The sequence below is a fragment of the Mesorhizobium loti CJ3sym genome, assembly GCF_000472785.1.
GTDB lineage: Bacteria > Pseudomonadota > Alphaproteobacteria > Rhizobiales > Rhizobiaceae > Mesorhizobium > Mesorhizobium loti_E.
The window spans coordinates 1-57,671 of record NZ_AXAL01000022.1; the positions used below are offsets into that span (position 1 = coordinate 1).

33 protein-coding genes and 4 pseudogenes (1 of these 37 running past the window's edge) are annotated in these 57,671 nt (G+C 59.7%); 18 read left to right on the forward strand and 19 right to left on the reverse strand.

Features of this window, described 5'->3' with window-relative positions; translation table 11 throughout:
- The coding region (locus A3A9_RS0126405) for an IS3 family transposase (RefSeq protein WP_027061327.1) at nt 1-232 on the forward strand (232 nt) is incomplete at its 5' end.
- A gap of 151 nt (nt 233-383) precedes the next feature.
- Nucleotides 384-1,496 carry an SIR2 family protein gene (locus A3A9_RS0126410; RefSeq protein ID WP_161634541.1) on the forward strand — a complete coding sequence of 371 codons (1,113 nt, stop codon included), beginning with the start codon at nt 384-386 and terminating at the stop codon, nt 1,494-1,496.
- A 156-nt stretch (nt 1,497-1,652) separates the two neighbouring features.
- Here A3A9_RS0126410 and A3A9_RS0126415 read toward each other — a convergent pair whose 3' ends face one another.
- The 3 genes from A3A9_RS0126415 to A3A9_RS0126430 all read right to left on the reverse strand — a co-directional run bounded on the left by A3A9_RS0126415 (nt 1,653) and on the right by A3A9_RS0126430 (nt 4,749).
- Nucleotides 1,653-2,528 (reverse strand): hypothetical protein, encoded by an 876-nt coding sequence (locus tag A3A9_RS0126415; RefSeq protein ID WP_152536185.1) that lies wholly within the window; start codon nt 2,526-2,528, stop codon nt 1,653-1,655.
- Nucleotides 2,529-3,188: 660 nt separating this feature from the next.
- Nucleotides 3,189-3,527, reverse strand: coding sequence for a hypothetical protein (locus A3A9_RS44285; protein ID WP_152536186.1), 339 nt, complete (start codon nt 3,525-3,527; stop codon nt 3,189-3,191).
- Between the two features lie 109 nt (nt 3,528-3,636).
- A complete protein-coding gene (locus A3A9_RS0126430) occupies nt 3,637-4,749 on the reverse strand; it encodes a ferritin-like domain-containing protein (RefSeq protein WP_082222230.1) in 1,113 nt (370 codons plus the stop codon).
- A 1,849-nt stretch (nt 4,750-6,598) separates the two neighbouring features.
- Here A3A9_RS0126430 and A3A9_RS0126440 point away from each other — a divergent pair.
- Both A3A9_RS0126440 and A3A9_RS0126445 read left to right on the forward strand, forming a co-directional pair.
- Entirely contained in the window at nt 6,599-17,743 is an 11,145-nt protein-coding gene (locus A3A9_RS0126440; RefSeq protein ID WP_152536187.1) for a hypothetical protein, read from the forward strand.
- A 19-nt stretch (nt 17,744-17,762) separates the two neighbouring features.
- The gene (locus tag A3A9_RS0126445) at nt 17,763-26,033 is read left to right on the forward strand and encodes a hypothetical protein (RefSeq protein ID WP_027061333.1); all 8,271 of its coding nucleotides are present in this window, start codon (nt 17,763-17,765) and stop codon (nt 26,031-26,033) included.
- 301 nt (nt 26,034-26,334) lie between these two features.
- Here A3A9_RS0126445 and A3A9_RS0126450 read toward each other — a convergent pair.
- Nucleotides 26,335-26,535: pseudogene (locus A3A9_RS0126450) on the reverse strand (ATP-binding protein); the annotation flags it as partial.
- Between the two features lie 279 nt (nt 26,536-26,814).
- Nucleotides 26,815-27,638, reverse strand: a protein-coding gene (locus A3A9_RS39525; protein ID WP_152536188.1) for an IS5 family transposase whose coding sequence is annotated in 2 segments (ribosomal slippage) — nt 26,815-27,425 and nt 27,425-27,638 — 825 coding nt in all. Because the reading frame shifts where the segments join, the coding sequence is not laid out codon by codon here.
- A 211-nt stretch (nt 27,639-27,849) separates the two neighbouring features.
- Between A3A9_RS39525 and A3A9_RS44290 the strand changes: the two genes are divergently transcribed.
- Nucleotides 27,850-28,911: a hypothetical protein gene (locus A3A9_RS44290; RefSeq protein WP_152536189.1), complete on the forward strand. Its 1,062-nt coding sequence runs from the start codon at nt 27,850-27,852 to the stop codon at nt 28,909-28,911.
- A gap of 373 nt (nt 28,912-29,284) precedes the next feature.
- The gene (locus tag A3A9_RS43015) at nt 29,285-32,170 is read left to right on the forward strand and encodes a cytochrome P450 (RefSeq protein ID WP_082222231.1); all 2,886 of its coding nucleotides are present in this window, start codon (nt 29,285-29,287) and stop codon (nt 32,168-32,170) included.
- A gap of 438 nt (nt 32,171-32,608) precedes the next feature.
- Here A3A9_RS43015 and A3A9_RS41900 read toward each other — a convergent pair whose 3' ends face one another.
- The 3 genes and pseudogenes from A3A9_RS41900 to A3A9_RS39540 all read right to left on the reverse strand — a co-directional run.
- Nucleotides 32,609-32,863 (reverse strand): hypothetical protein, encoded by a 255-nt coding sequence (locus tag A3A9_RS41900; RefSeq protein WP_051371176.1) that lies wholly within the window; start codon nt 32,861-32,863, stop codon nt 32,609-32,611.
- Nucleotides 32,864-33,041: 178 nt separating this feature from the next.
- A complete protein-coding gene (locus tag A3A9_RS0126485) occupies nt 33,042-33,404 on the reverse strand; it encodes a nuclear transport factor 2 family protein (protein ID WP_027061336.1) in 363 nt (120 codons plus the stop codon).
- Nucleotides 33,405-33,745: 341 nt separating this feature from the next.
- Nucleotides 33,746-34,168: pseudogene (locus A3A9_RS39540) on the reverse strand (integrase core domain-containing protein); the annotation flags it as partial.
- 178 nt (nt 34,169-34,346) lie between these two features.
- Here A3A9_RS39540 and A3A9_RS0126495 point away from each other — a divergent pair.
- The 4 genes and pseudogenes from A3A9_RS0126495 to istA form a co-directional block, all read left to right on the forward strand.
- Nucleotides 34,347-34,805 carry a hypothetical protein gene (locus A3A9_RS0126495; RefSeq protein WP_152536191.1) on the forward strand — a complete coding sequence of 153 codons (459 nt, stop codon included), beginning with the start codon at nt 34,347-34,349 and terminating at the stop codon, nt 34,803-34,805.
- Between the two features lie 40 nt (nt 34,806-34,845).
- Complete coding sequence (locus A3A9_RS0126500) at nt 34,846-36,282, forward strand: hypothetical protein (protein WP_027061338.1); 1,437 nt, start codon at nt 34,846-34,848, stop codon at nt 36,280-36,282.
- Nucleotides 36,283-37,060: 778 nt separating this feature from the next.
- Nucleotides 37,061-37,318 (forward strand): annotated as a pseudogene (locus A3A9_RS46545) (Zn-dependent hydrolase); the annotation flags it as partial.
- A 113-nt stretch (nt 37,319-37,431) separates the two neighbouring features.
- Nucleotides 37,432-38,625, forward strand: a pseudogene (gene istA, locus A3A9_RS41345) (IS21 family transposase); the annotation flags it as partial.
- Between the two features lie 618 nt (nt 38,626-39,243).
- On the opposite strand, the gene A3A9_RS43020 reads toward istA, so the two are convergent.
- From A3A9_RS43020 to rocF, 3 genes are all read right to left on the reverse strand, one after another.
- Nucleotides 39,244-39,465: a helix-turn-helix domain-containing protein gene (locus A3A9_RS43020; protein WP_082222240.1), complete on the reverse strand. Its 222-nt coding sequence runs from the start codon at nt 39,463-39,465 to the stop codon at nt 39,244-39,246.
- Nucleotides 39,466-39,850: 385 nt separating this feature from the next.
- Nucleotides 39,851-40,906 (reverse strand): ornithine cyclodeaminase, encoded by a 1,056-nt coding sequence (locus A3A9_RS0126520; protein WP_027061340.1) that lies wholly within the window; start codon nt 40,904-40,906, stop codon nt 39,851-39,853.
- The gene (rocF, locus tag A3A9_RS0126525) at nt 40,906-41,838 is read right to left on the reverse strand and encodes an arginase (protein WP_027061341.1); all 933 of its coding nucleotides are present in this window, start codon (nt 41,836-41,838) and stop codon (nt 40,906-40,908) included. The genes A3A9_RS0126520 and rocF overlap by 1 nt, the downstream gene beginning before the upstream one ends.
- Nucleotides 41,839-41,973: 135 nt before the next feature.
- Here rocF and A3A9_RS0126530 point away from each other — a divergent pair, with 135 nt between their 5' ends.
- Nucleotides 41,974-42,414, forward strand: coding sequence for an Lrp/AsnC family transcriptional regulator (locus A3A9_RS0126530; RefSeq protein ID WP_027061342.1), 441 nt, complete (start codon nt 41,974-41,976; stop codon nt 42,412-42,414).
- Between the two features lie 410 nt (nt 42,415-42,824).
- Here A3A9_RS0126530 and A3A9_RS0126535 read toward each other — a convergent pair whose 3' ends face one another.
- A complete protein-coding gene (locus A3A9_RS0126535; RefSeq protein ID WP_245279125.1) occupies nt 42,825-44,147 on the reverse strand; it encodes a Zn-dependent hydrolase in 1,323 nt (440 codons plus the stop codon).
- Between the two features lie 71 nt (nt 44,148-44,218).
- On the opposite strand from A3A9_RS0126535, the gene A3A9_RS0126540 reads away from it, so the two are divergent.
- On the forward strand, nt 44,219-44,614 hold the full coding sequence (locus A3A9_RS0126540; protein ID WP_027061344.1) for a RidA family protein: 396 nt from the start codon (nt 44,219-44,221) through the stop codon (nt 44,612-44,614).
- A 3-nt stretch (nt 44,615-44,617) separates the two neighbouring features.
- On the opposite strand, the gene A3A9_RS0126545 is transcribed toward A3A9_RS0126540, so the two are convergent.
- Together A3A9_RS0126545 and A3A9_RS0126550 are read right to left on the reverse strand one after the other, a co-directional pair.
- Nucleotides 44,618-45,736 carry an aminotransferase class I/II-fold pyridoxal phosphate-dependent enzyme gene (locus A3A9_RS0126545; protein ID WP_027061345.1) on the reverse strand — a complete coding sequence of 373 codons (1,119 nt, stop codon included), beginning with the start codon at nt 45,734-45,736 and terminating at the stop codon, nt 44,618-44,620.
- Nucleotides 45,737-45,746: 10 nt separating this feature from the next.
- The gene (locus A3A9_RS0126550; RefSeq protein ID WP_027061346.1) at nt 45,747-46,691 is read right to left on the reverse strand and encodes a hypothetical protein; all 945 of its coding nucleotides are present in this window, start codon (nt 46,689-46,691) and stop codon (nt 45,747-45,749) included.
- Between the two features lie 292 nt (nt 46,692-46,983).
- Here A3A9_RS0126550 and A3A9_RS0126555 point away from each other — a divergent pair, with 292 nt between their 5' ends.
- The 6 genes from A3A9_RS0126555 (at nt 46,984) to A3A9_RS0126580 (ending at nt 51,800) form a co-directional block, all read left to right on the forward strand.
- The gene (locus A3A9_RS0126555) at nt 46,984-47,751 is read left to right on the forward strand and encodes a transporter substrate-binding domain-containing protein (protein ID WP_027061347.1); all 768 of its coding nucleotides are present in this window, start codon (nt 46,984-46,986) and stop codon (nt 47,749-47,751) included.
- Between the two features lie 37 nt (nt 47,752-47,788).
- On the forward strand, nt 47,789-48,475 hold the full coding sequence (locus A3A9_RS0126560) for an ABC transporter permease (RefSeq protein WP_027061348.1): 687 nt from the start codon (nt 47,789-47,791) through the stop codon (nt 48,473-48,475).
- Between the two features lies 1 nt (nt 48,476).
- Complete coding sequence (locus A3A9_RS0126565) at nt 48,477-49,208, forward strand: ABC transporter permease (RefSeq protein ID WP_082222234.1); 732 nt, start codon at nt 48,477-48,479, stop codon at nt 49,206-49,208.
- Between the two features lie 13 nt (nt 49,209-49,221).
- On the forward strand, nt 49,222-50,379 hold the full coding sequence (locus tag A3A9_RS0126570; protein WP_027061350.1) for an aminotransferase class V-fold PLP-dependent enzyme: 1,158 nt from the start codon (nt 49,222-49,224) through the stop codon (nt 50,377-50,379).
- A gap of 105 nt (nt 50,380-50,484) precedes the next feature.
- Nucleotides 50,485-51,402 carry a LysR family transcriptional regulator gene (locus A3A9_RS39555; protein ID WP_033838812.1) on the forward strand — a complete coding sequence of 306 codons (918 nt, stop codon included), beginning with the start codon at nt 50,485-50,487 and terminating at the stop codon, nt 51,400-51,402.
- Between the two features lie 41 nt (nt 51,403-51,443).
- The gene (locus A3A9_RS0126580) at nt 51,444-51,800 is read left to right on the forward strand and encodes a hypothetical protein (RefSeq protein WP_027061351.1); all 357 of its coding nucleotides are present in this window, start codon (nt 51,444-51,446) and stop codon (nt 51,798-51,800) included.
- Nucleotides 51,801-52,557: 757 nt separating this feature from the next.
- On the opposite strand, the gene A3A9_RS0126585 is transcribed toward A3A9_RS0126580, so the two are convergent.
- The 5 genes from A3A9_RS0126585 to A3A9_RS39565 all read right to left on the reverse strand — a co-directional run.
- The gene (locus A3A9_RS0126585; RefSeq protein WP_027061352.1) at nt 52,558-53,265 is read right to left on the reverse strand and encodes a fumarylacetoacetate hydrolase family protein; all 708 of its coding nucleotides are present in this window, start codon (nt 53,263-53,265) and stop codon (nt 52,558-52,560) included.
- 68 nt (nt 53,266-53,333) lie between these two features.
- Complete coding sequence (locus tag A3A9_RS0126590) at nt 53,334-53,732, reverse strand: RidA family protein (RefSeq protein ID WP_027061353.1); 399 nt, start codon at nt 53,730-53,732, stop codon at nt 53,334-53,336.
- Between the two features lie 26 nt (nt 53,733-53,758).
- The gene (locus tag A3A9_RS0126595) at nt 53,759-54,904 is read right to left on the reverse strand and encodes an alpha-hydroxy acid oxidase (protein ID WP_027061354.1); all 1,146 of its coding nucleotides are present in this window, start codon (nt 54,902-54,904) and stop codon (nt 53,759-53,761) included.
- A 31-nt stretch (nt 54,905-54,935) separates the two neighbouring features.
- Entirely contained in the window at nt 54,936-56,195 is a 1,260-nt protein-coding gene (locus A3A9_RS39560; protein ID WP_051371183.1) for an aspartate aminotransferase family protein, read from the reverse strand.
- 138 nt (nt 56,196-56,333) lie between these two features.
- On the reverse strand, nt 56,334-57,671 hold the 3' portion of the coding sequence (locus A3A9_RS39565; protein ID WP_161634543.1) for an amidase. Its footprint extends 75 nt past the window's final position; 1,338 of the gene's 1,413 nt are visible here — the last part of the coding sequence; its start codon lies beyond the right edge, outside the window — the gene reads right to left on this strand; it ends in the stop codon at nt 56,334-56,336.

Here is a 57,671-nt window from a genome sequence, read left to right on the forward strand (position 1 = left end):
CATCACCTGCTCAATGAGCAGGTCGGGCAATGTCTGGGATAATGCTGCGATGGAGAGCTTCTTCTCGTCGCTTAAGACCGAGCGCACGGCGCGCAAGGTCTACAGGACGAGGGATGACGCCAGGGCGGATGTGTTCGATTACATCGAGCGCTTCTATAACCCTCGGCGAAGGCACTCGACGCTCGGCTATCTGAGCCCCGTCGAGTTCGAGGAACAAGCTATGCTAGCTTAACCTCGTGTCCGAAAAACCGGCAGCAGGCCAACTGTTGCTAACTGTACCAAGGAGGCCGTGGGCACAGCGGTCGTGCCGAAGCGGCATTCCATTGGCCTAGCCCTGACGAACGGATCGAAAAGAATGTTGGCCGCTAAGTATAGGTGCTATGATGTCGAAGGCCTTTCTCATCGGAGCTGGAGCCTCAGCTGAAGCAGGCTATCCGATCACAAAGTGGTTGACTTATCCTGTTGCACACTACCTAGACCAATATAGAAAGAAGAAGCGAGGCAAACCTAGCCGCTTAGAACAATATCTTGCAACGGTTTATTCGCTCGACAGGCACGGAATGGGACCGGCGGCACTCTTGTGGCACGATTTTGTGAACCCGCCGGAGGGCCAAAACCCTTTAGCCCTGCCAGACTCTGACTTGATGCCGAGCATCATAGAGATACTTAGCGTCATCGATATAGCTATTGCTGAGCAATGGAGCCTAGGTCCCAGCCAAGACGAGTATTTGCAACATCGAAAGTCGCGGGAGTTCAAAGGCAATGAACTCCAGAGAGTACGGGAACGCGTCGTTGGGGCGCTTTTGACCGGCTTCATGGAGCTGGATAGAACTCGACCCTATTATGAGGCTTTCAAAATTCTGGCGAAAAGCCTTGCTCGCGATGACGTCGTCGTGACCACGAACTGGGATACGCTACTCGATCGAGCGATGTTTCTTGAGACAAGAGCGCCGCCAGCTTACGGAACTCTGGGGGCACGGCTCGTGGACCACAGTGGCCATGATTTGAGAGCGCAAGAAACCAGCGAATCCCGGCGTCTTTATAAACTGCATGGTTCTTTCAACTGGCAGTACTGCCCCCGCTGCGGGGATCTGTACGTGAGCCCCGACAAAATAATCATGCCAATGGATGAGACGAGTCCCTCATGGCTCGATCGAGAATGTCACTGTGGCGCGGAAATGGACGGCCTGGTCGTCACCCCATCTTTCGCAAAGCGATATTTGAACGTTCATCTAGCCAACATCTGGAGGGGAGCGCAGAAGGCACTGGAGGGCGCCGAGGAGTGGATCTTTGTTGGCTATTCGCTCCCAGATGACGATATCTGGATCAGGACCATGCTTTTGCGCGCTGTGGTGATACGTCGTCAAAAAGATCCGCCAACGATCCACGTAGTGAGCCATAAGGAGGACATTGCGCTCCAGAGGCGGTACCGGCAACTCTTCCAAGCCGACATCGCATTCCATTCAAATGGATTTCTTCATTTCCTCACAAGGTAGCCATTGCTTGTCCGCAGGGGCGATCGCGACGAACTGGCAATTCGCAGAGTATTGAGGCGTCAGCGGAGGTCATACTGCGTCTTTGATTGGCATGTGAGTCAAGACAGGTTCACAAGCCTCTAAGGCCGGTGACAAGCGTCAGGCCGCCAACATCCATCACGGGACACCGCAGTATTTTATGACGTAGATATTGCTAGCTTGTAGTTCTGAAACCTTATAGGGACCCCAGCTTCCTTTTATTTTATCGGTTTGTTCATAAGGCCAATTATCCTTGATCTTCTTTGGTGATTTTGAGGGCGTTTGACCGTTGTCATCAGAGTACCATACGACAAAGTGTTTACAGTCACCCACGTCGTCCATGAGAGCATCTTTTGCCGCCTGCTCACAACGGTCCCAGGCTCTCTTGATGAAAGGTTGCTCGAGTTCCTCCATCGACGGGTATCTTGGCTTTGCCACCCCATTGCCGTCGCGTTTGTAGGCTACGCCGGCTATGAACCGCCGCGCTTCGGCAAGACCGTCCAGATCACTGTCTCCTGCCAACTCTATTGTTGCAGTTTCGCCGAAGACTATGCCTTGACAAACCGACTGATCAACCCGCTCAATTTTGACTTGTCGGTGGAACGGTCGATCAGCCACCCTGGTCAGGATGCCAGCGAGCGAGTGGATGACGCCCTCCGCGTTAGGAAAGTCGAGCTGAATTTGCGCGATCGGACCCTTGCCGCAGGTCGCATGGAAGGATTGATCGGCGTTCACGACTGGCTTGACTGCCTGAAGCAATCCGCCTTTCGGATCTATGAAACGCACGGTTGGGGTTTGGGCGCCTGCTCCCCCGCGTATGTCAACGTTGCTAAGAGGTGTTGATGGCGCTAGCCAGACTTTTGTATCAATGCGAATGCCTAGACCGGACGGCGATAGAACGATGCTGGACGGCGCTGGCAATTTCACCGTCAGACCTTCGGGCATTGTGAATAAGTTTGGCACCGGTGTTCCCGGTATGCCGAAACCGAAATCGACCAGAAGGAGACCAGGCATCGTTTTTACCTCCAGCTCAGGAACTTAACACTCTAGTCCGACCGACCTCGTGATGGAAGTTCTCGCACGCAAATGTATGGTGAGTGAGAGCGGTTGCACCTTGACTTTCGTTATTAGACCCTTGGAGGCGAAAAGGCTATGGCCTGGGCGTCCAGTTCAACTTCTATAACAGCGCTCTCTCCAACAAGACGGGCGGCAACCATCAGTGCTGGTCACGGGCGGCGTACCATGTCCAGACGCCTTCGTGTCGGTGTGTCCCCGCGAGGGCCGCGCCGGTGATGGGGTCTGGGGTAACGTCGATATCGGCATGCGATGTGCCAAAAGTGGCATACCCACCCAAAGTCAGATCACCGGGCAGCGCTCGCGAGCGACCCACTCGGAGCCAGCATGCAGAAAACCCTGGCTCTGGCTGTAGGACGACCCGGCGGGGTCGCCGGCGCGCTGTTGCAACGTGCCGAGCGTGGCAAAGCCGCAATGGCTCAATATGTCGGCATAGCCTAACGATCGGAATAGTCAGGCCATAGGATTAGGTCACTTGAGAAATGTTTAGATTCCAGCATCAATGCCAGTCGAACCGGTTTCGTCCAGCAACTTTGTTAGACATCCATGCCTTTGGTCATCTCAATTGGCGATTGTCGACATGAAGCACGCAGACGGAGTCTATTCACTTTCGGCGACTTGCGTCATGAAGGCGTCATCTGCGTCAGGCGCTCCTTCCTCTATCCATTTGGCAATAAAAGCCAAATCTTCGTCGGAAATATATGGGCCACCACGGGGCATTCGTCTGGTACCCTCCGCCGGTCCCATGAGTATTTCAATCAAGAACGATTCTTGGACGTTTCTGGGCACTATTGGGACCTTGCCATAGATGGGGCCAGCAACGAATTGATCTCGGGGTAAATTCCAAAAGCGCTCCTTTCCATCATGAGATGGAGCTCCTCCATTTTCATCCGTTAGTTGGTTTAGGATACTTCTCACTTGAACGATTCGTGATTCCATAGGTAAAAACTCCTCCGAATGGTGCCTAGTAATTCAGCGGAAACAAGACAAGCATGCTCGGTTGGCGACGCGCCGATAAGCTTGGCGGGACCAACGACGCATTTCTGGACTATCCCACGAAGGAATTGGCTTCAGCCTCGTAAATCTGGAACGTTGGCCCATAGTATCCCTTCGACGGATCGTTCACATCTATAGGTTCATTTTTCATAAGGTCGACGGCAATCCTTCCGAGCCCGAGCATTATTTCCTTTGCCCCCGCTAGATCGTCCTGGCCACCTCCGCTGTCGCCCTTATCCCAGGCAGATTGGAGACACGCGAGCATGGTGCGGTACTCGTTATTAAACTGCTTAATCTTGTCGTCCACTGGCTTGGGAGGGGTGCGGCCGGTCGCCGGAATATCAGCCATGGGATAGACTGACGGGAAGTCAAAAAAATCCCCGGTCAAAGTCCAGGACTTGTCGGCCATCTGAGCGAAGTTGCGGCCGACCTCGATCTGCTTGAACTTGTAATAGTGGGCAAGTTCATTGCCGAACGTCGGTGCGTCCGGTGTGCTCGGCGTGCCCTCGCCTTGTTCCTTGATATGCTCAATCGCGTATAGGCCCTCTTGCAGGGTGGTGATCGGCTTCAGCACGTTCTGCTGGTTCTCATCATGCCCAGTGAATGGCTCACTTAGTTGCCTTTGGCCCGTAATCTGCACCTTCTGGGCAGTTACGAGGTGCTTAAGTGTATCGGCAATTGCGTCGTAGAACTCGCCAATTGTGTGGAACCTTCGCCGTGCTTTGGCGGTCCCAAATTCAATTGTTTGCGCCGGTCCCTTCTCGGGGTACTCGATTATCATGAAAATCTCTGACACCACGGCTGGTGTAAGTCGTGAGAGCCCAACTTTCCATTCGATTAAGTTCGGTGGCGTAATCCTAGGCGCAATATCGCACGGCAGCGGCCCCGGATAGCGGGGGATAAAGTCATGGTCGTTGAACGCAGGGCTACCGCCGATTGTCGTCAGCAAGTTGCAGGCTGTCCCCATATGGCCCATTTCCTCGTACACCACGCTTCTCAGAATCTCGTAGGCAGGGTGCGATTTTTCCCTGATCGACCACATCGCCGTGAGGTAAGGCGGGAGCGTAGCATGCTCCAGCTTGATGGCGCACCGAAGCATCTCTACCAAATGTGCCCGGGTGCGTTTCTCTATTGGAACATTCAAGAGATCAATCGTTGAAGACATGGGGCGCTCCTCCGGTGTTACGAGGCCAAAAGGAGTGAGGAAATCCTTGGACCGTCGCCTTGCTAGATGTTCATTGTCCTTTCCTCGTATTCGCGACCATTAGGAATTTCATTAGGGGTCACGCTGTTTGTTCTTGCCGGCTCGGTTGGTTTTGCCACTCTCCAGCCTAAGGACTTTCGCGAGAAGAGTGCAGGCTCGGCCTTGTCGTACAAAAAAACCTAGGCCGATGAAGATCGGGCCCTTTCTAGAGCGAAGGGGCACCGCTCAGTGCATTTCTTCGAACGCTTGACCGGTCGGCTGGAAAGGCGGAAGGTATCATTCTGTGCCTGAACGCGACGAACAAGCTCTACAAAGTTATTTCATCTTGTTCCAACGTGGGGTGGTCTGTCAAGTCTTGTCTGGCGCAAGGTGGACATACCTACAATAAGAATTATCCAATATGTAGGTGGGATTCTACCGTGGCTTAGTCAAAGGCTAACCGGATCAATGTCGGGAAAACTATTCTCTGACTCGGAGAGCGCCATGGGCAAAGAAAATTGTGAAGTGAAGGTTTCATCTAATTTCTAAGCATCCGTGACTATATTATTGAATACGACGGAACGGATGCCTTGCTACTTGCAGATCTGAGAAGGGAAAGGAAGGCTCTCTCTACGCGCCCTAGCGGAGTTCAGAATGCGGCTCGGCCGCGATCTGTGCCGCGAGCGCCGCGAACAGGCGCGACTTGCCGATGCCGGCCTCGCCGCTGGTCACTAAACATCTCGTTGCCGCGACGCATCGAGTTCTGGGTTAGTCTTCCTCAATTGCCAACCGTGCTAGACCGCAAGGGCTGTCTCAGGGTTTGGATCCGTTGCCATGGATCAAATGGGCATGGGCATTCTGGATTTTACTGAAAAGGCGCGTCGGAGGGCCGAGGAGTGACAAATCCGTGGATCGAGGAATTTCTATCTCTCATAAGCAATGAAGACGTCAACAAGATTGACTTGAGAAGGCTCTTAGGCTGAACGATCAGCATCTCCCGAAATCTATCTTCAAGTTCCGATCCGTCAATGATTATGCATTGAACAATCTCAGTGAGGGTACATTTTGGTTTACGTCACCCTCGAAATACAACGACCCATATGATTGCGTCGGCACACAGTCTTACGCGGAATTGTCCCGGAACATACCAAATGCTCCTCCTAACTACCAACAGACCCTGCAAAAGCACTACGAAGAAAGTTTGTAGAACTCATCCGTGAGGTCAGGATCGCGCACAGCCAGAATACGCGCCGACTGCTTTGGAAAGCCCTCAAAACAACCTGTCGAAGGAAACGTTCCGTAGGTAGATCTGATGCGTTGAACACGTGGCAGTGGACATCGACAAGCGGGGCACCCTCACCAGCTTCCTTCGCTCCTTGCGCGGTGCAGCCAGCGGCAACGGCAACCAGAGTCGACGAGGCCTGCTTTAAGAAATTCGGCGATGCATGCCCCCTCCCGACCTTTGCAGACATGATCCTCGCAGAACCGCCGGACCGCTGTCCTGAGGCGGAGATAGCGGATCTGGGATTCATCCGGCCCGCACGCCCACGGCGACACCGGAATTTACGATTTATTCTTTCGAAGCACCGGCTAGCCGCTCCGCGAGTCTCAAAAAAAAGGCCCGCCGTTGATGACCGCACAAGCGATGTCGCCCGTGGACATTGGATCGATGATGGCACCGCTCGCTGCCAAATTCGCCGCGTTACGCCGTTCGTGTTCGCTTTAAAACTGTTAGTAATGGCAAGTTGTGCCTTGGCAATTACTGCAGTTGATGCTTAAGTAGCCTCTGCTGATGTTGCGCGGCCCAGTGAAACTGGCCGAGGAGCCGGCTATGGGCGTTGAGCATGTCGAGATTGGCACAGTTGAGCCCTATGGCAATTTCAAGGGCGCCTGGTTCGGTCTTGCCGTAGAGGAACCAGCCGGAGACGACGACAATCTCCGCGCCGAAGCGCTGGTCCTGTCGACTGCCATCGGCGGGACGATTGTTCTAAGGGCTGAGTTTGCCCAGCCCATCCTTATCCCGAAAGTCTTCGTCAATACCGGAACCGGAAAGCTGTCTCTACCGAAGTCCGAGCCACTCGCAGATGAGTTGCTGCGCCGGCTCTCCAGTCAGGAGATCTTGTGGTCGGGGTCCGAAGCCCAGCGCGCGTTTTTGAGCCTGCCGCACGGCCTAGGCTCAACTGGTGCTGAATTCCGCGGCGATGCCCGCTTGGATTTGACCGGGCTCTCCAGCACGCCGCCCCAATTTTCAGCCGAGTTTTCGGCGCGCGGCGAGATCACCGTCGACTTCACCGTCCCGGGCCAGGCCCCGGTCACCATCAAGCAAAGCGTCGCGATCGTTGTTGTCTTAAACAAGATCGATACATCGAACCTCAGCCTGCCGAAGCTGAGGTTCGATTTCGACGACCTGAACTTTTCCCTGCCGGCCTTCGATTTTCCGGACGTCGACCTGCCTGCGTTCGATCTGTCAAAGGCAATGCATTTGGCGCTGGGCGCTGGGAAGGGCATTTCTCGCGTCTTTGCGCGTGTCGCGAAGGCTGTCGCTGACGAGGTCGACGTGACGGTGACGCCGAGGGGCGTGAATCCACGGCTTTACATCGACTTTTCTGGAGGAAATACGCACTGGAGCCTTGACGACGATCGTGGCCACGCGGCTTTCGACATATCCGTCAAGCTCCAGAAAACCGGGGACGTCCTTCTGCAGGTCGATGCCTTTAGTGCCTGGGACAGCGGCAGCGGCGCCAAGATCAGCGGAACGGTTGTTGCAAAGCCCACTCCCATTCACATCAGCCCCGGCAAGCAGGTGCTCGGGCCGCTAACGGTGGCGTGGTCGCAGGTCACCGTGACGCCAGTTGCCCGATCCGAGGCCACGGCGCTGAACAATGTCTCACTACGCGCAAACATCAGCTTCGAGCGGCTGATGATCTATGCGACCGACGACCCCTCGGCGGCGATCGCTATCGCTGGTGAGGTCGAAGTGACACCTTCGGGCGCCCGGGTCATCGAGTTGAAGATCGTCGAACCTTATCCATTCTGGTTGATCAAGCGCGTCGCCAACGCCGCGGCGGATCTTGGCCGCTGGGCCGCATCGGTCCTCGAACTCGACTTCGAGATCGATGCGCAGGCGGGAGACCTCAAGGGGCTCGAGGCGCTCCTCGATGCCCTAGGGCGGATCGCGGCCGCCATCGGCCGCGCCGCAGCGCTCGCCGCGGGCGCAGTACAGGAGGTGCTGCTGGCTGTCGCGGAAGCCGTGGGTAGACTGCTTCGGTCACTAGCCGATCTCGTCGGCCAAACCGCGCGCAATCTCGCCTTCGAAATTCGTGTGGCGACCGATCCGTTTGAGCTGAGGCAGGTGCTGGTCACGCTCAAGAACAAAACGATGGCGACTGATCCGTTCACGCTGTCGGCGCTCGGGTTGCGGCTCGATATCCATCAAGGTTTCGAACCTGGTCTCCTGCTCGACTTCGTCGCCGCGCCCGGCGCCTATTTCATCGCCAGCCCGGCCGCGGATGGCGGCACGACGGCGGAGCTGGCGACGCTTTCGACCGATTTGTGGCTCGGCGAGCAAGACGGATCCACGCGGGCGATCCGAGATGCCGACGGCAAGGACGGTGAGCGTGGCACGGAAACAGATTCCTCCGTTGCCAAACCGCTGATAGCGCTCGAAGTCTCCACCAAGAACAACAAAGAACTGGTCCTGCTCATCGCTGGATTGAGCCGCGGCCGTGGCGTGTTTTTCCAACGCGTGACCAACGTCACGCGCAAACTGGTCGGCGAAACGGGCTTGGCCAAGCTTGTAACCGCCGACGGACCCTTTGCGGTCACCGCACTCGATGACTCCGATTTCGCTTTCGGCTTCAAGTTCGACAAGGATCGGGTACTGCCACTGCTCGGTATGGGAGAGCCTGGAAAGGAGCAGGGCTCGGCCGGCACGCCGACATTCCTCGAAAGGCTCCAGGGTGGGCTCTCCCAAACAGTCTGGGTGAAGGACTGGACGACCGAGATCTCTGCCACCAAGGCAAGCGCGACACTTCAGCTAGGCGTCAAGGTTGCGGGCCTCGAGACCGAAGTCGCGCTCGCGTTGACGCTCGATATGAAAACGCTCGAAGCCCAACTCGACGCCAAGAGTGGTGACATCGGCCTGAAATCAAGACGCATAGAAGAGCGCGCACTCGGCCTGGTGTGGGTTGTCGAGCAGTTGGACGAGAAGGATCGCGCGGCCGACAACGAAGTCGAGATGTTCAAGCTGTCCTTCAAAGACGGCGAGACCAATTTGGCGCTCAACGAAAAACTGGCCCGGATGGAGATCCGTTTTTCCGATCTCTCGTCCGACGGCAAAGGTGTCGCGCTCGAGGTTAAGCAGTTCGGCATCTCGCGGGCAGGCCTGGATTTGCGTGCCGAGGCCAATGGCGCCTCGACCAGGCTGAACGGGATCAACACGCCCTTCAAGGTCACCACCGGCGCTTTCGAAATTAGGGGCGGACGACTTATCCAGGCGACGATCGGCGGCCAGGGATCGCTGCCGCGCGACCTCGTCGGCGACGTCGATTGCAGCATCCTTCTCAACTTCAATCAAGAGCCAAACAGCAACGAGATCGTGCTGCAGAAGGGCAAGGTCGAGTTTGGCAAGCGCGGCGAACCGGTCAAGTGCCATACGACCCGCTTTACGCTGACCATCAACGAACTGGATATCTCTTTCGTCCGCGACGGTGGCTACCATTTCTATTTCCTGGTCACGGGCGCGATCGAATTCACTCCAGGCGCTGGCGAGTTCGAAAATGGGCTGCTCAAATATCTGAAGGACGTGCGCATCGATCTTCAGCAGGCCCCGCTCACTGGCGACGCGCGCACCCTGGCCAAGCACATTTCCTTCCAGAAAGCCTTCAATCCGAAGAAATCGTTCAAGCTGTTTGAGCTCTTCGAGTTCGAATTGCGCGGCTTCGGCTTCCATCCGTCGTCGCCCAAGTTCGACGGCGACCCGGCGATGAATATCTCCGGTCAGATAAAGTTCGCCGAGATCGGCGATGTGATGAAACCGTCCATCGACTTCCATGGCTTGTGGATCGCCGCGCCAAAGGGCAGCAACCCTCTGCCGCGGGTCAAATGCGACGGGCTCGGCGTCGAGATCGGCCTGTCGGGCGCGGCCCGCATCAGGGGCACGCTGCTTGCCGTCGATCCGAAGACTGACTGGCTCGAGTTCGGCGGGCTGCCCCCGGCCGGCTATGATACCTACGGCTTTCTCGGCGAAGGTGAAATCTCGATCGAAGGCTGGGGCTCAATGTCGGCCTCCATGGGCTTCCTCGAGGTCGCCCGCAAGGAAACGCCAGACGAGCGCAAGAAGGCGTTCTTCCTCTACCTCCAGGCAAACCAACTGGCGATCGAGATACCGGTGGTCGTCTGGAGTTTCTGGATGCGAGAGATCGGCTTCGGTTTTGGCTACCGCTATACGCTCCAGGGCATCAAGGCCGCCGAAAACGCACCGTCAACAGCCAAGCTGATCAATGCGCTGGATGACGTTTCCAAGCGACAGGGCGACCTCGCCCGCTTCGCGGCCTGGTCCCCCGACCCCGAAGGCGACAACATCACGCTCGCCATGCGGGCGCTCTTCCAATGCTACCCTACCGATGAGGATTGGGACGAGGATTACGAAAAGACGGCAGAAGAGCCGTTCCTGTTCGATATCGTCGCTGCCCTGCGTTCGGACATGACGTTCCTGATGAGCGCTCGTGCCTGGGTCGCGACCAATTATTACGATTTTCTGTCTGACAGCGACGGCTCGAAGCTCCGCAACAACCCGGGCCTGCGTGGCTACCTCTTTATCTCGGCGCCCCGGCAGGAACTGCTGCTGCGCGCAATCGGATCATCGGCCGGCTATGTCGGCGACCGTCTTGGCGACATCCAGGAGTTGAAGCAGGCGCTGAAGTCGGTCGACTGGTCGATGACGCTTTTCATCAACCCGAAGCTGTTCCATCTTGAACTGGGCTGGCCAAATCAGCTGGTCGCAAGGCTCAAGGACAAGCCCGACTTCACCGTGACTGTGCGCGGCGGTCTCATCTTCCGCGTCGCGGAGGATGGGCTGCTTTGGGGCTTCAACATCGAGGCCGACGCCTTCATCGTTTTCAAGGGCGGCTTCGATGGCGGCTCGATCGGTGTCATGGTCGAGGCAAGCCTGACGGCGAAGTTCATTGCCCGGTTGATCTGCTTTATCTCCTGGCGTCTTGCCGGCACGCTCATCTACGGGTTGATCTCGCTTGACGCCAATCTCCAGTTCCGCATCAGAGCATGGATGGAAGTCGATATTGGCATCGACACCATCACGTTGCGCATCTCATTTTCGCGTTCCGTGCAGTTCTCGGCCGCAGTCGAGATGGCGCTGTCAACCGAGGGCGTCGGCGCTCGGGTGCAGGCGCGGATTGCCGTGGGGGCGTTTGGCTGCACACTTTCGGTCGGGCTCGGCTTTACGATCGGCGGCGACAAGCTCGAGGAAGCGCGTGCCCGCGTCCAGCGCTTCATGGCGCTCGGCATCGCCAATGAGCCGACCCCAGACCCGCCCAACGTCCTGGCGGCGCGCGAGGGCGACAGTCAGGTCAAGGACGAGGCCGACCACGCTGGCGCAATAGCGGCCGCCCCACCCCCACCGCTGCCCCGCGATGGGCCAAAGCCGCCGATCGAGCGCTGGAAGTTCGGCAACCCGATTGAGCCGACCGACTTCTGGCTAGTGCTGTGCTCCGGAGGCAACGGCAAGGTCTATGGCGTGCTGCTGCCTCGGGCGCCCGCCCGGATAATCGATGGCTATTGGGCCGGCGGTTTCTACGCGCCAGCCAATGGCCTGCAGGACAAAGGCGTACGCATATCGAGCGAGGCCCACAGCTTTGCCTATGTTGGCACTGTGACGGGGGTAGAGCGCTGGTACGTCGACAAGGCTGACTTCTATAACTTCGATCCAAACGATCCCGCCATCGCGCGCTGGGACAGGCCCATCCCGGCCGAAGGAGCAGACCCCAGCGCCTTCAAGCTCGCCCACCTGTTTGACGAATGCTATCTCTACGATTCATTTTGGACCCCAGGCGACAACGGCAAATCCTACCGCACGACCAGCAGGTGGAGCGAGCCACGGGTCAAGCGGTTCAAACTCGCCAAGGACCCGGAGGCGAGCGACGAGCAGGGGCGGCGGCGCGAGCGCGACAGGGTGCAGCGCAATCGTCTGGTATCGGTGGCGCAAACTCCCCTCGACGCGGCCTGTCACGACGCACGCTCGACCGTTCTGGCATCTTTCCTCGATCAGTTCGTGGCGTTCGCCGCGACCGGCACTCACACAGTCGGCGAGGCTCATGTCACAGATCTCGGGTTGGTTTTTCGTGGTACCGCAGACGCGCTCGGCGCGCTCGGCGCTGGTAAAGACATGGACGGCAACCCGACCGGCCTGAGCGTCAGCAAGAGCATCGGCATCGACAAGGATGGTAATCCGATATTCGAGGCGACGCCCGGTGTCGTTACGGTGTTCAACCCACGTGAGACTTGGTTCGAGGTCGCCGATCCTGTGTTTGCTTTCACTAAGGAGCCGACAGTCGAGGCAGATGGCGTGAAGCTGGACTGGAAGCTGCAGCACTTCCCCGATCATGTGATGAGCAATCGCGACATCGATGAGCGAGGCGACCCCGAGCAGTATCTCAGTCACTACGAAATCATCTGCGAGCTTACGGGCAATGCGCGCTGGGAGGAGCCGCGTCGCGTCAAGCCCTGTGCGACGGAGGGCGGGATTGGCGACGACGGTGTCTGTGCCACGCTCGCGCCCTACTGGCAGTTCGTCGACGACCTTGCCGACCTGCCTCAAGCGGTCCGCTCCGCCATCTTGCCTCAAGCAGGCGAAGAACAGGCGCTGGCTGCGGCAAGCGCCTGGTACGAGGCTTTTGGCGAGGAGGATACCGTCGATTTTACCTATTCGATCATTCCTGTCGATGTCGCGGGAACCAGAGGCAGCGAGCGTAGCTTTGTGTTCGAGGCACGGCGTCCGCAGGCCCCGATCCGCCCCGCGACGGCGGAGCTGCGATTTGCGGTTCTGTCGCCGCATCGCCAGCCGGCCAACGGCAAGCGGCCCGACAATCTGTCGATAACCCTCGCGCTCGACGACAAGGCATGGTCCGGGTCCGTACCTGCGGGTCTCGGCGGCGGCCGCTATGCGCACCGGCTCTACCGCCTTGTCGTCGATCCGGAAGAGGTGGTCGCGACGGGCAGCTACGGAGCGGATGCAATGACCGATCGGCCGATCGGCCTGCGCGCATCCGGCGAGACAGGCGACGAATTCAGTTTCACGTTCTGGCGCAGCGATATCGAGGACTGCCGTACGGACAAGCCCGACGCCATCGAGCCCGACGACGAAGCGCGCCGCGCCTTCGCCTACTGGTTGCGGCTAACAGACGCAGCATCCGAACAGGCGGTCCTCAAGCGGGCCTTCAACGACGATGACCGAACAGAGATAGGCAACTGGCAGAACGCCTTCTTCGATGCGCTGTGGAGCCGACCGGGCGAAAATGGTCCCACGCGTGCCGCCTCGCGTTTCTACCTCGAGACGCTGATTGTCGTGACGACCGCCAAAGCACGTCCCACGCGCAAGCAGCTTACGAAAGCGTTCGTATCGCGCCGCGTGCCGGTCGATATCGAGATCATGATCGAGCCCACCAAGGTCGCCCAGGACGAGCCGCTCGAGGTCACGCTGCTGCGCCCGGACGCTTTCGAGTGGCCAGTCAGGCTGGATCTCCCGGCACTTGGCGAGGGCGAGGTACGCGCAGCTTCAGGCTTTGCCCTGTTCCGCGCCCCTGCCGTCGGCGCGACGCTTGCTCAGGTATTGGGGAAAGCCGGCGGCGCGAATGGCGTCGTGACCCTGCGCGACCCCGACCGACGGCTGTTGACCATGATCGAGTGGGACGCCTGCCCGGCATGGGCGTTGAGCGGAAGCCCGGCGGCAATCAATGGTTCGACCATTGGCGGCTTCGATGTGCATGAACTCGACATCGACGACCTCGCTCCACTCGACGGCATCTCAAAGACCCCCTTTGCTAAAAATGGTGAGCTCTGGAGCCGGTCGCGTCGAGTCGCGCGAGCGCAACTCATACCGTCTTCAGCCGCCATGCTCACCCCGCATGGCACGCAGGACCTGCTCGGCTGGCAGGCACACTATCCGAGCGAGACCTGGCGAGCTTCGCAACAGAATTCCGTTACGCACACGATGCCCGCCCGGCGTGGCTACTGGTCCGCCCGCGAGGCGACACCGCGCTTCCCCAGCAGGCCGCCTCGCCTGCGTCTGATCCCGTTGCCCGATGAAAATGTTTCGGCAGCGCTGATGCGCGGCGGACGGCCGAAGTCGGTCTTTGCCCTGCTACAGCGGGCCGACGGCACCGGTGTGCGCCCGGGTCTGGTCAAGCGAGGAACGCCCGATTCGGACGACGCTGTCGCGAAGCTGATCGAGCTTTTCGACACCCCAATCAAGCATGACGCCAATGACTGGTCCGGTTGGACGGAGTTCCGTCGGGCAGACGGGGAGCTGTTCGAGCCGTCTGACCTGCGCGCGCTCCAGCTTTTCTTGATACGCCCACGCAATATGACAAGGGAAGCGTGCGAAGGTCTTTTGCTGAAACTTGCCGGTGCGCCGGAGCAAAAGGCAGGCTGGAAGGTCACGGGCGAGATTGACGTACCGCTCGATTTCACCTCGCCGCTCCATCCGATCATTGAAGAGACGATCGCTGAACTCGCCCTTGAGGTGAGCAAGGATCGACCGCCGATCCTGTACCGTCGCTACCGGCCAATCGTCCAGCCGCGTCCGCAGGTGACCGCCAATGACGCCGCCGACTTGTTCGGCAAGACGCAAGCGGCCAAGGATCCCTACGGCTGGGGCGCGCTGCAGACGCTTGGTCTGGCCGCTACAATCCGTGTGATGGATTGCGACACCGACACGTTCATCGATGCCAGGTCGCTGCTCGGGCGCATCGATCAGGTGATGAGACGGGTCGTCGCCCGCTATGCCATCATCGTGAAGAATGTAGGCAAGGACCTTGGCTTCCCGTTTGTCGACATTCTGTTGCGACCAGGAAGGGACCGAGTAGCCGGCGCATTCGATGCTATCGTCGACAGTGAGGCTGCGAGCTTCGAATCCGACGATGCGCTGGCGCTGGCGCAGATATCGTTGCGGCCGCGGCCGGAGTCGGTCTGGCGTTACCATCGCATTGCCGCCTATTGGGCGAAGGACCGGCTGAACGAAAAGGGGCAATCCGGTCAAACGAAGGCGGTCGTGTTTCAGCTCCAGCCAAGCGCGTCCTTCGACATCGACGTCTTGCGGCTTGCAGATACCCGCGTCGTTGAACTCGCCCCCTCTCAGTTAAAACCGGCCTCGCCAGTTGCAGTGACGCTGCCGCCGCTTAGCCAGCCGACCCGAAAGGCCCGCGACGTCGATCCGGCCCTCACACTCGTCATCCGCTCGCGCGGCGCGAGGGCGGAGGAGGTTCAGAAGGTCATCGCTTTGAAACGTGTCACAGTCGTGCGCAAGAAAGTAACGGTCGTTGAGAACGGAGTGCAGAACCAGATCTTGGTCGAGGAGGAGAAACTCGAAGACGCCGATCCGATGGAATGGCTTTTCCATCGCCAAAGCAACCAGACCTCCGCCGAGGGCTGGAGCCTCGACGAGATTGCGCAGCCAGGGTGGCTGGATGACGAATGGGCGCCTGTCGACCCGTTTGAGCGGTTTGCGCCACAGCCGCCGGAGGCCTGGGCGGACGCCTTTGCAAAAGATAATGTCGCACGGGACGCGTATGAAAGCTTCCGCGACAACGCGCTCGCGGCCATGCCGCATATCAGGAACATCGACACCCTCTCGGTCAGCGACGTCGCCCTCTATCTCGACTGGTCACAACGCTTCCTTGATCACGGTGCCGGACCAGGAAAGAACGTGTTCAAGCCGCTGCCGACCCCTAAGCCCTCGGCCAGCGAACAGAAACTCAGCGTCGCATTTGCAGCCCCAACCTCGGCAACGCCCTGGCGGTTGGCGGCGCAGGCTGACGGGACAATGTCCATGAGCTTCCTGCACGCCGACCGATGGGCCCATGCCAGGGCATATGCGGTCAGGCCATTCGGGCGCTATCAGGAGTTGATGATTGGCGCCTACGCGTACCGCTCGGCAACCTCAAGCGACCGCGGCGCGGCTCGCGCGGAACTCGAACGATTGCTCCCCGGCTGGCACCCAGGCCAAGCGGTTGATCCGCTCGGCTATGCGGTGGCGGTCTCACAGCGCACTGAAAAAGTTGAGCCTCCTCTGATACTCGGCTCCAGTCTGTGGCGGCCCGGGGATACGGATGCCCGTGATCCGGCATGGCGTCTGGTCGTTTCCAGGCATGCGGAGGAAAGTCTGTCCTATTCCAACCGCCCCGTCTTCGGGAAGCTTGGCTGGGAAGGTGTGGCGCTCAGCTTTACGCGCGATTATCGAGAGCCCGAGTGGCCGACACGGCTGGCCACGGTGAAAGTCGGTGGCGGACCATGGGACGCGGAACTCCATCCAACCAAAATGCCAGGCTTTCCCAAGGTCGACAAACTCGCCGATGATCCGGTGATCACCGCCGGCGACCTCAGATCTCTAGCGCAAGAATTCCCGACGCTGTGGAAGGGCGCTGACGTCTATCGCTTCCCGCTGCTGCCCCATCACTACCGCGTCACCGTGCTCGCTACAGCCCGCGCCGGCGTCGTGGTCTCGCCCATCGCTGTCGCCACGCAAACCGAGTTTTCGGTCGCGGGCTTGGATGCAGGCAATCTGCGCGATGCGGATCCTCACGCTGGCACCCCCGAAACGGGCGTCATCGAACTCCAACGCCTCGACGGCGGCTTCACGCGGGTGGTCGTCTCCTGGCGGCTCCTGTCGCATGCCGACCTGATGGCTGGCAAAACGCGCGACATATGGGCCGACGGTCCAAAGAATGTGGCGCACTGGCCGGATCCGGACGTCGTCTATGTCTTTGAGCGCGGCTTCAAACGTGACGGCAAGGACCTCCTCGACGAGGACGCCGAAATAAGACTGGTTGCGCGCGCGCCGGACAATGTTACCGATGGCGAGCAGGCGCAACCGATCGTTCTGCGTGCCCGCGGCACGCGCTTCAAGGAGCCTTCGGGAGCCCGAATGGGTGCTGACCGGATTTTGGTCAGCCGAACTGCGAAAGGGTCGTTCGTTGCATCTGTCCCGCTCGCTGTCGCCGGACGCGAGGACAAAGCGACAGGCGGTCCGCTAAAGCCACTTGCAGGCGTGGGCTTGGACAAGGACGCCGCAACCGCCACGCCCGATGAGATCGCAGGATTCAACGACATGGCGCGTTGGGTCCTGCCCAGTGGCGACAAGTGCCCCTTTGCCATACTGCGCTCGATCTATGCGCTCACGCTGGCATACTTGCCGAAAGACACAGACAAGCCCGAGGATGTCGTGGCGGCGGCCAAGGCCCTTGCGATAGCTGCCGGCGACGCGGCGAAGCTTCTCGCGCCCGAGGACAACTGGGCCTGGCATCTCAACCGCTTTTCGGAAGAAACCATCGACTGGGCAAACGATGCCAACACCAAACCGGCCACTGTCGAAGAGGCTCTGATTGGTGCCAGGTTCCCATTCAAGATCGAGGACTACTGGCCAAACGAGACCAAATTCCCGCTTGCCGTCGGGACTGGCGACGCGAAGGATTCGACTTTCGTGTGGGTGTCGGGGGGCGATACGCGTCCACCAGTTCTGACGCTCTATGACCTTCCGTCGGCCGACGAGCTCCAGGCGCTCGATGCTGCCGCGACGTCGGCAGCGCTTAAGGCGGTAATTGCCCAACTGCGCGCGGCGGCGCTTGAAATCATCTCGGGTGGGGCCGACACGCTGGGCCTGCGCGCCGTTCATGGCCGGGCAAGCCGGGACGGCACGGCGGGGTCAGCTAGCGTCAAGCTCGACTGGCCGGACGCGTTGCGCTGATGGGCGAGGGGAGACAAGGATGAGCGACTATCTTGAGCTCCGTTGGGTACTCCTGGAAGGGCCGCGCCTATTGTCCAGGTCCGAGTCAGGAATCGATCGCGGCGAGCCGCTCTGGTCGCTCGTGGCCGGCGCACCCTATTTTGGCGACGACGACCCGGCCCGCTATGCTCATCCGCTGCGCACTGTGATGGTGGATGGCCTTACTCCCGGAACAGACAAACCGGCGCCACAAGTGGCCGTTGATCCTGCCCTCAACAACGGTGGCCGCTTCAAAAGCGGAGCTGCCTCGCCACACGACTTGCGCCCGCCGCGCCTTCTCGACCTGCATGTCATTGCCGGCGCCGTCAAGGCGCCTTACGGGCCTAACCGATACAATTCGGAAGCGCTAACCTTGAGATTACTGAAGGACACCGCCCCCACCATCAAAAATCCGAATGATCCCAAGACCCAGCGCATCTTCTGGACGCGGCGCCTCGCCTCGGATCCCGCATCCTTTCCGGTGCCGGATGGAAAGGCTGACTTCGTCCATGTTATCGCCGAGCCGAGACCCGAGCCAGTTGCCGACCAGGTCGGTGACTTCGTCGACCAGGCGGGAGCAGAGGTGGAGAGAAAGGACGGCAGCTGGGTAGCAACAGGCGCCAGCAACTACATTCGCACTCCTTCACTTCGGCTGGTTCAGGGCGCAATCCCAATCGTCTTGAAAAAGGACGGCCTTGCCTGCCTGAAGGGGCTGATGTCAACGAATGAGGTGACCCTTACACCAGATGGCATCGAACTGGTCGCGACAGTCAGGCTGCCCGGCTCAGGCGATCTCGTCGGCGGTTTCTTGCTGGCGCCGGATATCGGCAACGAGACCGACATCGAAGCGCCCTCAGGATCCAAGCGCGCGCCGCTCAGCCTCACGCTGCTACCGCGACATCCCGCGACTGCGATGAACAAGACCAATTGGCTGGAGGCTTGGCGGAAGACCGTTGGTTTTGAAAACACATTTCAAGAACCGCTAGGGGTCGAACTGCGAACCAGGATCATGTCGGATCCGCCAGCCTTGCGGTGGCCCCTGTTCGTAAAGAGCGGCGCGCTGTTCAGCCCCGGGCTGCAGGGCACCGGCGGGCTCGTGGTTGATGTGCCAGTCGAGGAGATTCGGGTCGAACTGCGGGGCTCGATCGCCGCCGATGGAACACCAGACGGCGCCGCAGTACTGCGGCCGACGCGACTGAGGCTCGCCGATCCGGACGGCGCGCGTGCCGTCGCCAAGGTTTTGAAGGCAGTAAAAGGCGCGCCTGACGCGAAGCTTCCCGATAGCGGGCTCGCCAGCACAGATCTGTTCGTAGTCGCCGAGGCGTACACGTCGGTCAATGGCACAAATGCCCCTCCGGAACCCTTTACCTGGGCTCGCACGGCCGTCATGTTTCCGGATGATCCGAATCTTGAGCAGACGGGCACGCTTGAGATCACACGCAACGGCGGTCTGGCCCTTGCCCACGATGAACGACGTCTCGCCCAGGATCTTCGCGCTGCGGTCGGCTGGGCCGAGCCGCGGCGCTTGCCGCCGCCACAGGACGACCAAAACGCACCGGCGCAATTTGTCGAAGGGGACAGGCCGCTGCTATCTGGCTTCTTGCCATTGGCCGAGGGTTGGCTGCAGGTGCCAATTCCGAACTTGGCGCCGGCCGATCTCACGTCCGACGTCACGACGCTGTCTCTCTCCCAGTCGGGGCATGGCTCCGTCCTTGATGGCTTCGTCCGGTTCGGCGACAGGCCGATGGCCAGACTGCTTAGTGGCTTTAGTTCCGACAGATCGACGCCTGTCGGCGCCACGCCGCCATGGTCGGTGACGGTGGTGTCGGCGGACAGCGCAGCGGTGATCGCGCGCGTCGCGACCGGCGGCAAGCCACCCAAGGTAGCCGAGTGCCTGGCAGCCTTGCGCGAACCCGACCTCACCTTTCGTGGTCTGGTCTGGTTTTCAGCTGACCGCCCGGACGCCCTCGAGGCGCTGCCGCGGCTTGGTGCAGGCGCCGGCAGCTTTATCGATCTCGAATTGCGCAACCGGCCGGTGCCCGATCCAACGTTCCGGGTCGTCACAACGATGATCGGGGGGTTCACAGCGAGTTTCGATTCCCCGCCAACGGCCACGGCGAGCCGTGGCACCGTCGAAGTCACGCTCGGCTTCAACCACGGCGCGCCATCTTGGCAAAGCGGTCCGGCCTCAGCGGCGCAAGGTATGGCGGCCATAGCCGATGCAACCGCTGTACTTATCGGCGTCGATCCGAGTCAGGTAGCTGGCGAGAGCAATCCGCAAGCCCCGGCGCCCTGGCCCAGTGTTGCGTGGGTGAAAGACGATAAGACACCCTTTGCCGCCGCCATGCCGATGACGAGAGCGGCGGCCTCTGCCGTGCGGCCGCTCGAAAGCCGCAGTCTTGCCCCCTATGTGGCCGATGCGACCAAGCCGTCAGACAAGCCCATCGTGATTGCAGCGATAACATGGAAGGCCGATCAGGCTTTCCCTCAAAGAGCACCGGCGCTGGCGTTCTCGAGGTTGGCCGCCGCATGGCCACTGGGTGCCATCGCCAAACGAAGTGTGGCCAAGGACAAGACGGTTACAGTGAATTTTGGTGGCGTGCCCTTCGTCGCCTTTGGCGTACCGGGCGTCGAGGTTTCCCCGCTCTCACCCGGCAAGGATCCCTGGAGCGGCCTCCACTTTGCGGTGCGATATGACATCCCCGCTCTCGACGAAGCCTACGCAACCACTGCCTTGCCTCCGACGACGGATACGCCCTCGCAAGGCGAGGAGCGGGAGCTTGTTACGGCCCGGCCCGTCGCAACGGCGCTCGACTGGCCGCTGATGCGGGAGTTTTGGCACGAACAGGACCGATGCCGGCAAAACAGCCTGGTGGTCGATTCCTATCTTGCCTGGCAAGCCCCGCCTGCGGATGGAACATACTATGAGCTGGAATCGCACAGCCTCATTCGCGCAGCCGTGTGGAAGCCGAAAGTGTCCTTCGCGCTTGCCGATGCCGGCCGACCGTATGGCGTACTCACCTTCGATACGCCCGCCGCCACGATGGCCGGCGACTCTGCCCTGCTTGGGATGTCGCTGAAGACGGACAAGATCACGCTCAGCTTTGCGGGCCAGTCGCTAGATTTGACGCGCATGGTGGGCTGGAGCCCGGCGGGCTTCGAGTGGAACTATTTCGAGGTCGACAATCAGGGCTTCGGCCAGAAGGCGCCTGTCGACGGGGACGCGATCTTTGTGCGCCCAGTCAACAACTACTCCAGCGACGGCCTCTTCCCTGGGCCAAGATTCCTGGTGACTGCCAAGAGCGAATTTCCGATCAGCAACGTCTCGCTTTCAAACGCTTCGACGCTGGCGTTCTGGTTCAGGGACATTCCTCTCGACGAGAAAGGTCAATTTCAAGACACCGCAACAGACACGAATTTTGAAGCTTGGCTTGAGCCGACCGGCGGTGCTGAGTGGCGACTTTTTGAACAGCCCGCGGATGCCGTGCGGCGCGTCTCGGGATCACCCTCCTTGCCGCCTTCCTTCAGGAAGGGACGAGATCGCATACCCTTCTTTGGCTTCATGCTAGAGCCGATCAGGCTGCGCACGCTCAGCGTTTCGCTCGACAAAGGTGACAAGGCGAGGCCGCAGGCCGTCGAAATTCTGGCGAGGTTTACGCTGGCCGACGATGAGGTGCGTCCGCCCTTGGGTGACGATCTTGTCATTCTTCACTTCGATGGCGCAACCGGCTCACTTCAGTTGCAGACAATGGCTCCGGCGTCGGGGACCGAGATGGTCTTTGGCTTCGAGGCCGTCAACCCAATCGATCCAAAACAAACGCGAAGGACGATCGTTGTCGACGCCACCCCTAGCTGGAACGGCACCGCGCTCGTCGTGACGGGATCCAGTCTGCAACTCCCGCTGTTTGGCTGGACGGCGAGGCTCGCCAACCCGTCATTCGTTGCGCAGAACGGCAAGGTTACGATTACCGCCATGGGCGGTGCGGTGCCTGCCGAGGCCCAGGGAGGCTACGTTGCAGTAGATACGGCCGTGGTAACGGTCACGACCGCGGACGGCCGCTTCGATACCCCGGCGACACTCGAACTGACATGTCACGCCAAGATCAAGCCCGCTGGAGCAGCCTACGCGCCCGTTGCGGTCTCGATGGCAGGCGGCGCAATCGCGACCTTCAGCTTCCTCGACGTTTCGGTCGAGGACGCCACTCTTGGTGAAGACTATCACGCGCTTGTCGTTACTGGCGCCAACCCGAAGCTGACAGGCAAGGCAGCACTGTTGTCGGTTCTGGATCTTGGCGATGAACGAAGCATCGCCTTCATGTTCGCTGCCCGCGTCGACCAGCCGCTCGCAAAGGCGCCAAACGTGTTGCCGCTGACCTGCGGCCGTTGCGAAGGCGAAATACGCGTCACCACATCCGCATCCGGCATGGCCTTCAATGCCTCCATCGTTCGATGGGAGCTTACAAAAGAGAGTTCGGCGAGCGGATCATGGGTTGGGTTTGCCGAGGTGAGCGCCGCCCTCACGTGCGATAGCGCCATCGCCTGGCCGAAACTCAAAAGCGAGGATGTCGGTGACGGTCGCGCCGTGGTAAAGGCGTCGGGCGGGGGCGCCTATGGCCACACGGCGAGCTACCGGTTCCTGGGGCATCGTCTCGATTTCGGACTGTGTGGGCCGGCCAAAAGCGGTTGGCGGCTTGCGGGACCCTGGCGGGTCTGCATCGCCGCGCGACATGAACTGCGAGATGGTAACAAGACCGTACTTGCCTGGCAGGGGATTGAGACACTTGCAATCGGCCCGGCGGATCAGGTCGCGCCCAAGCTCCCGGCGTCCGAGACCAAGCCGGAGGCAGTCACTTTCGGCGCCCGCTATCTTGGAACAACGCCCACCATGATCCAGTCCGGCCTGGGCGACCTTAGGACCGTGTTGCAGGGCGCGCTCGGCGCGACCTTCCGCCACGGGTTCTGGACGGCACCGTCCTCGGTTGGGGGTGGCGACTGGCCTGGTGCAAGCACGGACTGGACGCTCGTGGCAGGTGGCTTTCTCGGCGTTCATGCTCCCGATGACAGGTGGGTGGTCGTCGACAAGGGAGAACTGGACGACGAGCATGAACTGCTGCGGCTGCCGTTCCTTGTCGTGCTCGACAAGGACGCATTGAAGCCTGGAGCACTGACCCAGGACGACATTCCTGCCGGCGGCATCATGCTCTCCTGGTCCGACAGCGCAGCCGCGCGCAAGCTTTTGGTGCGGAATCGCGGGGCGCCGGCTCCGGCGAGTCCAGCCGAGGCTGACCTGGCAGCTGCGCTCCGCGCCGGGGCGCTCGCAACGCGAGGCGGGCAACTGCCCGACGGCGACCTCATGCCGGCGCTGCTCGTCGAGCAGTCTTTTCCTTCGAGCTACACTGCTACCTCGACAGATTGGCGCAGACAGCCGCTTTGGCTCGCCTCCGCCGCAATGCTTTCGGGACTTCTCGATGCCTGGATGGCGTTGGGTCGTAAGCCAGACGATTTTCGGCCACTCTCTCTCGTCGCGGCATCGACAGGCTATCCAAGAGACGGCAAATCCACCCTGCGGCGTGGCATCGCCGCGATGATCGGGGCTGTGCAGGACTCCGAGACGATGGAGCCATCGAAAATCTGGCCGGCGCTAATTTCGGCAGGGCGCGAACTCATTGTCGAGGCTTGGACTGCCGGACAGTTGAGCGAGGAGGTACTGAATGGCCAGATGGTCGGCCGCGCGCTAGCGCGCCATGCGAATCCGGTCTTCGCGGTCGCGCGCCTGATTGACAATGCCGTCGCAATCTACCGGGCAGCAGTCTTGCCCAACCCAGTCGCGTCAGAGCTTCCCGCAAGAGCGCGAGGCCAACGCAGCCAGGCAATATTTGCCGACCTCGCTCGCGGCTACGCCACCGGCCCAGCAGCGAGCCCCATGCGTTGGCTGACCCCGGTCGGCGAGGGTCGGGTCGGGGCAGTGAGAGACTATGACGATAGGGCAGATCCCGCGGACCGCGGAAGCGGCCTTGCGGGGCTCGGGCGGCAGATCGGCTTTCCCGCCCAGGCAGGGACGGAACGCCAACTTGATAGTTCCCTGCATTGGCATGCGCTCGCACAGGACCTGGTCTGGTTCAGCGAACGCCGTGTGCCGGTCTTTGAGCCGCTGCAGATTGGGGGCATGCAGTCGCCTCCGATTCCCTGGCTCAGGCAGTCGCCGACGCGGGCTAGGCTTCCAGCGGACGTTGACATAGGGCTAGCCCTCGCAGGGACGGGACTGGGAAGCGCCGCGCGACCCGCGGCCCAAGCTTTCCTCCCGGCTGGCGCGGACGCGCTCTCGGTGAGTGAGCGCGCCGGCGTAATAACCGCCCGCCGCACCTTGCTGCTGGCGACCGTGACCGAGGTCGGTGCCTTCGACGACAGCAACGGTCGCTTTGGTCGACCGGCGCAAGCCGGTTCTTCGGCCAGGCGCTGGATACGCACGCCACGCCCTGGCCCGCTGCCTCCGAATCTCGGCGATCCGAATCGTGATCGCCGTCCGGAGGCTTCGCCATTGCTGCCGGTCGCGCCACTGCGCTTCGTCGTCGGCCCGGCTGATACAGTCCGGGGCGACACCACGCACTGGCGTCCGGATCCGATGGAAATTGCCCCGTCCACCCAATGGAGCGCGACCTTTGTCGCCGCGCCCTTTAGCGACGGCATCCTGAGTGAGCGCTGGGATGGTTCGATGCGATTGCGGGTCGAACTCGACGTCGTCTATCAGCCCGATCAAGGCGCACAATCACCTGTCATTGCGACAAAGCCGGCGGGCCCGCTGACATTGTTGCAACGTCTCATGTTCCCGCCTGCACCCGACGATCCAACCAGGCTGCTGGCCCGCGGCAGCCTACGGGCGGGCAGCCTCTCGGTCGCCTTGCAAAGGCTGATCGGAGTTGAGATCGGCGCAGACTGGAGCGCGTTTACGACTGGTGGAATGCCATGGCTAAGCGCCGATCCAGATAAGCCGCAACTCAAGCCGGGGGAAACCGTTGTGTGGCGAAGCCATCTAGACCTTGTTCTCGACGTGAGGGCGTCCGGTTCGGGTGGCACCATCCATCCAGGTCTGTCCGCAGCAATCGCCACGGGCGCGAACGAGGTCGACCTTCGTCTGGTGGTCCATCCGACGTCGGACCTTCCCGTTCAGATTGATCTTGAGAAGGCGCCTGGCCTGTCAGGCGAGACTGGTTCCGCGCTCGCCAGCGGCTACGACAGGCCGCCAGTTACCTTGGGCTGGCAATTACCAGCGGTCGCCAGCCGACGCGGTGGCCTGCCTCTGGCACCCTCGACGCTTCTCTTCGTCGATCCCCCTTATGAGGCCGCGCTGGCCCATCCTCCGGTCGAGGCGACGCGCTTGATCGACGTGACCAACGTCGCAGATCTACCGGTCAATCGCGGTGCATTGAGGGCGGTGCTTTCCGCTGATCGGGCACGTGTCAACCGTGGTGGAACCATCGCCTTCATGGTCGACGCGCGGTTCGAACGACCGGCGCCGGCGCAAGCCTATCCGCTTCCGAAGGGCGGCGACGGCGACTTCAGCAAAACAGCAGCCATCAAGCCTTTGGCAATGGCGCTCCAACTCTTTCCGCGCGACCGCACCCAGCCTATGCGCAATCTTGTCGTTCCACCTGTTGCCTCACCCGCCAAGCCCCCGGCGGTCGACTTCGCCACCACCTATGAATTGTCGCTCGGCGCTTTAGTTGAGACCGATGGCTCGCCTGCACGGCTTGCCGCCGGTGATGTCCTGGCGCTTACAGTGAGCGGGCCGGCAGACGCCGATGTTCAAGCGACCTTTTGGAATAGCGAAAGCAATGTCGCTTCCGGCGACGTGACGATTTCCAAGGGCAGCGGCGGCAATTTCCTCTCGCTTTCGCTGCGGTTTACCCTTACCGACGAACCGGTGGTGGAACCGCCGCAGGCGCTCTACGCCGCCCTCGCTCGCGCAGAGCCTAAGCACGGCGAGGTCGCGCTCAGCCTGCCGCTTTACGCACAGTCGCCGCTGCCCTGGCGTGTCGACTTTAGGAACCTTAAGGCCGATTTCCGCGCCGGACTTGTCCGCCGCTCAGCAACCTTTGTGTGGATACTATCTAGGCCGATCGTAGAGTACGGTGTACCGCAGAAACAGGCAGCCACCATCTCCATGCATGTCGTGAAGATCGACCGCAACGGCCAGCTGCATCTTCCTGACAACGACGGGGAGTTTCTGCTGCCCGAGAGAATGGTCGGGCTATCAGTTCGGCGTCCAGCATAGGTGGAACCGGGATCATACCGGGTCTCATTGCATGAATGGCCCTAGGTGCTCACAAAGCATAGCATGGCCTATTTGTATGAGGTCAGCGGCTAGACGGGAGGGCTTTCACACCAAGGCGGCCGCTTCGCCGTGCTTTGGCGAGCGACGAACGATGCAGTTCATAGTGCTATTGCAGGCGCCCCGGCACCTTTAATTTGGTGAACGCTTCTTGGTTGCCTCTCCGCTGATGGCGTTCAATGATGTTTGACCGCGATGTCGCTGATATTCCCGAACGGCGCGCTTCTGAGCCTTCGGGGGGTCATCAGGCGCGGTTCTTAAAGCGCCAGGATTCGTTTCCGGTCTCGATGATCTCGCAATGATGGGTGAGACGGTCGAGCAGCGCTGTCGTCATCTTGGCGTCACCGAAGACGGCGGGCCATTCTCCAAACGCCAGGTTCGTGGTGACGATGATCGAGGTCCGTTCATAGAGCCTGCTGATCGGGTGGAAGAGCAATTGCCCTCCGATTGACAGCAGATCGACCCTGTGTGGCATTGCGGAAAGCCTCTGAGAAGATCGGGAGACAATAATTTGAACTCGCAAAATTCTCCGACATCGTGCGCGCCGGTATCGCCTACAAGTTCTGACCCGGCTCAGTGCGAGCCGACGGTTGGTTTGTAACCTCTGAGGAAGCTCGACGGGAGATTTATGCCCACGCCAGCGACCAGATCCGCAGCGAGGGCAGTGCTGCCCGAGTGGGCGTTTGCGTATCTGATCGTCTGAATCAGAACGACTGCAGTGTTTTCAGGCTCTTGCGAGGCGTCGGGTGAGCGTGCGGATGTTTGCGATGAGAACCCAGGCCTGTGCGGATTCGATGGACCGCTTGAGGTCCTTTGCCAGCCTTCGGCATCTGCCCAGCCATGCGAAGGTCCGCTCGACGACCCATCGGCGCGGCAGGACTTCGAAGCCTTTGGCACTGTCCGACCGCTTGACGATCTCCATCGTGAACGTGCCGAGCTTTTGCAGGGCGCCGCGCAGTTTCGGCCCCGCATAGCCGCAGTCGGCAAAGACATGGCGCAGCCACGGCCAGCGCTTGAGGATGGATTTCAGGACGGCCGGCGCGCCGTCGCGGTCCTGAATGTCGGCGGCGTGAACGACGTCGCCGACCAGCAGGCCCAGCGTGTCGACGACGATGTGCCGCTTGCGGCCCTTGACCTTCTTGCCGGCGTCGAAGCTACGAACGCCGCCGCTTTCGGTGGTTTTCACGCTCTGGCTGTCGATGACGCCGGCGGACGGGCTCGCCTCCCGGCCTTCCCCTTCGCGCGCGGCCATGACGAGTTCGTTGTTGATGGCGCGCAGCAATCCTTCGTCGCACCAGTGCCAGAAGTATTTCTGGACCGTCGAGAACGGGGGAAGTCCTTCGGCAGAAGCCGCCATGCTCCGCCCGACGAAGCCATGTAAAGCAGCGCATTCACAACCTCGCGCAGGTTCGTCTTGCGGGGCAAGCCGATCCGGTTCGGCGCCGGCATCAGCGGCTCGATCAGCGCCCACTCCGCGTCCGTCAGGTCGCTTGCGTAGCGCGGGCAGCGCCGTTCATGGTGAGGGCGAGTGGTTTCGGTCCAGGGCATCATGATCTCCGTCGAATCTCAGCAATCCGACTGAATCACAACCCGCTGAAATCACTCACTTCTTTTTGAAGCAGACACTGAGGGCTTGGAACGCCAAGCCCGGAGTCGTATTGACCTCAAAACTCGCTTCTGTATTCGCTGGTTTCGCGCAATACTCATCGCAGGCCACCTCTATGGTCTGTCTTCCATTGTCCTAAAAGGATTGCCGGCGATGTTCAAGCCGCTTGAGATATTTAACGACATCGTGAATAGTCTTATTCTGGGCGTTTACGACATCGTGGTTCTAATCGTCGGCCCATTAATCGCCCCGATGCTAAGACGAAGAAGGTCGGCATGGCGATCTATTTTGAGAGTGGATGCTCGCCTAAATTCCCTGACATTGATGTTCATCTGCTTTGCTGCGGCCGTTACAGTGCACACACCTGGGCTTTTATATGAAGCCTTCAAGCGAACTGCGGGTATATCTGAAAGCGGAAATTCTTTCGCCTTTGTGTTTATACTTACTACTATACTGACAATAATTTTCGATCTTCTTTTCCGATTTCTGGTATATCTAAGGAAACTGTCGCTTAACGTCAAATTTTCTGTCGTACGGCTCTCGATTCTGCGCCTTTGTTTCTGCGTGGGTCTAATTGGTGTCGTGTTGGCGCAGGTTTATTTGCTGTTGGCAACACCTAATAGCACGCCCCGTCAGAGCGCCGAAGGGTATACCTCCTTCCATGCTCCACTGCTTTTTGTTTGTGTCCTCATTCTACCTTTTTCAATTTCTTTTATACATTTGACTAGACGTTGGCCATGGCACAAAAAGTTGCCGATAGCTAGCTTGTTTGCTTATTCGTTTGTAAATATTTCTTTATCGTGTGGATGGTTTATCGCGTTAATGACAGCAATATTTGTTGAGTTTGGTATTAATCAAGAGCAAACTCGATTGTTTTCGTTCAACACCGTGTGCGCCGTTTTGAGCGATGGAAGGACGTTCTCGGTAGATTCGGATCTTTTGCTAAGATCTGAGCTATACGACGTCGTTTCTATCAGAGATGGTGGAATTTACGCGGACATAGACAATTTCGAGTACCCCTTGAATAAGGTGGATGGCGGCGAGAACATCTTGGTGAAGGATCACGTCGTCCACGCCAAGTTGATTGGTACCCTAGAGCCTGACCGCCGTAAAAACCCGTCTCAATCTAATCAGCCAGTCACCCATTGTGATATTATCCTGTCTTCTCCGATATTCTTTGACGTACCCAAGAGGACGGAGATGATTCCGGACTAAGTAGGCTGTCATGAGAGGCGTAGATCGAATTGGTTTCTTTTTGAACAACTACGGCAAATCCGACCGGTGGCTCTGAACTCTGCTGTAGACTTGGGTTGGAAACGTAAGCTCTTCATCTTCTCCATTGAATCGTAGCGCGTGCGACTTAGGCGCTTCGATAGCTCGTATGCCACCGGAGATGACACCGGCAGCCGATCAACGCTGACTAAATCAACACTGTCTGCCAAAAGCGGCCGTTCGATTATTTCTCAATCTTTGTATTGAACTTGTGTAGCGAGTTGCAGAAACTGAGGGAGAATATCGCATACAGAAAGTCTGTGCTAACAGCGGACTGAGGGGGGACGAGGGATTGGCCACTAAGAGAACTGTCGTGATGGGCTTCGTGTCGCGCTTTCCCTGGTTTTGGGACTTCATCAGCGGCGTTCCGCTGCTGCGCACCTGGGTCAATCGTTTTTTTATCAATTTCATCACCAACTCGACCCCGGCTAGGCCGCATCCTCTGTCGCTTTGGGGGCCATTCCCCGCGCCGGGTGTGTGCAGCGACTACACATCGTGGACCGGTCTGGTCGATCGCACCTATACCGGGCGACATCTCCCGCCGTCCGACCCGATCACGGTCGCGCGGCTGCCGCCGACCGCCGGCCTCGCTGGGCTCTTTCTCCGGCAAGATAAATTGCTACCTTGCGGCAAGAGCTCGGCGTTATTCGGCTTCTTTGCCCAATGGTTTACCGACAGTTTCCTGCGTACCGATCCGGACGACGTGCGCAAGAACACCTCCAACCACGAAATAGATCTTTGCCAGATATATGGGCTGACGGCCGCTGATACGGCGCTGCTGCGCAGCCGGCAGGGCGGCGAGCTGAAGATGCAGGAGATCCGCGGGCAATTCTATCCGCCATTCCTCTTCAAGCCCGATGGCAGCCGGGTGAAGGACGAGTATCTCTCGCTCTCCTACATCAACAAGAAGACCGGCGACTATCGCCACGCCGTCCTGACGCCGCCCTTCGATACGCCCGAGCGCAAGGCAGGCCTTTTCGTCGCTGGGCTCGAGCGCGGAAATTCCACGATTTACTACAGCGCCATCAACACCATCTTCATGCGGGAGCACAACCGTCTCTGCCGGGAGATCGCCAAGCGACATCCCGACTGGGAGGACGATCGGCTGTTCGAGACGGCGCGTAACGTGAACATCGCCTGCCTGCTCAAAGTCATCATCAACGACTACATCAATCATCTGACGGTGACCCTGTTCAAAGTGTTTGTGGAGGTCGGCTTCGCTGAGCGCCAGAACTGGTACCGCACCAACCGCATCTGCGCGGAGTTCGATCTCCTCTATCGCTGGCATCCACTCATTCCGACCGAGCTGAACGTCGGGAAAGACATGCTGCCGAGCACGGAATTCCGGTTCAATAACCAGCTGCTCGTGAAATTTGGTATCGAAGACGTGCTTAGTGCGGCCACGAACCAGCGCGCCGGGCGTATCGGGCTGGAGAATACCGCGCCATTCCTAGTGCCGGCCGATCTGGCGGCGATCGAGAAATCGCGGGCGTGGCGGCTGCGGTCCTACAATGAATACCGCGTGCGGTTCGGTCTGCCGCCGCTAACGTCATTTATGGAGCTCTGTGGCGACCGCAGGATCGCCGAGAAACTGGGCGCCGCCTACGATCACGACATCAATCGGGTGGAATTCCTTGTCGGGCTGTTCGCTGAGCAACGCGCACCCAATGCCGTGCTGGGCGAACTCATGACCTTGATGGTCGGTGTGGATGCCTTTTCGCAGGCCCTGACCAATCCGCTGCTCTCGCAAAACGTTTACGGGCCATTGGCGTTCTCCGAACCCGGATTGCAGGCGCTGAACGAGACGTCGTCTTTCGACAGTATCGTTCGGCGCAACAGCGCGATGGGAAACCGCAGGATCAATTTCTCTGCCGGCCTTACGCCTCCCGGTTCTTACGGGCTGCCGATCCTGGGAACCATCATCGACACGGTGGATTTCTTCCTGGTGAGCGGCTGGAGGAACTTCTTCGAGCGCCGTCGAAAAAAATACGGCAGTTCAGTATTCAAGGTGAACCTGTTCCGGCCGACCATCGCCATGATGGACGGCAAGGCGATAAGCGCGCTCTTCAAGTCGAAGGACCTGATCCAGGATTATGGATTCAGCTGGGCGGTGCCGCCCCTTGATCTCGTCGGCAATGTGCCCCCCAGCATCTTCGAGTCGGGACCGGCGCATGATCGACCGAAATCGCTCTACATGCGCCTGCTGCAAGCCAATGCGCATGTGCTTGGCTCGACCTTCGGCGGTATCTTCGCGACCTTCACCGAGAAATGGCTTTCGGCACCGCGGTTCTCGTGGCGGGACGAGCTGGAGAACTTCTCTGCGACCTTCCTATTCACGTGGTTCCTAGGCACGAGCCCCGACCCAGTTAAGGTCCGCACGCTCTACAACGGCATCTTCCTGCACTTTGCTGTGCCGATTGCCCGGCTGCTTCCCTGGTCGTCCTTCTCGAAGTCCCTGGTGATTTACAAGGATCTGCTTGAGTTCATCAAGGGTGCACCCAAATTTTCCGACATCCTGGTTGCCGCCAGGGAACGAGGCCTGACGAACGCGGATGTCGTCGCCAAGCAGATCGCGTTCATGATCGGCATGAATTCCTTCCTGGGAACGCAGAACCTGCTGAAGTCGATCGTCGGGGAATTGAGCGATCGTCCCGATCTGCGTGAGGCGTTGCGCGCGGAAATCACCGCGGGGCTGGGCGATGCTTCATCGGAACGGGACATCACGAAGGTCGCGGGGATGCCGCTTCTGGACAAGACAATACGCGAGATACTCCGGCTGCATCCGCCGGTCTTCTTCCTCTTCGGGCGGGCAACGCGGGCTCGGCTGATCGAGTCGGACTCCGGATCATTCGCCATCCGCAAGGGCGACCTTGCCATGGGCGTCATCCCGTTCGCCCATCTGGATGAGTTCGCCTTCCCCAAACCCGAGGAATTCAACCCGGACCGCTTCGACGATCCGGCCGCGTCGGCGCATTTGATCTGGCCGCGCGGCCGTCACAACGATACCGTCGTGCCGGAAGATCGCACCTGTCCCGGCAAGGACGTGGCGATCCTCATTGCCAAGCTGTTCACCGTTAGTCTGCTGCGCGATTTCGACTGGCAGCTGAGTACGCGCAAACAAAGGTGGGAGCAGCGTTTCTTCGGTCTCAACGTGGCCGCGCCGGTCGGCCCGCTCGAGGTCGAGACGTTTCGTCGACGCTAGCTTAAGGTCGCGTTGGTTCGCATACCCTCGTAGTCTATTAGATCGTGAGCGATGCTGACGGTATTCCTATGATTGCCGGGCCGCACGGAAGCGGGGCGAGCGGACGGCGAATTCCAGGCCACGCGGGTCGCTGCAACGGGCGGTCGTGATCAGCCGTGCGGCTTCGTTCGCTCCTCCGCGGCCGCCATACCCGATCTCCGATTTGCATACGAACGGCATCAGCGAACAGGAGTGGGATTGTTTAGTAAATTGCCGAAAATATGATGACAATACTGCCTTCACCGAATATTTGCGCCGGGGCAGCGTTGCAATATGACCCGGACTCCGGTGGCAATTCACATCAATGCTGTCCGCCATTCGGCTACCGCGCCGAAGAGCCGCTCCTCCCAACGCAGACGATGGTGGCTCACGTCCGCTCGATTGTTTCCCGTGGCGCGATTAAACTTTTGGCGAAACGAGCCCAATCGCGTTTTCAACCTGCGCGGCTGCAAACGGTAGTTCGGTCTGCGTCGGCGCGAGCCGATTGAGCGGCGCGATCTTCTGGAACGCTTGAACGACGCCAACGAACACGAGCAGATAAAGGCTGGCGACCATCCCGCCGGCGTAAATCCAGCGCCATGCGCGTTCGACGCGGAAGCGGTAGTAGGCGAGCAGCACCACTCCCAGGATCACCAGCGCAATCACGCCGGTCACGATCGCGGGCGTGATAAAAAGCCCGTGACGCTTGTGGCTACCGCAAGCACGAGAAACGCTCGTGTCCAGGCGCGTTCCGCACCGCCTCGGAAAAGACCGGCGGTCGCGATGACGCCGGTAAGGATCGCGGCGAAGCTGAGTGCTGTATGGACGTGCGGCATCGGCCTGCGCCCTGTGGCTACGTCGAAGGGTGGTAGAGCTTGCTCACAATCTTCCACTCTCCGGCGATCCTGAGTAGGGACAGGTAATTGGTAAAGCGCATGCTCCCGAACTCGTCTTCCATCTTCACCGAGGCAGCATCGTCGGTAATGTCGATCGAGGTTACACTCCATTTTGGATTGTTGTTCGGCGGCAGGCTGGCGCCAATTACCTCGGCGACATAAGCGTCCAAGCTCAGCCATTCGACCGCCCCTTGGTAGTTACCCATCACCGAGGCATTTGCGTGAAAGGCCGCGCGCAGCCCATCTTCATCACCGGTGGACATAGCTAGCACGTAGCGTTCAACGGCGGGTGTAACCTGTGTTTCTGCAGCATGCGGCATGGGTGGCAGCTCCAATGTTCAGCCAAGTCTCTAACGCCTTCAAGTCGGCGGCACGACACGCCGCTCCTCGCTCTGACGCTACGGAAACCTGATTGGCGGAACCTAACAAACGTATTCCGATTATCAAGTGATCAGCACACGCGGAATGGACACTCCAAGGAATTGCGGCAATAGGCCGTCGCCCCGTTTGGCGGCATGTACATGGAGAGCAATCAACAGTGACATCATGGCGAGCCTCTTGTGTTAGGCTCCCACTGTCCAACCGATCGATAGCTGTCGCCACCCGTTTCCTGACGCCTATCGCTTCACTGGCCCCGTAGTGTTCCACAGGATTGACGGCCTCATGCGGCCTGTTTTTCCAGTGCCATTTTCATGGCGAATTCACTGGGCGTGAAGTTGCCCAGCGCTGAGTGTGGTCTGTGCCGGTTGTAGTCCTCCTTCCAGAGCTGGATCGCCGCCCGTGCTTCCGCGAGGGTGGAAAACAGCGTTTCGTTGAGGCATTCGTCGCGGAACCGGCCGTTGAAGCTCTCCACGAAGCCGTTCTGCATCGGCTTGCCGGGCGCGATGTAATGCCATTCGACGCCGCTCTCCTGGCACCATTTGAGGATGGCCATCGAGGTCAGTTCGGTGCCGTTGTCGGAGACGATCGTGCAAGGCTTATCGCGACGGGCGATGACGGCGTCCAGTTCCCGGGCCACACGGGCGCCTGACAGCGACGTGTCAGCGACCAGCGCCAGGCATTCCCGCGTGAAGTCGTTAGCGAGCAGATTCGACCCGTGCCCGCTTCGTCGGCCTCAAGGCCTAGGTCTCAAGTCCAGACGATGTACCTTCAGAACGCGGATCTATGCTACAACCACTGCGATCTCGAACCGGCGAGATTCTGGTGCGGTTCTCGCCACGGTTCGCTGGCAGTGGCGAACAAAGATGCATAGGAAGGACGCTATGACGGCCCAAGATACACCGCGGCCCAGCTACGTGATCGCTCGATCGATGATTCAGTCCCTTGCACCTCAGGAGATCGCGGACATCCCGGACTATGAGGCGGCTTTTGAGCTCAGGCGCCGCGGTCAGGCGACCCCTGACGGTCTGGGCCTTGGTATGGCTGAGGTAATCCTGGCGGTCGGTCCCATAGCCTACTTCATCGGTGGAAAAGTGATTGATAAACTGACGGATTGGGCGGTGGACGGCGCTCTCGCGCCAGTGAAAGACTACCTGACGGCAAAAGGGCGTTCTCTGCTCTCGCATTGGCTACAGAATCCGCGGCAGGGCGCGTTTCAAGGTGGGCTCACCCCGGAAGGGAAGGCGGAATTGAAGGGGGCAATACGCGACGCCTGCCTTAAGCAGAATTTTGATGAGGGCACGGTGGACAGAATCATCGCCAAGTTCGCCGACGATCTGTGACGTGAGCAGCGGACGGTCGCAAGCCTATCGGCTACGAAGGTTGCGGGACCAGAACACCTATCGCGCGATCAATATCTCGCTGATGTGCGGAATCATTTCGTCCATGTATTTCGGCTCGGAGATGTTCCTGCGGTTGCCGGGATTCATCACAAACGTACCCCTCGGGCACTTCTTGTTCGGAGCCTTGTGTTACGGTGTCCTGCTAGGCATAGTCTTTTCGGGCAGGCGCACCCTTCACCGACGACGGTTCAAGCGCGAGAATGCACCCTCGATTGGCAATCCTGCGGCTCTTGCCATCGTGCACCAAGTCTCGCGAGCTTTTGGCATATCGGCCACGCCGATCGTGGGGGCCGCGGGTGGCTTTCGGGCATACTCAGTTGGTCTGAATAACATTATCAGCATCGACCCCGGTGGGCTAAGTCTGAGACACATCGACCCCATGAGATTCAAATTCAACGTGGCGCACGAGTTAGCGCATTGCGCGACAAAAGACTTCGCAGCTGAGGAAGTTGTGAAGGCCAATTACCTCGGCTGTTGCGCCTTCGTTGGATACACCTTCTACGAGAGCGTGTACCAAAGGGTATCTGTGGCTTATTCGTTTTGGTCGGCGGTCAAGCCTGGCGCAGTAATTTTTGGGCCTCCGATGTGGAAGGCCCTGCTGCTCGACGCACTCGATACGATCGATCTGGCCGCTACAATTGGGGTACTTCTCGCGGTCCTCCTCGCCGAGAGTCGGGCCTCACGACGGGGTCGAGAATTCCACGCCGACGCCCTTGCCGCCACTGTTGCTGGCCTGCCGGCGCATACTCTGGCCGATGCAGGTGGCGGCGGGACGTCCCGTTGGAGACGGTTCCGGGGTGCTCTCGGTTTCGGCGAGCATCCGTCAGTGCGCGACCGGAATCTGGCGCTTATCGACAGAGGGGTTGTGGAAAATGCGGACGGCGTCTTCATCTTCTCGATGTTCTTCCTGACGGCACTGATGGTTGAGACGCTGTTGCAGTTCGCGACGCAATCGGAGGTCCTTTCGAGCACGACGGCACATAGAGTCCGCGTGAACGACATCGCGGGTTTCTGCCTGTCCAGTGTGTTCGTCGGCTCCGTTTATGTGTTTTGTTGTTGGCTATTCATCTGCCGTGCAGCGCCCTTCGCGTCTCCCACTCTGTCGGAAGGGATTGCCGGGAAGTTCGCGCGGGATATTGCACGGCTGGGGTTTTCATCAACGCTGCTGGTGCTGCTGACCAGCCAGTCGACTTGGTGGGACCTTCGAGTGCTGGGGTGGGGGCTGCTGTCATATGTGATGTTTGAGGGCGACCGCCTAATGATCGTTGGTATCAGCGCTTTTACCCTAGGTGCTGCCGGGGTATGTGCACGAATACACTCTCTAGACGCGTACCGCGCCCGCGTTCGCCTTTTACTGGCCTTCCTCCCGGTGTTGGTCGTTGCGGCGATGTTCCTGTGGAGAAGCACAGCGCCCTGAGAACGCGTCATTGCCCATGCTCAACGTCCTTTTCGGCTTGGCGCTGATGTCAGGGCGGCAGTGACAGACTCGTTCTATACGGCCGACATCGCGTCTCAAGTAATGGCGCGTGGGCATTGGCTCCGTTTCTGCAGTCGTCAAGGAAGAATTGGCAATTCATCATCCCACTCTGATTGTAAGGGATCGCCGACAACTCGCTCAAAACACTCGTTTGCACGATCGTCCAGGATTATCTGTGACCAACAATGCCCGACGGGTATCGAGCGGCATCATTGTGGATCAAACCACTATGACCTGATTCATGATATTTATCAGCTGCTTATGGTCTGATTCTGGAAAGGTGGTGCCGTTAAATGGGGTATGTGCCAAGTGATCACTTGTGAACTTTCACGCTTGGGCATGATCGTATTTGCTCAGTACTCTGACGTCCCGATTAACCACAGATACCGAACGCTTACCTATCTGGCCAGCGACTCGGAACGACTGAACGGCCTCTCTGCTACTTTAGCGGTGCCACTTTTTCCCACGGCAGTTCGCGTGTGGGTCTTCAGACAACGAGAATCGATTTGTCCCAGCGATCCAACTCGCCGCTCGGATAGAGAATTGTTTTGCCGATCTTGAGGAACGACGGCCCGATCCGCATGCAAAGCAAGTTGCGAAGAGTCCCGCCGCTAATCGGTCAGCGATAGCGAGCGATGACTTCTTCAGGGGTGAGGTAGGTCGGGTCAGGCATGGACATTATAGATAGCAGAGTTGCGCAACAGCTTGCAAAGGAGCCGCTGCCCATGCCGAGACAACACCAATGTCGATGCGCCGCGACGCTGTTGTGCTAGCGCACGAACACCTGGCGGAAATCATCTCCAGAAAAAGATTTTTGGACACCTTGCGCATGATATGCGGCCGATGGAATGTCACGCCAAATTCCATAAACACTATCGCGTCTGAAACACGCTTCACGATAGACGCCCGCTCGGCAAGCGAGGAGACACTCGATCGGTTTGAGTCAGCTATCGAGACCGCCCATTTAGAAGTGTAAGTGTTGATTGCCACTGAGAACTGACCCGGTAGCACGGGATATTTCCACCGAGAATTGACCCATGTTTGAACTTTGCCCTGCGTGTTTTCAGCGGGGGCTACGGAGTGATCGACATGGCATTATTGAGCGTGATCCGACGCTGGCATTTTCGAGAGCATCTATCGATCCGTGAGATTAGCCGCAGGACCGGCCTGTCGCGGAATACGGTGCGCAAATACCTGCGGGTGGGCGAGGTNGAGCCGAAGTTCAAGGTTCCAGTACGGCCGAGCAGGCTTGACGCATTTGCCGACCGTTTGTCAGCTTGACTGAGGACGGAGGCAAAAAAGAACCGCGAACAGAAACGCACGATCAAGCAGCTTCATGCAGATCTGCTGAGCCTTGGCTATGAGGGGTCNTACGGTCGTGTTGCGGCTTTCGCTCGGGGGTGGAAGGCTGATCTGCAGAAGGAGTTACAGACGACAGGGCGCGGAACATTCGTGCCGCTTTCGTTCGATCCTGGTGAAGCGTTTCAGTTCGACTGGTCCGAGGACTGGGCAATCATCGGCCATGAACGCACCAAGCTGCAGGTGGCCCATACCAAGCTCAGCTACTCCAGGGCCTTCATCGTCCGGGCCTATCTGTTGCAGACGCACGAGATGCTGTTCGATGCCCACAATCATGCCTTCCGTGTCTTTGGCGGCGTTCCCCGGCGCGGCATCTACGACAATATGCGGACCGCGATCGACAAGGTCGGCCGCGGCAAGGAGCGCGACGTCAATGTCCGCTTCATGGCCATGGCCAGCCACTACCTCTACGAGCCTGAGTTCTGCAATCCCGCGTCCGGCTGGGAGAAGGGACAGGTCGAGAAGAACGTGCAGGATGCGCGTCATCGGTTCTTTCAACCGGTTCCACGCTTTCCATCACTTGAAGCCCTGAACGACTGGCTGGAGCTTCGATGCCAAGAGTTTTGGCACAAGACCCCGCATGGAAAAATGCGCGGCACCATTGCGGATGTCTGGGCCGAGGAAGCCCAGGCTCTCATGCCGGCGTCCCGTCTCTTCGACGGCTTTGTCGAATANACCAAGCGGGTCTCCCCAACCTGCCTCGTGCATCTGGAGCGCAACCGCTACAGCGTGCCGGCGTCGTTTGCCAATCGGCCCGTGAGCCTTCGGCTCTATCCGGATCGTGTCGTTGTCGCTGCGGAGGGTCTGATTGTCTGTGAGCATCGCCGCATCATCGATCGCTCGCATGATCGACCAAGGCAGACGATCTATGACTGGCGGCACTATCTNGCTGTCGTTCAGCGCAAGCCAGGCGCCCTACGCAACGTACGAGCGACGGGTTCTCCCGCGGATCGGTCACAATATTCCTCTCGAGGCGCCGGAGACGGTGATCAAAGCGGTGTTGGACTTGCACTGACAGCGAGATCTTGGGGCTTCCGGCTGGGACGCACACCTCCACTCGTGGCGGCGGACTCGTTGGCGGAAGGTTGCTCGGCGCGGAGACGGCAGCGGTGGAGAGTATCAGCCGACGTGGAGCCGTTCATGGATGCACCGCCTATAGCTAAGTTTCCATCGCATAACGCAGGAGGCGGCTGATGGAATCTATTGCGGCGTGAAATCGGCGTTGCATTGAGGGAAGGGCGCATTTCTTTCCCCCAATGACGCTCTCGCAGGACAACTGGCTACTTTTGCTTTCTATCACCCGTCGCGCGCCAGTTTGGCGCGCGCGACAGAGACGCTCAAGTCACGCATTTCGAAGCGAATTTTGATTAACGCGTGACACAGCGTGATCCAGCATGCCCGACGGGTATGGAGCGGGATCATTGTGGAGAACCATTGTAGTCTCTATAAGTAGCTGAAAAGTAACGGAAAAAGTTGCAATGACCAGCAGGATGGGTGCGGTAACTGGGGCCGGTCTTGCGTGCTCCTCAGTGATCATCATGCTCACTCACGAGCGCTCATCGTGAGTCGTTTTGACGCACGGCACGGCACGATATTGTTTTGGTCCCACGTATCAAGTTCCTCAGTCGGGTACAGCACGGCTTTCCCCACCTTGATAAAGGCCGGTCCAACTCTCATTGCTCGCCAGTTTCGCAGCGTTCCAACAGAGATGCTGCCGCGATAGCGGTCTGAAACCTCCTCAGCCGTTAAGAAACTTTCGGTCATCCATCTGGAGTCTCCATTTCGGGGATGGGCTTGCTCCTGGCGGCGTGGCAACTTGATGCATCCGTGCAGGCTCGGGCACACCCCAGAACGATTGAGCATGGAGTGTCATCATGATGCATGAGGTTTGTGGATTGGAAATGGAAGACGCGGACGATGGGAGTAGTAGCGACGGATACCGCCGGCTAGAAATCGAACGGTCTGCCAACCAAATTGCTTGGCGTTTCCCGGGATGGTCAGGTTCAGCCAAATGACTCATATTAAATGACCGTCGCCTCTCGGCCCAAGGCTGCCTGTCAGCAATGCGCCGCGTTTCGGTCGTTGAGGTCAGCTTTGCATCTGCATGAAAGCAGACTTCGCGGACCACGGCTCGTTCTGGTCGAGGTACTCACGCGGCAGGTTGCAGGGCTGCCCTCAACAGCATGCCAAATAGATCGCGCGGTTCGTCGGGATCGGCCAGCAGATCGAGTTCATCGTAGAGGCCGGTTGCCTGCAGTTGGTCGCGCACATAGCGCAGCGCCGAAAAATCCTCGATGGCGAAGCCGACGGAATCGAACAGTGTGATCTGCTTGGCATCCCGGCGGCCTGGCGCTTTGGCGGCGATGACTTGCCAAAGCTCGGTCACGGGATGGTCGGGGTCCAGTTGCTGGATCTCGCCCTCGATGCGTGTCTGCGGCGGGAATTCGACGAAAATGTCGGAGCGCAGCAGGGTGTCCTTGTGCAGTTCCGTCTTGCCGGGGCAATCGCCACCGACGGCGTTGATGTGGACGCCGGAGCCGACCATGTTGTCGGTGAGGATGGTGGCGTTCTGCTTGTCGGCGGTAACCGTGGTGATGATGCCGGCACCTTCAACCGCTTCCTGCCCGGTGCCGCAGATGGTGATGTCGAACCCCATGCCGGCCAGGTTCCTGGCGCATTTCAGCGAAGCGGACCGGTCGATGTCGTAGAGCCTGAGCCGATCTATGCCGGCCAACGCCTTGAAGGCGATCGCCTGGAATTCCGACTGGGCGCCGTTGCCGATGATGGCCATGGTGCGCGCACCGTCCGGCGCCAGATACTTGGCCGCGACAGCTGACGTCGCGGCGGTGCGCAGCGCGGTCAGGATTGTCATTTCGGTGAGCAGCATCGGATAGCCGCTGCCGACGTCGGCGAGTACCCCGAAGGCGGTGACCGTCTGCAGCCCCTGGCGCATGTTCTTCGGATGGCCGTTGACGTATTTGAAGCCATACAGGCGCCCATCGCTTGTCGGCATCAACTCGATGACGCCGTCATGGCTGTGCGAGGCTATGCGAGGCGTCTTGTCGAACAGTTCCCAGCGACGGAAGTCCTCCTCGATATAGCCGGCGAGTTCAGTCAGGAAGCGCTCAACGCCAATGGCGATCACTAGCTTCATCATGCGGTCGACGCTGACGAACGGGACGATGTTCAACTTTGCCGTAGTCATCAAAAGCTCCCGGAATGGCTGCGAGTGGGGCGGTCCATGATGCGGCGGCCCATCAGGCTCGCCGTCAGGTCGACCATCAGCGTCGCGGTCCGGCCACGCTCGTCCAGAAAGGGATTCAGTTCGACCAGGTCGAGGCTGGAAACGAGGCCGCTGTCGGACAGCATCTCCATCACCAGATGCGCCTCGCGGAACGTTGCGCCGCCGGGAACCGTGGTGCCGACAGCCGGCGCGATCGACGGATCGAGGAAGTCGACGTCGAGACTGACATGCAGCAGGCCGTCTTCCGCCGACACGCGCGCCAGGAAGGCGCGCAGCAGCGGCGCGATGCCATGCTCGTCGATGGCGCGCATGTCGTGCACGGTCACGCCCGCCTCGTTGAGCGCCCGTCGCTCCGCCGGGTCGACACTGCGCAGGCCCATGGTGCAGATACGCTTGGGATCGACCGCTGCCGGCAGGTCCGGAAAAAAGCCGCCAAAACCCGGCTGGCCGCTGGCATAGGCGAGCGGAACGCCGTGCAGATTGCCGCTGGCGGTGGTGTCGAGCGTGTGGAAGTCCGGATGCGCGTCAAGCCACAGCACGAACAGCGGGCGCCCGCTTTCGGCGGCGCGGCGGGCGACGCCCGATACCGTGCCAGCCGAGATCGAATGGTCGCCGCCGAGAAAGATCGGCATGGCATCCTTGCTCGCCGCATAGGCGGCTTCGGCAATGGCGGATGTCCACGCCGATACCTCGGGCAGGGCCTTCAGCGCCAGATTGCCATGCACGACGCGCCTTGCCGGAAGCGGCTGGACCGCGCCCAGATCCTCGACGCTGTGGCCGAGGCCGGACAGCACCTCGCGCAGGCCGGCGGTCCTGAGCGCACTCGGCCCCATCTCGCATCCCATTCTGCCGGCACCGTCCTGCACCGGCGCCCCGACGATTCTGCAACGCATCTGTTTTACCAACCACCAAGTTTCGAATGGCCGGCAGGAGACCACGGCCAACCGGCGATATGAACAGGGTGAATTGGCAATCCGAGAAGCATTGTTTATCGTAATGGCAGCGAACTTGATCAAAATGGTACCTCGATGGACGCGCTGGACGAACGCCTGGTGACCCTGCTTAGACATGACGCCAGGCGCAGCGTGTCGGATCTTGCCGTCGATCTCGGCGTCTCGCGCGCCACCGTCAGGGCGCGCATGGAGCGGCTGCAGCGGTCCGGCGATATTATCGGCTACACGGTAGTGCTGCGCGCCGACGCGGTCGATCAGCGCATCCGCGGTATCATGCTGATTGAGATTGAGGGCCATGCCGCCGACCGCGTGGTTCGTGCGCTGGGCGGCTTCCCTGAAGTCTCAACCATCCACACCACTAACGGTCGCTGGGACCTAGTGGTTGAGCTCGGGACGGCCTCGCTGACTGATTTCGATGCCGTGCTGCGGCGCATTCGCCTTATAGCTGGGATCACCGGCAGCGAGACCAGCCTGCTATTGGCCACGCCGCGCACGACGCGAGCAAGACTGACCTAGCTGGTCAAAGACCAAACAGAACATCCACGGCTCAACCGCCTTGCTATCCCAGAGCCAGTGCGAGAGCGAAAAGCACCAATGCCACCAGGACAGTCGTTGCCGACGACTGCGACAGAGATTGAAAAAGAAAACTTTGGGACCTTGTGAATACCGGTCGGCATGGGAGATGACGTGGAGAATTGCTCATCGAAGATTTGACCCGCTTCGGCCTGATTTTCCAACGGTTGCTATCTAAGAGCCGCGCACTTTGTTCCTAATTGCGTAGCAGCCTTGGGCTCAGGTACAGCGCGCTCCTGGAAGTCTAACTGATCGCGGCGATGCGCTCACATCGGTCGTCAATCTCACATATTCTTCATCAGCTCCGACATCGGCCGTCATGAACAGACGGCGTGACGGCTCACATCAGCCTCCTAGCAATAGGCCAGCTTGTAGAGTGTCCCGGCCAGCACCTTGATGCCGTCAACAATGTCATCAATCGACGAAAATTCCTCAGGCGTATGGCTCCTACCGTCCTTGCTCCTGACGAAGATCATCCCGGCACGGGCGATCCTCGACATCTGCTGCGTGTCGTGGCTGCCGCCACTGGACAGCGTGCCCAGCCGGATGCCCTGGTCCGCCGCTGTTGCCTTTATTGCTGCGACGATCTCGGGGTGGCAGATCAGGGGCGCCTGGTTTTCCACCACCGTGATCTTCACTTTCAGGCCGCGACGATCCGCAACCTCGCGGATCAGATTTTCGTGCAGGGTATAAAGCCGCTGCACAGCATCTGGATCAGGATGCCGGGCATCGATCATGAAAGTGACTTTCGCAGGAATGATGGCCGGCAGGTTGGGTTCGACGCTGACTTGCCCCACGGTCGTCACGGCCGGCCTTCCCCAACGCTCCGCGGTTGAGATGAGGCCGCCGGAGATTTCCGCAAACCCCCCCATCGGATCGCGGCGCGCATCCATAGGAAAGGCGCCGGCGTGATTTGCCTCTCCGGTCAGTTCCACACGGTAGTGACGCAGTCCGTTGATCGCGGTGACGAGGCCGACCCCAAGACCGTCGGCATCGAGCACGGGACCCTGCTCGATGTGAAGCTCGATGAACGTGTCGATGTCGTCGCGCTGCGCCTTGCCGAGGTCGTTGGGATCAAGTCCAGCAGCCTTCATAGCTTGGCCAATCGACACCCCGTCGCTGTCTACCAGTTCGTCGAGTTCGCGCGGCTCGATGCAGCCGGTTATGGCGCGCGAGCCCCAGAGACTTGCTGCGGGGAAACGGCTTCCCTCCTCCTCGCAAAGTGCCAACACTTCCAATGTGCGGCGAGGCTGGCCGAATTGCTTGGCAAGTGCGTCAACCGCAACTAGCGCGGCGATAGCGCCTAAGGCACCGTCGTAGCGTCCGCCGGGTGTCTGACTATCGATATGCGATCCGGAGACGACCGACGGTCCGGGCTCTTTGCCTTGAAGCTTTCCCCAGACGTTGCCGACCGCGTCGCTGTGCACAGCCATGCCCGTTTCCCTACACCAATCTGCGAACTTGTCGGCCGCCGCCACCCATTCCGGTGAATAGACGGTGCGCCAGACGCCGGTACCGCTGTGCTCTCCGAATTTGCCGAGCTCGAATATCAGCCGTTCGACATGTTTAGGGTCGACATTGATCGATTGTGCCACGTCGGTCTCCCTTGCAATCCAGTCAGCCTGCACGCCGATATATGGAGCGTCGTTTCTCTTTTCATAAAGGTCAGTTTCCACTTCTCATAACCAATCACCAGCAGCCGGTCTTATGAATGCGTCTGTGGGATCGAGGCAGATCGGAAAACATCATGACGATTGAATTCATTGCGGGGCCTAATGTGGAAGGGCTAACAATTTCGGAGGCGGTTCGCGCCGGCGATTTCGTATTCTTGTCGGGCCTTGCCGGCTTCGGGCCAGACGGAGAGATCGTCAGCGGTGGGGTTGCGGCCGAGACCGATCGCATCATGCTGGAAGTGAAGGACATCCTCCAGCGGGCGAGCTTGCGTCTTTCAGACATCGTCAGGATCAACGTCTACCTGCAAGAGGCTACGGACGCGCACGAGTTCAACACCGCCTATGCAAAATACTTCCCGGGTTCGAAACCAGCGCGGACCGCCACCGTGGCGGAACTGCTCAATGGCGGACTGGTTGAACTGGAGGTCGTAGCCTACGATGCTAAGTCGGAAGGCCGCGAGGAACAGTGATGGTCAATTGAACGACCGCCTCTCGCGCAGATATTCGTCGATCCCGGCCAGACCGCTCTCAAGGTGATGTGGGTCAACGCCGAAGCCCACACGAATATGACCCTCAAGACCGAACCAACTGCCTGCACAAACGAAGATGCCCTTGGAGCGGCGCAATTCTTGCACGAAAGTCTCTGACGGCATGTCCATGTCGTAGCGAAGGAATGCCATGCCGCTAGCTTGTGGCACGACCCAGGACCAACCATCACGGCCTTCGAGCCATTCGGCCACCCGCTGACGCCCGGCGAAGAGGATTTCGCGTCCGCGCGAGAGTAACTTGCTACGCACTGGCTCGCCCACCGCTCTCTCGGCGACGAACTGCGAGACGACGCCAGTGCCGATGCTTGTATAGTCTTGGAACCGGTGGCCCTCAGCTACCAGCGTTTGCGGACCGATCATCCACCCCATTCGAAGGCCGGGGCAACCGAAGGATTTCGCCAAACCGCCCGTCACGATGACGCGTTTGCCCATCCCATAAATGGTCGGGGCGTCTGTGCCATCGATCTCCGAGCCGCGATAGATTTCGTCGACATGCAACCAGATGCCAGCGCGATCGCTCAGTTCTGCAAGCGCTTGCCGGGAAGATGGGGTGAGTGTGGTGCCAGTCGGATTGTTGGGATCGCAGAGCGTGATCAGCTTGGTCCGCGGGCCGATTGCCGCCTCAAGAGCAGCGATATCGGGTTGCCATCCATCGCCCGGCCGCAGTGCAACCTGCGTGACTTCGATCCCGAGGCTGTCAGCTAGGCCAGCGATCTGCATGAAGTTCGGCACGACGACGATGATGTGGTCGCCGCGCCCGGCTAGCGCCATCAGGGCCAGCAAGTTCGCTTCCGAGGAGCCGTGGGCGACCAGCACGTTTTCCGAAGCCGCACCGGGATACCAATCGGCGATTGACTGGCGCAGCGATGGATTGCCGTCCGTATATCCATAACCCAAGGGCAGGGAGGCAAGCTCCGCCAGTTCGGCTACGGACAAGATTTCCGAGATCGCCGCGGGGTGAACGCCGCTCTCCGTCAGATTGATGGCAACATCGTTCTCATAAAGCGTCTGGCTTCGTTCGAGGACGAAAGTAGGAATCTGCATCGGGTACCCCTCAAGTTGTTCGTGCGACCACTGCTTTGGCAATCATGATGTCCTGCACGGCGACACCGGTTAGATCGGCCAGCGTGATGTCCTCGGGCGAGCGCCGACCCGCCTTTCCAGAAATAACATTTCCAAGCTCGACCACCCCCTCTGGCCTCATGGCACCGGCCGCTATCGCGGCGTGGATTTCTCCGCGCACCAGACACTGCGGGATGCTGTCGGCGACGACCAAGGTGGCCTGCTTCAGGATCATCGGATCGATCTCGTTCTTTTCGGGCGTATCCGAACCCATCGCAGTGATATGCGTGCCGGGCCTGATCCAGCCCGCCAGTAGGTATGGTTGATGGGCAGCGGTCGTCGTGACGATCAGCTGCGACGAAGCTGCAACCTCTTCTGGGCTTGTCGCCACACGAGCGTTGTAGCCCATCCGCGCGATATCGCGCACGGCTTCGGTCGCCCGCTCGGCATCACGGGCCCACAAGACAAGGTCACGGCATCCCGTCACGCGGCGCAGATAGTCGGCCTGCAGGCGCGCCTGCACGCCGGCGCCGCAAATGCCAATAATCTCCAACCGCGGCGGTGCGAGGTGACGCGCAACGACAGCGCCTGCAGCGGCGGTCCTATGATTGGTGAGTTCCCCTTCCTCGAGAAGGATGGAGAGAACCTGACCTGTCTTTGCGGAGAGAACCAGCATGCAACCGGAGAACGGTCGCAACCCCAGTTTCGGATTGTTGAAAAACCCCGTTGCGAGCTTGACGACGAACACGTCGTCGCCACGCACTGCACCGTATTTGATGTGAAGCTCGCCGCTTTCATCAGGGAAGAGAAGTTCGCCAACCGGCGGGACCTCGACCTTTCCCTCGGACAGGGCGACAAAGCCGCGCTCGATCTCAGCGACGACGTCGATGTCCGGCAGCGCTTTGAGGATTTCCTCAAGTGACACGATCTTCGTCAATTTCATCTCCCGAGCAGGACCGATCAATTCGATAGCGCCGCATCGCCCTAGCATGGGACCCGATGCCACTTGGTTGCCTAGTTTGGAAACCTGGCTTGAGGAATTAGGTAACGCATGAAACCGCGGCTGCACTAACGTTGGAACAGCGGAAAGGCCGGACGGCACAAGCGGCGCGAAGCAGTTTCGCAAAGGTACGCCGGCTTCGGTTGCGACGACAAGATCGCCTGGCGCACCCAAGGAATGGCACATCGTCAACGAGCGGCAATGCCCGCGAAATCCAGGGGAACAAAGAATGAGAAACAAATTGCTTGGGCTGGCTGCCCTACTCGGAATTGCCCTGATGCCGGCGGTTGCCATAGCCGGCGACGTCACGTTCGCTACAGAAGCGGCATATCCGCCCTTTAACTTTCGAGCCGCGGACGGCTCGATAGCGGGCTTTGAAATCGATCTAGGGAATGCACTCTGCAAGAAGATGAACCGGAATTGCACCTTCGTGGCCCAGAATTGGGACGGCATGATCCCGGGTCTACTGGTGAAAAAGTTTGATGGAATCTTTGCCTCGATGACCATCACCGAGGAGCGCAAAAAGCAGATCGACTTCACCGATCCATACTATCAAACAGCTGCTTCGTTCGTTGCGTCCGACGGAACCAAGATCGACTTTGCCGACAAGGCTCTGGGCGGGCTAAAGATCGGCACGATTCCGGGTGTTGCCCAATGCTATCTGGAGAAGACCTATCCGAATGCTAGCGTCCAAGTTTACCAGAACGCTGAAGACATGTTCCTTGATGTCGCTGCCGGCCGACTGGACGCGGTTTTCTCCGATCGGATCCAGCTCGACTTCGGCTTGCTGAAGACCGAGCGCGGCAAGGGCTTTGCATTCAAGGGTGACCCTGTCAGCGAACCTGGTTGCTTCGGTGCAGGCATTGGGATCGGCCTCAGAAAAGACGACACCGAGCTCCGTGAGGCGTTGAACAAGGCGATCAAGGAGGTTCGCGCCGATGGCACCTATAAAACGATCAACGACAAATATTTCAGCTACGACATCTTTGGCAAGTGAACGCGCATTCTCCCGAGCACCACGATAGAAGGTGACCGTGGCTGACACTGGCGACTACCTGCCGTTTGTGCTGAAGGGCGTCTACGTCACGATTGCGTTGAGCGTGTGCTCGCTCCTGCTGGCGACGGCACTGGGCCTGATCGGTGCGTGGGCAAAATCATCGAAATTCTCGGCCGTGCGCAGCGCGGCCGAGACGTACACCACCCTGGTCCGGGGCGTTCCAGACCTGGTGCTGATGCTACTCCTCTACTACGGCGGCCAGGCGGTTGTTAACCGGATCGGCGACGCCACCGGATTGTGGGTCAGGCTGCAACTCGACCCATTCACCGTCGCCGTTGCAGCGATTGGCGTCATTTTCGGGTCCTACATGACCGAGACGTTCCGTGGTGCATATTTGTCGATCCCGCGAGGTCAAAGCGAGGGCGGCAAGGCACTCGGCATGAACGGCTGGATCCTCTTCAAACTGGTCATCTGGCCCCAACTCATGCGCAACGCCATGCCGAGCTTCACCAACAACTGGCTCAGCCTGATGAAGACGACTGCCCTGGCGTCGGTGATGGGGCTGGAAGACATCGTGAACAAGGCGAACGCAGCTGGACGCGCAACCCACCAACCATTCACCTTCATCTTCATCGTTTTGATCATCTATCTCGGCCTGACGATCGCTTCAGACGTGGGACTGCGCTTTCTCGCCAGACGGCTTCGCGTGGCGGAGACCGTCTGACATGGAAACCGCGTGGTCGAAGCTCCAGGATTTATCACCGATCGATCTCGGTGTTATCGCCACCAACTGGCCGCTCTTCGCCAAAGGCCTGATCAACACGCTGCTGCTGGTCTCGCTACCCTTGCTGCTGGCCGCAGCGATCGCCATTCCTCTGGCGGTGATCCGGGCGCAAAAGCTTCGCGTCCTTAACCCGATCGTGTTCGGCTATACCTATGTTTTCCGCGGCACGCCGCTGCTTGTCCAGCTCTACCTCCTCTACTACGGCGCCGCGCAGTTCGAGCTTATACGCCATTCGTTTTTGTGGCCGGTGTTGCGCGGGGCGTGGGGGTGCGCCTTCCTCTCCATCACGCTCTGCTCCGCCGCGTATCTCACGGAGATCCTCAGGGGTGCGATTGAAGGCGTCCCCAAAGGCGAAGTCGAAGCCGCAAAGGCTCTCGGTCTTTCCGGTGTCCGGCTCTTCTGGCTGATCGTTTTCCCCTCCGCCTGGCGACGTTCGCTGCCGCCTTTGTCCAACGAAGTGATCTTCACGCTGCATGGCAGCGTGGTCGCAAGCACCATAACCATTATCGACATCCTGGGCGCCGGAAGGATGCTCAACAACAAATATTATCTCGCCGCTGAAGGCCTGCTCACTGCTGCCGTCCTCTACCTTGCGCTCACCTTCGTGATCACAGCGGTATTCCGCCAGCTTGAGCGCAAATATCTGTCGCATCTGAAACCAGCACGATCCTGAAGGGAGCTAGACATTGGACAACCACGCAAACGAGGGCCGCCTGGCATCGCTGGACGTTTTTCCGCCGGCGCAATCTTACGTGTATCTCGATGCCGCATCCGTCGGGCTAACGCACAAGACGGCGGCCGAAGCGATCAATCGGTGGCAGACACAACTTGCCGAAGATGGAACTGTGACGTTCGATGAGGAATCCGAGGTCAAATGCTTCGATGACCTGAACGCGGCCGCGGCCGAGCTCTTCAACGCAACACCTGCCGACATCGCGGTCGCCTCCAGCGAGACGGTGTTGATGTCGTCGCTGGCCTGGGCGGCGATGCCGAAAAAAGGATCGACCATCGTTGCCACATCCATAACGCATCCGAGCACAGTCTACCCATGGATGCGGGTCGCGCAGCACACTGGTGCCGAGATGCGCTGGGTGAAGCCACGCGAGGCCATGGCCATCGACGTAGACGAACTGCTTGGCGCGATCGATGCCAACACCTCCGTCGTTTGCATTTCGCATGTGGAATACGGAACTGGCCAGATCTACGACCTGAAGGCGATTGCGGACAAAGCACACCGCCATGGTGCTCTGTGCGTCGTCGATGGAACCCAGTCGGCCGGGCAGGTCGTGGTTGACGCCGTGGGTAGCGGCATCGACGCCGTGGCAACCTCGACATACAAATGGCTGTGCGGTCCTTTCGGTACAGGCCTGACGTATATCTCGCCTCGCATGCAGGACATGAACCCCGGCCTTTTGGGTTGGCGATCGCACAAGGACATGTGGGATTTTCAGGCCGACAGGGTTGAATTGCCAAAGGGGGCGAAGCGCTATGAATTCGGCACCATGGCCTATGGCACCGCAATTGGCGCGACGGTCAGCTTGCGCTATCTGCTGGACACGGGCATCCCTGCAATCCAGGCGCACAACGCGACAATCTCAAGGCTATTGATCGACGGATTGCGTGAACTCGGCGCCGAAGTCCTCGGTCCAAAGGATTCAAATCAGCGCTCTGCGACCGTGGCTGCGCGATTTGCCGGGAAGGACAGCGCCGAATTTGCTAGGACGCTGAAGCAGAACAACGTGATCGCTTCGCTGCGGAAGGACTTCATCCGCTTCTCCCCGCACTTCTACAACTCCGCCGAAGATATCACGCGGGGACTGGCGGCGATCCGAGCAGCTTTGTGAACTCTCCGCATCCGACACCTGCGGGCAGCTTGTAGGCCCCCCCTTGGTCCCTTAGTGTGGCTCGGGCGGGTGCAAACTGGCCCCCCGCCTGAGCAATGATCAATCATGAACTGGCCACATCGACTTTTCACGGGCGAGATCGGCGACGCCGAGATCAAGTTGCTCCGCATCTTCCGCACCGTGGTCGATTGCGGTGGTTTCTCTGCCGCTGAAGTCGAGCTAGGCGCTTCAAAGTCCGCGATTAGCAAGCAGATGAGTGATCTGGAGATCCGCCTCGGCATGCGGCTGTGTAACCGAGGCCGAGCGGGCTTCAGCCTCACGCCAGAAGGTGAGCGGACCTATTCCGCGACGAGCCAATTGCTTGCCTCTCTGGAGATTTTTCGCTCACAGATCAACGACACGATGGCCGGCCTGACCGGGACGCTGTACATTGGACTGGTCGATACGATTGTCACGCAATCGGATTCCCCTCTGCATCGCGCCATCTCGGCCTATTGCGGCAAGCACAAGGACGTTGGCATCAGGATTATCTCCGGATCGTCCGCGGAAATAACCCGCGGCGTCCAGGAGATGCGAATCCATGTCGGTGTGACGATCCTCGAAAAAGAGCATCCGGACATCTCGGCCGTGCCTCTTTTCGAAGAGGTGAGCCATCTCTACTGCGGGCCAGGGCATCCGCTGTGGCCTCTCGTCGACAGCGATATCCAGATCGCTGACCTGTCCGGACGGGCGTTCGTCCAGCACGGCTATTCGGAGGCAGAGCGAACCTATGTCGATCGCATGAACATGTCGTTGAAAGCGATCTCACATGTGACCGAGGGCGTCCTGTTCCTCATTTTGTCGGGAAGCTATCTCGGCTTTCTTCCAACCCATTTTGCGCAAATCTGGGAAAAGCGAGGAGAGATCCGTCCGATCTTGACCAGCGATGTGGCCAAAAAAACGGAGTTTTCGGCAATCGCCAACCGCAAACTTGTCAAGAACGCCCTCATAGGCTGTTTCCTGGATGAAATCGCGCGACAGTAGACATCGGCGGCAGGTCGATTTGAAGAAATCTGGAGGCTCTAATGCGCATTCAACGTGTTTATGCCGCCATTGCAGCGGACATTGCCGCAGCCAAAGGATTCTACAGGAAGCTCCTTGATCGGTCTGACGATCGTCCGACGGACGTTCTTATCCAGTCGCGCGAGATAGCCGACACCAACATCCAGATTTTCGAGAACCAGGAAAACGCTGGGTCGAGCATGTGCCATCATTGGTACCGAAGATGGACGATTCACGCGATTGGAATAGTCGGACCAGCTCTTGACTGGCAGCGCGGTGATGACATCGCAAAAATCTCCAAAATTACCGACCGTACGGCAAATCAGATCACCCTCGCCGAGCCGCCGAAGGCACGTACAGTAAAATCTTCAAAAGCATAACCCGCAGCGCATGGCGTTCGAAAAGCCTTCTGAAGCTGCTCAAGGTTGCCGGTGACGCCCGGCCTGCCTGCCTAGAGCCACCCCGCTCCGTAGGTCCGGTCGCGCGACCGCAACGGTGGGCCAGCCGAACGTCCGCCTCCTGACTGTTGCGGCAAGCAGCGGACCGGCCGTTTTGGCCCCAAACCCGCCGCGCTCATACCTCTTATGGTCGCTGACCGAACCCATTTGTAGGAAAGAGAAATGCCGTTGCATTGAAAAACTAGTCGTCCTACTGATCCTCAGGTTCGCCAGACCATACGAGATCTTACGAAGCGGGTTCGCCAAAAACGATTCAAGAAGCCGGACCGCTATTCGGCGATCACGTTTGTCTTCTAGAGAACGACCGCTTTGCGCCTCCGTTCGGTCATTGCATTGATCACGTCCGCATCTTGTAAGCGGCATCGTTTATTACCGCCCTTAGAGGCCGCTCAGGGCGAGAAGCAGACTCCCCGAACTGACGCAAATGGGCGACGGGACTTTGAGGGGTGGTAATGCGCAGTGACTTCGGCCGCCCTGGAGTTTAGTTAGCATGCCTTCTACCAGCATGTAGACCGCCGTATGTTCGACAGGAGCTCCACGCAGATAGCACCGCCCCACTACCGTCCACTCCGTCCTCAAGAAAAGGCTCTATGTCCTACTGTCCATAAGGAGACAAGCCTCTCCCAGTGTACCGTGAAGCGATGCCAGCAGCATCGCGACGACTGTCTTGGGGCCATCGCTAGTGATCGCCATCACGTCCTCCAATGACCAGCGAGAGTGTCGCGACGCCGTCGATACCCGCCTCGACACTGTCGCCGGGCACCACCGGTCCGACGCCTGCGGGCGTGCCGGTCATGATGATGTCGCCCGGCCGCAATTCGAAGAGTTGGGATAACAATCCGATCACTTCCGCTACCGGCCATATCAAGTCGCGGAGGTCGGCCGACTGACGCCTGGCACCGTTGACGTCCAGCCAGATACGCCCCTGATTTGGGTGACCGCAGATCGCCGCAGGAACGAGTGCGGCCAGTGGTGCTGAGTGATCGAACGCTTTTCCGACGTCCCAGGGCCGTCCCTTGGCGCGCGCGGCAAGTTGCAGATCACGCCGTGTCATGTCCAAGCCGACCGTGTAGCCGAACACATGATCGAGCGCGGCCGCAAACGGAATGTCTTTGCCGCCTTGCCCAAGGGCGACAACCAGTTCCACCTCATGATGGACGTTTTGCGAACCTGGCGGATAGGGGAAGCTCTCTCCCGGCTGAAGCACGGCGTCAGCTGGTTTGAGAAAGAAGAACGGCGGCTCGGATCGTGGATCGATGCCCATCTCCACGGCATGATCAGCGTAATTGCGTCCAACACAATAGATGCGGCGAACCGGAAAGCGCGCATTGGAGCCCACGATGGGCAAGGAAACTGACGCCGGCGCATCAATCACGAAGTCATTCAATGCAAACTCCTCTCCTCATCCCCATGGCTTGCCGCATTGGCAATACGCGATCGGCCGTGATGAAACGCTCAAGCGATCGCCGCTATGGCCTCAATCTCGATCAAAAACTCAGGCGCTGCGAGAGCACTGACGCCAACCAGTGTGCTGGCCGGGAAGGGGCCTTTACCCATCTCACCGGTACGCACAGCACGCACGGTCGCCACCTTGTCGGATGTGAGGTCAACCACGTAGGTGACGAGCTTGACCACGTCCCTCAAATCGGCGCCGGCCGCCTGCAGCGCGATGCGCAGGTTGGCGTAGACCTGCTCGGTCTGGCGCGTCAGATCGCCGACACCAACCGTTCGCCCTTCGACGTCCTTGGCCACTTGGCCGGCAACGTGAACCAACCGGCCAGGACCGCTTACAGTTACGTGCACGTAGCCGCTGGGCGTGCTGAGGCCTGAGGGGTTAAGATGCTCGATCGTCATTGCGTTTTCCTTTCAGTCGGACGCGTTCAATAGGTGCCTGGCACAAGGATTGCCCGGTCGACATCGGTGATGCGCGTGTGTCCGCACACCGCCATCGTGACGTCGAGCTCCTTGTGAAGCATCTGCAGGGCCTTGCTGACGCCGGCTTCGCCCATCGCGCCCAGGCCATAGATCATCGCGCGGCCGATCATCGTGCCGCGCGCGCCCAAAGCCCAAGCCTTGAGAACGTCCTGACCGGTACGGATGCCGCCATCCATCCAGACCTCGGTCGTGGACCCAACGGCCTCGGCGATTGCTGGCAGAGCACGGATAGAAGAAGGCGCTCCATCCAGGACGCGGCCGCCGTGATTGCTGACGACGACCGCATCGGCACCGTGTCTTACCGCAAGCTTTGCATCCTCGACGTCCGTGATCCCTTTCAGGATCAGTTTGCCGCCCCATTGGCGACGGACCCAGTCAACATCATTCCAGGAAAGCCGGGGATCGAACTGTTCGGACGACCATGCCGACAGCGATCGCATGTTGGAAACCGCATCGACATGGCCCACCAGATTTCCAAAGCTGCGGCGCCTCGTGGCTGCCATCCCCGCGCACCAGCGCAGCTTCGTCGCCAGGTTGACGAGATTGGCCACGGTGGGCCTTGGCGGCACGGTCAGGCCGTTTTTCAGGTCTTTGTGACGTTGCCCCGGCACCTGCAGATCCAGTGTCAGCACCAGGGCCGCGCAGTTGGCGGCCTTGCAACGCTCGATCATCCGAACCATCGCCGCGCGGTCGCGCATCATGTAGAGCTGAAACCAGAACGGTGCGCTGGTATTCTCGGCAATATCTTCGATCGAGCAGATGCTCATCGTCGATAGCGAAAAGGGAATGCCGAATTTTTCGGCAGCGCGCGCGGCGTGGATCTCGCCGTCGGCGTGCTGCATGCCGGCCAGGCCAATCGGGGCAATCGCAACCGGCATTCTAGCAGGCTGGCCAAGCATCAGCACTGCTGTAGAGCGGTCCTCGACATTCACTGCAACGCGCTGCCGCAGCAGAATGGTTTTGAAATCCGCTTCGTTGGCCCGGTAGGTGCTCTCGGTCCAGGCGCCGCTGTCGGCATAGTCGTAAAACATTCGCGGAACGCGCCGCTTGGCCAGCACGCGCAGATCCTCGACGCAGGTTATGACCGGCATCGCCGTTCATCCCAGATCCACGCGCCACGCCTCACGACAAGACCTTCACGGCATCATCGATCGCGGCGACGGCGCGGTCGATCACGGCCTCATCCATCACAGTGCTGATGGCACACACACCATGCTTTGCAACAAGGACGCCGCGCTCGTAGAGAGCCCACCACAAGCGGCGCTGCTGCTCCGCCACCTCAGCAGCCTCTGTGACAAAAACGGGGTAGAGCCTGCACAATGAACCCATGCCACGGGGCTCCCATCCGTGCCGTGAAAGGGGTTCGGCCAGTTGATCGCGCAGGCGCTGTCCAAGCGCGGCGATGCGAACCAGGGCATCCTCATCCAGGAGGTCGAGCGTTGCGACACCGGCGGCCATGGTGACAGGATTGGCAGCGAACGTACCGCCATGTTCAAGGCTGTTGCGCCCCAGCGGATCAAGTTCGCCCATCCATTGTGGCTTGCCGACAAGGGCACCGACAGGCAGGCCGCCACCAATCAATTTGCCGACGCAGACGAGATCGGCATCGAGCCGGCGGGCGGTCGTCAGTCCGCCTCTTGCGAGCCGGAAACTGATCACCTCGTCGACAATGAGCGCCATGCCATGAAGGTCGCACAAGCGCCGCGCCCTCTGGACGAAGGCATCGCTCGGCTGGACCATGCCGATGCGATTGGGCAGCAGATCAAGGACGATGGCCGCGAAGCGTTCGGGCGTCGACGCAATCGCTGCCTCCAGCCCTTCGACATCGTCAAAGCCGATGACGATAGTCTCCGATCGCATGCCAGGCGGAATGCCTCGATTGGCGCGCGCTCCAAGCGTTGGCAGCACGGACTCGCTCCAGCCGTGATAGGAGCCGTTGACGACAATCACCGCAGAGCGCTCGGTGCGCGCGCGCGCCAGGCGTACGGCAAGCTGCGTGGCCTCGGTCCCCGAATTTGTGTAGCGCACCTGGTCGAGACCGGCGAGGCGGTCGACGAGACGTCTGGCGTGTTCGATCTCGTAGTGGTTTGGAAGTCCAAACGACAATCCGCACTGGGCAGCGTTTTCGATCGCCGCCACGATTGCCGGGTGAGCATTGCCATGAATATTGGCGGTGAAGTTGCCATGGAGATCGATCAACTCCTTGCCGGTGTCGTCCCACAAGCGCCAACCGGCACCGCGGACCGCCATCGGCGACCAGGGACCAACGGCGGTTATGGCCTTGCCGAAGCCACCAGGCAAAAGACTGTGACCGCGCGGCCCGACAAATGCCTGCGCAAAAGGCAAATGCGCGGCCTGGTTCGCTGATGTCGCTGGTTTCATGGCGTTACCTTTTGCGTGTTTGGTGGAGCGACGTTCGGGTGCTGGACGATCAGCCGGCGCCGCCTGCGAGGTGGTGCAGCAGACTAGCCATCGGGAGGGACGTCTCTTGGACTGCCCGATTGCATTTCTGACTGGCCATCACGGGCTCCAGCCATTGGGCCATTGATGCGGAAAGAACCTCTCGATCGTCGCCGCGACACGCAGGGCAATATCCTCGCGCTGAGGATGTGCCGTGACGTGCAGCCCGATCGGCAGCCCGTCGCAGGAGAGGCCGGCGGGAACACTGAGCGCCGGACACCACGGCACCCAGTTGAAAACCGATGTCATGTCGAGGCCGCGCTTCTTGCCGTCGGGCGTGGCCGCATGGTAGCGCGCATCGTCCTCGTCGACCCCAACGGGCGGCCGCGCCATCGTTGGGCTCAGCAGGACGTCACTGTCGCAAAACACGTCCGCCAAAGCGTCCCATTGCCTACGCCGCACAAGATCGAGCCGCCGGATCGAGACGGCATCATGCATGCGTCCTTTGGCGACGGCCTCGACCAGGCGCGGGTCGGCGAGCGGTCCAATCGCGTCGAGCGCTTCGCCGAAGAAACTGGCGAGATAAACATGCCAATGGCGGACCCAACCATCGGCGATGGAACGATCCCAATTCAACAAAGGACGGCTCACGATCGCACCTGCCGCCTCGAGATGCCTGGCTGCCTGATCGAGCCGATCGCGAATCTCGGGTTCGATCAGGAATATGCCGAGGTCATCACTGAGGGCGATCTTCAGCCCGGCCACGCCTTTGCTTGTGTCGAGATCCGGCAAGCCTGGAATGCAAGTAGTCGGATCGGCGCGCGACGGGCCACAAAGCAACGGCAGGCATGCAGCAAGATCGGCGACCGATCGTGTCAGAAGCCCATGATGCTGGATGTCGTCGACGAAGGACGGCTGGTCGTCGAGTGGGATGCGACCGGCGGCCGGCTTAATGCCGATAAGTCCCGTGCAGGATGCCGGAATGCGCACCGAGCCTCCCATATCGGTTCCCTGGGCAACAGCCACGCATCCAGTCGCCACAGCGACGGCGGAGCCCCCTGATGATCCGCCGGCGGTATGCTCCCGGTTCCAGGGATTGCGGGTGATCCCGGTCAGGGGGCTGTCGCAGAAGCTGCTGGAGGCAAATTCCGAGAGCGTCGTTTTTCCAAGGATGACGGCATCGGCGTTTCGAAAGCGCTCAACGATAACAGCGTCCCTTGAGGCAATGTTGTGGACGAAGGCGTGAGAACCAAACCGGTTGCCGAGGCCCGCCACCGGCGTGCAATCCTTGATCGCGACAGGAACGCCCGCGAGTAAACCAAGTGTCTCGCCGGCGGCGCGCCGGCGATCGATGTCGGCTGCCACACCGCGAGCCCCGGAGGCATCAATCTGGGCGAAGCAGTTCAGATCTGTCTGGACGCGAACGGCGCGTTCAAGTGCCGCCTCGATCACCTCAAT

Bases quoted from the DNA above. Each gene is read 5' to 3' on its own strand.
- A3A9_RS0126565 (WP_082222234.1), top strand. From the start codon at position 48,477: ATGGAAACCGCGTGGTCGAAGCTCCAGGATTTATCACCGATCGATCTC.
- A3A9_RS0126545 (WP_027061345.1), bottom strand. From the start codon at position 45,736: ATGCAGATTCCTACTTTCGTCCTCGAACGAAGCCAGACGCTTTATGAG.
- A3A9_RS0126520 (WP_027061340.1), bottom strand. From the start codon at position 40,906: ATGACTACGGCAAAGTTGAACATCGTCCCGTTCGTCAGCGTCGACCGC.
- A3A9_RS0126445 (WP_027061333.1), top strand. From the start codon at position 17,763: ATGAGCGACTATCTTGAGCTCCGTTGGGTACTCCTGGAAGGGCCGCGC.
- A3A9_RS0126580 (WP_027061351.1), top strand. From the start codon at position 51,444: ATGCGCATTCAACGTGTTTATGCCGCCATTGCAGCGGACATTGCCGCA.
- A3A9_RS0126540 (WP_027061344.1), top strand. From the start codon at position 44,219: ATGACGATTGAATTCATTGCGGGGCCTAATGTGGAAGGGCTAACAATT.
- A3A9_RS44285 (WP_152536186.1), bottom strand. From the start codon at position 3,527: ATGGAATCACGAATCGTTCAAGTGAGAAGTATCCTAAACCAACTAACG.
- A3A9_RS39555 (WP_033838812.1), top strand. From the start codon at position 50,485: ATGAACTGGCCACATCGACTTTTCACGGGCGAGATCGGCGACGCCGAG.
- A3A9_RS0126415 (WP_152536185.1), bottom strand. From the start codon at position 2,528: ATGCCTGGTCTCCTTCTGGTCGATTTCGGTTTCGGCATACCGGGAACA.
- A3A9_RS0126590 (WP_027061353.1), bottom strand. From the start codon at position 53,732: ATGACGATCGAGCATCTTAACCCCTCAGGCCTCAGCACGCCCAGCGGC.
- A3A9_RS0126410 (WP_161634541.1), top strand. From the start codon at position 384: ATGTCGAAGGCCTTTCTCATCGGAGCTGGAGCCTCAGCTGAAGCAGGC.
- A3A9_RS0126595 (WP_027061354.1), bottom strand. From the start codon at position 54,904: ATGCCGGTCATAACCTGCGTCGAGGATCTGCGCGTGCTGGCCAAGCGG.
- A3A9_RS0126440 (WP_152536187.1), top strand. From the start codon at position 6,599: ATGGGCGTTGAGCATGTCGAGATTGGCACAGTTGAGCCCTATGGCAAT.
- rocF (WP_027061341.1), bottom strand. From the start codon at position 41,838: ATGCGTTGCAGAATCGTCGGGGCGCCGGTGCAGGACGGTGCCGGCAGA.
- A3A9_RS0126430 (WP_082222230.1), bottom strand. From the start codon at position 4,749: ATGTCTTCAACGATTGATCTCTTGAATGTTCCAATAGAGAAACGCACC.
- A3A9_RS0126530 (WP_027061342.1), top strand. From the start codon at position 41,974: ATGGACGCGCTGGACGAACGCCTGGTGACCCTGCTTAGACATGACGCC.
- A3A9_RS43020 (WP_082222240.1), bottom strand. From the start codon at position 39,465: ATGACCGAAAGTTTCTTAACGGCTGAGGAGGTTTCAGACCGCTATCGC.
- A3A9_RS39560 (WP_051371183.1), bottom strand. From the start codon at position 56,195: ATGAAACCAGCGACATCAGCGAACCAGGCCGCGCATTTGCCTTTTGCG.
- A3A9_RS0126555 (WP_027061347.1), top strand. From the start codon at position 46,984: ATGAGAAACAAATTGCTTGGGCTGGCTGCCCTACTCGGAATTGCCCTG.
- A3A9_RS44290 (WP_152536189.1), top strand. From the start codon at position 27,850: ATGTTCAAGCCGCTTGAGATATTTAACGACATCGTGAATAGTCTTATT.
- A3A9_RS43015 (WP_082222231.1), top strand. From the start codon at position 29,285: ATGGGCTTCGTGTCGCGCTTTCCCTGGTTTTGGGACTTCATCAGCGGC.
- A3A9_RS0126485 (WP_027061336.1), bottom strand. From the start codon at position 33,404: ATGCCGCATGCTGCAGAAACACAGGTTACACCCGCCGTTGAACGCTAC.
- A3A9_RS0126495 (WP_152536191.1), top strand. From the start codon at position 34,347: ATGACGGCCCAAGATACACCGCGGCCCAGCTACGTGATCGCTCGATCG.